This is a genomic window from Shinella sp. GW821-FHT11G07 (genome assembly GCF_058808115.1).
The window spans coordinates 223986-279816 of record NZ_JBXARJ010000008.1 but is presented as its reverse complement, the minus strand read 5'-3'; the positions used below and the strand labels follow the sequence as shown (position 1 = coordinate 279816).

The 55831-nt window shown below is 61.7% G+C and carries 53 protein-coding genes and 1 tRNA gene (2 of these 54 only partly in view); 28 read left to right on the top strand and 26 right to left on the bottom strand.

The genetic code is table 11. From position 1 onward, the window contains the following. Nucleotides 1-232, top strand: the 3' portion of a protein-coding gene (locus tag AC1RT2_RS17690) for an aspartate aminotransferase family protein (RefSeq protein ID WP_493103913.1). The gene continues 1142 nt to the left of window position 1, outside the view; the window shows 232 of its 1374 coding nt (coding positions 1143-1374); the start codon falls outside the window, past its left edge; the stop codon is at nt 230-232. A gap of 329 nt (nt 233-561) precedes the next feature. Here AC1RT2_RS17690 and AC1RT2_RS17685 read toward each other — a convergent pair whose 3' ends face one another. From AC1RT2_RS17685 to AC1RT2_RS17660, 6 genes are all read right to left on the bottom strand, one after another. Next, nucleotides 562-879: a hypothetical protein gene (locus AC1RT2_RS17685; protein WP_493103911.1), complete on the bottom strand. Its 318-nt coding sequence runs from the start codon at nt 877-879 to the stop codon at nt 562-564. Between the two features lie 151 nt (nt 880-1030). Then, nucleotides 1031-2533, bottom strand: a complete 1503-nt coding sequence (locus AC1RT2_RS17680) for an AMP nucleosidase (RefSeq protein ID WP_493103909.1) — start codon at nt 2531-2533, stop codon at nt 1031-1033. 61 nt (nt 2534-2594) lie between these two features. Further along, nucleotides 2595-2915: a YnfA family protein gene (locus AC1RT2_RS17675; RefSeq protein ID WP_493103907.1), complete on the bottom strand. Its 321-nt coding sequence runs from the start codon at nt 2913-2915 to the stop codon at nt 2595-2597. Nucleotides 2916-2983: 68 nt separating this feature from the next. Next, a complete protein-coding gene (locus AC1RT2_RS17670; RefSeq protein WP_493103905.1) occupies nt 2984-3160 on the bottom strand; it encodes a hypothetical protein in 177 nt (58 codons plus the stop codon). A 26-nt stretch (nt 3161-3186) separates the two neighbouring features. Further along, a complete protein-coding gene (locus AC1RT2_RS17665) occupies nt 3187-3366 on the bottom strand; it encodes a hypothetical protein (RefSeq protein WP_493103903.1) in 180 nt (59 codons plus the stop codon). Nucleotides 3367-3546: 180 nt separating this feature from the next. Continuing rightward, complete coding sequence (locus tag AC1RT2_RS17660) at nt 3547-3885, bottom strand: DUF2147 domain-containing protein (RefSeq protein ID WP_493103901.1); 339 nt, start codon at nt 3883-3885, stop codon at nt 3547-3549. A 466-nt stretch (nt 3886-4351) separates the two neighbouring features. Between AC1RT2_RS17660 and AC1RT2_RS17655 the strand changes: the two genes are divergently transcribed. Beyond that, the gene (locus tag AC1RT2_RS17655) at nt 4352-4621 is read left to right on the top strand and encodes an SEL1-like repeat protein (RefSeq protein WP_069059359.1); all 270 of its coding nucleotides are present in this window, start codon (nt 4352-4354) and stop codon (nt 4619-4621) included. 104 nt (nt 4622-4725) lie between these two features. Here the strand turns inward: AC1RT2_RS17655 and AC1RT2_RS17650 are convergent, their stop codons facing one another. From AC1RT2_RS17650 to AC1RT2_RS17635, 4 genes are all read right to left on the bottom strand, one after another. Continuing rightward, nucleotides 4726-5838, bottom strand: a complete 1113-nt coding sequence (locus AC1RT2_RS17650) for a pyridoxal phosphate-dependent aminotransferase (RefSeq protein ID WP_493103897.1) — start codon at nt 5836-5838, stop codon at nt 4726-4728. A gap of 117 nt (nt 5839-5955) precedes the next feature. Then, nucleotides 5956-6384, bottom strand: a complete 429-nt coding sequence (locus AC1RT2_RS17645) for a PilZ domain-containing protein (RefSeq protein ID WP_069059357.1) — start codon at nt 6382-6384, stop codon at nt 5956-5958. A 94-nt stretch (nt 6385-6478) separates the two neighbouring features. Further along, nucleotides 6479-6835 carry a hypothetical protein gene (locus tag AC1RT2_RS17640; protein WP_069059356.1) on the bottom strand — a complete coding sequence of 119 codons (357 nt, stop codon included), beginning with the start codon at nt 6833-6835 and terminating at the stop codon, nt 6479-6481. Between the two features lie 119 nt (nt 6836-6954). Next, complete coding sequence (locus AC1RT2_RS17635; RefSeq protein ID WP_493103891.1) at nt 6955-8178, bottom strand: acyl-CoA dehydrogenase; 1224 nt, start codon at nt 8176-8178, stop codon at nt 6955-6957. On the opposite strand from AC1RT2_RS17635, the gene AC1RT2_RS17630 reads away from it, so the two are divergent. Beyond that, nucleotides 8177-8368 (top strand): hypothetical protein, encoded by a 192-nt coding sequence (locus tag AC1RT2_RS17630; protein WP_150129910.1) that lies wholly within the window; start codon nt 8177-8179, stop codon nt 8366-8368. The two genes, AC1RT2_RS17635 and AC1RT2_RS17630, sit on opposite strands and share 2 nt — an antisense overlap. Nucleotides 8369-8405: 37 nt before the next feature. Beyond that, nucleotides 8406-9434, top strand: a complete 1029-nt coding sequence (locus AC1RT2_RS17625; RefSeq protein WP_493103887.1) for an extracellular catalytic domain type 1 short-chain-length polyhydroxyalkanoate depolymerase — start codon at nt 8406-8408, stop codon at nt 9432-9434. Nucleotides 9435-9642: 208 nt separating this feature from the next. Here AC1RT2_RS17625 and iolB read toward each other — a convergent pair whose 3' ends face one another. The 5 genes from iolB to AC1RT2_RS17600 form a co-directional block, all read right to left on the bottom strand. Next, entirely contained in the window at nt 9643-10437 is a 795-nt protein-coding gene (gene iolB, locus AC1RT2_RS17620) for a 5-deoxy-glucuronate isomerase (RefSeq protein ID WP_493103884.1), read from the bottom strand. A 35-nt stretch (nt 10438-10472) separates the two neighbouring features. Continuing rightward, on the bottom strand, nt 10473-11390 hold the full coding sequence (gene iolE, locus AC1RT2_RS17615; protein ID WP_493103882.1) for a myo-inosose-2 dehydratase: 918 nt from the start codon (nt 11388-11390) through the stop codon (nt 10473-10475). A 172-nt stretch (nt 11391-11562) separates the two neighbouring features. Continuing rightward, nucleotides 11563-13413, bottom strand: coding sequence for a 3D-(3,5/4)-trihydroxycyclohexane-1,2-dione acylhydrolase (decyclizing) (gene iolD, locus AC1RT2_RS17610; RefSeq protein ID WP_493103881.1), 1851 nt, complete (start codon nt 13411-13413; stop codon nt 11563-11565). A gap of 73 nt (nt 13414-13486) precedes the next feature. Beyond that, nucleotides 13487-15409 carry a bifunctional 5-dehydro-2-deoxygluconokinase/5-dehydro-2-deoxyphosphogluconate aldolase gene (locus AC1RT2_RS17605; RefSeq protein ID WP_493103879.1) on the bottom strand — a complete coding sequence of 641 codons (1923 nt, stop codon included), beginning with the start codon at nt 15407-15409 and terminating at the stop codon, nt 13487-13489. Between the two features lie 105 nt (nt 15410-15514). Next, the gene (locus tag AC1RT2_RS17600; protein WP_257947578.1) at nt 15515-16387 is read right to left on the bottom strand and encodes a MurR/RpiR family transcriptional regulator; all 873 of its coding nucleotides are present in this window, start codon (nt 16385-16387) and stop codon (nt 15515-15517) included. Nucleotides 16388-16588: 201 nt separating this feature from the next. Here AC1RT2_RS17600 and AC1RT2_RS17595 point away from each other — a divergent pair, with 201 nt between their 5' ends. Together AC1RT2_RS17595 and AC1RT2_RS17590 are read left to right on the top strand one after the other, a co-directional pair. Next, nucleotides 16589-17710: a Gfo/Idh/MocA family protein gene (locus AC1RT2_RS17595; RefSeq protein WP_493103878.1), complete on the top strand. Its 1122-nt coding sequence runs from the start codon at nt 16589-16591 to the stop codon at nt 17708-17710. Between the two features lie 97 nt (nt 17711-17807). Next, entirely contained in the window at nt 17808-21152 is a 3345-nt protein-coding gene (locus tag AC1RT2_RS17590; protein WP_493103876.1) for a caspase family protein, read from the top strand. 74 nt (nt 21153-21226) lie between these two features. Here AC1RT2_RS17590 and AC1RT2_RS17585 read toward each other — a convergent pair whose 3' ends face one another. Beyond that, nucleotides 21227-21928 carry a glutathione S-transferase family protein gene (locus tag AC1RT2_RS17585; RefSeq protein ID WP_493103875.1) on the bottom strand — a complete coding sequence of 234 codons (702 nt, stop codon included), beginning with the start codon at nt 21926-21928 and terminating at the stop codon, nt 21227-21229. Nucleotides 21929-21951: 23 nt separating this feature from the next. Between AC1RT2_RS17585 and AC1RT2_RS17580 the strand changes: the two genes are divergently transcribed. Then, the gene (locus tag AC1RT2_RS17580; RefSeq protein ID WP_493103874.1) at nt 21952-22470 is read left to right on the top strand and encodes a MarR family winged helix-turn-helix transcriptional regulator; all 519 of its coding nucleotides are present in this window, start codon (nt 21952-21954) and stop codon (nt 22468-22470) included. Nucleotides 22471-22533: 63 nt separating this feature from the next. Here AC1RT2_RS17580 and AC1RT2_RS17575 read toward each other — a convergent pair whose 3' ends face one another. Continuing rightward, a complete protein-coding gene (locus tag AC1RT2_RS17575; RefSeq protein ID WP_493103872.1) occupies nt 22534-23646 on the bottom strand; it encodes a calcium-binding protein in 1113 nt (370 codons plus the stop codon). Nucleotides 23647-23948: 302 nt separating this feature from the next. Here AC1RT2_RS17575 and AC1RT2_RS17570 point away from each other — a divergent pair. The 4 genes from AC1RT2_RS17570 to AC1RT2_RS17555 all read left to right on the top strand — a co-directional run bounded on the left by AC1RT2_RS17570 (nt 23949) and on the right by AC1RT2_RS17555 (nt 29254). Next, nucleotides 23949-24038 (top strand) — tRNA-Ser (locus AC1RT2_RS17570). A 355-nt stretch (nt 24039-24393) separates the two neighbouring features. Further along, on the top strand, nt 24394-25827 hold the full coding sequence (locus tag AC1RT2_RS17565; protein WP_493103871.1) for a calcium-binding protein: 1434 nt from the start codon (nt 24394-24396) through the stop codon (nt 25825-25827). A gap of 386 nt (nt 25828-26213) precedes the next feature. After that, nucleotides 26214-27566: a calcium-binding protein gene (locus AC1RT2_RS17560; RefSeq protein WP_493103870.1), complete on the top strand. Its 1353-nt coding sequence runs from the start codon at nt 26214-26216 to the stop codon at nt 27564-27566. A gap of 635 nt (nt 27567-28201) precedes the next feature. Continuing rightward, nucleotides 28202-29254 carry a porin gene (locus AC1RT2_RS17555; RefSeq protein WP_493103868.1) on the top strand — a complete coding sequence of 351 codons (1053 nt, stop codon included), beginning with the start codon at nt 28202-28204 and terminating at the stop codon, nt 29252-29254. 112 nt (nt 29255-29366) lie between these two features. On the opposite strand, the gene AC1RT2_RS17550 is transcribed toward AC1RT2_RS17555, so the two are convergent. Next, on the bottom strand, nt 29367-30257 hold the full coding sequence (locus AC1RT2_RS17550; protein WP_493103867.1) for an alpha/beta fold hydrolase: 891 nt from the start codon (nt 30255-30257) through the stop codon (nt 29367-29369). Nucleotides 30258-30376: 119 nt separating this feature from the next. Next, nucleotides 30377-32446 carry a lytic transglycosylase domain-containing protein gene (locus AC1RT2_RS17545; RefSeq protein ID WP_493103866.1) on the bottom strand — a complete coding sequence of 690 codons (2070 nt, stop codon included), beginning with the start codon at nt 32444-32446 and terminating at the stop codon, nt 30377-30379. A gap of 323 nt (nt 32447-32769) precedes the next feature. Between AC1RT2_RS17545 and dapA the strand changes: the two genes are divergently transcribed. Further along, nucleotides 32770-33654 (top strand): 4-hydroxy-tetrahydrodipicolinate synthase, encoded by an 885-nt coding sequence (gene dapA, locus AC1RT2_RS17540; RefSeq protein WP_069059337.1) that lies wholly within the window; start codon nt 32770-32772, stop codon nt 33652-33654. A 1-nt stretch (nt 33655) separates the two neighbouring features. Continuing rightward, nucleotides 33656-34135 (top strand): SsrA-binding protein SmpB, encoded by a 480-nt coding sequence (gene smpB, locus AC1RT2_RS17535; RefSeq protein WP_069059336.1) that lies wholly within the window; start codon nt 33656-33658, stop codon nt 34133-34135. Nucleotides 34136-34158: 23 nt separating this feature from the next. Here the strand turns inward: smpB and AC1RT2_RS17530 are convergent, their stop codons facing one another. Together AC1RT2_RS17530 and AC1RT2_RS17525 are read right to left on the bottom strand one after the other, a co-directional pair. Then, nucleotides 34159-34629 (bottom strand): hypothetical protein, encoded by a 471-nt coding sequence (locus AC1RT2_RS17530; protein WP_493103863.1) that lies wholly within the window; start codon nt 34627-34629, stop codon nt 34159-34161. Nucleotides 34630-34833: 204 nt separating this feature from the next. After that, nucleotides 34834-35409 carry a LabA-like NYN domain-containing protein gene (locus AC1RT2_RS17525; protein ID WP_069059334.1) on the bottom strand — a complete coding sequence of 192 codons (576 nt, stop codon included), beginning with the start codon at nt 35407-35409 and terminating at the stop codon, nt 34834-34836. Nucleotides 35410-35820: 411 nt separating this feature from the next. Between AC1RT2_RS17525 and rpoZ the strand changes: the two genes are divergently transcribed. The 8 genes from rpoZ to era all read left to right on the top strand — a co-directional run bounded on the left by rpoZ (nt 35821) and on the right by era (nt 42591). Beyond that, nucleotides 35821-36225, top strand: a complete 405-nt coding sequence (rpoZ, locus tag AC1RT2_RS17520; protein ID WP_069059333.1) for a DNA-directed RNA polymerase subunit omega — start codon at nt 35821-35823, stop codon at nt 36223-36225. A 113-nt stretch (nt 36226-36338) separates the two neighbouring features. Next, nucleotides 36339-38567 carry a RelA/SpoT family protein gene (locus AC1RT2_RS17515; RefSeq protein WP_069059332.1) on the top strand — a complete coding sequence of 743 codons (2229 nt, stop codon included), beginning with the start codon at nt 36339-36341 and terminating at the stop codon, nt 38565-38567. 170 nt (nt 38568-38737) lie between these two features. After that, nucleotides 38738-38890 carry a DUF3563 family protein gene (locus AC1RT2_RS17510; protein WP_069059331.1) on the top strand — a complete coding sequence of 51 codons (153 nt, stop codon included), beginning with the start codon at nt 38738-38740 and terminating at the stop codon, nt 38888-38890. 108 nt (nt 38891-38998) lie between these two features. After that, nucleotides 38999-39592 carry a DUF2062 domain-containing protein gene (locus tag AC1RT2_RS17505; RefSeq protein ID WP_493103858.1) on the top strand — a complete coding sequence of 198 codons (594 nt, stop codon included), beginning with the start codon at nt 38999-39001 and terminating at the stop codon, nt 39590-39592. Further along, nucleotides 39589-39999 carry a holo-ACP synthase gene (gene acpS / locus AC1RT2_RS17500; protein ID WP_069059329.1) on the top strand — a complete coding sequence of 137 codons (411 nt, stop codon included), beginning with the start codon at nt 39589-39591 and terminating at the stop codon, nt 39997-39999. The genes AC1RT2_RS17505 and acpS overlap by 4 nt, the downstream gene beginning before the upstream one ends. A gap of 93 nt (nt 40000-40092) precedes the next feature. Then, a complete protein-coding gene (gene lepB, locus AC1RT2_RS17495) occupies nt 40093-40836 on the top strand; it encodes a signal peptidase I (RefSeq protein ID WP_069061455.1) in 744 nt (247 codons plus the stop codon). Beyond that, on the top strand, nt 40833-41546 hold the full coding sequence (gene rnc / locus AC1RT2_RS17490) for a ribonuclease III (RefSeq protein WP_493103855.1): 714 nt from the start codon (nt 40833-40835) through the stop codon (nt 41544-41546). Before lepB ends, rnc begins: the two co-directional genes overlap by 4 nt. A 100-nt stretch (nt 41547-41646) precedes the next feature. Further along, a complete protein-coding gene (gene era / locus AC1RT2_RS17485) occupies nt 41647-42591 on the top strand; it encodes a GTPase Era (RefSeq protein WP_069061454.1) in 945 nt (314 codons plus the stop codon). A gap of 4 nt (nt 42592-42595) precedes the next feature. Here era and AC1RT2_RS17480 read toward each other — a convergent pair whose 3' ends face one another. The 3 genes from AC1RT2_RS17480 to AC1RT2_RS17470 all read right to left on the bottom strand — a co-directional run bounded on the left by AC1RT2_RS17480 (nt 42596) and on the right by AC1RT2_RS17470 (nt 47030). Beyond that, on the bottom strand, nt 42596-43561 hold the full coding sequence (locus AC1RT2_RS17480) for a glycerophosphodiester phosphodiesterase family protein (protein ID WP_493103852.1): 966 nt from the start codon (nt 43559-43561) through the stop codon (nt 42596-42598). 69 nt (nt 43562-43630) lie between these two features. Further along, the gene (locus AC1RT2_RS17475; protein WP_493103850.1) at nt 43631-45994 is read right to left on the bottom strand and encodes a putative bifunctional diguanylate cyclase/phosphodiesterase; all 2364 of its coding nucleotides are present in this window, start codon (nt 45992-45994) and stop codon (nt 43631-43633) included. Then, a complete protein-coding gene (locus AC1RT2_RS17470; protein WP_493103849.1) occupies nt 45981-47030 on the bottom strand; it encodes a polyamine ABC transporter substrate-binding protein in 1050 nt (349 codons plus the stop codon). Before AC1RT2_RS17470 ends, AC1RT2_RS17475 begins: the two co-directional genes overlap by 14 nt. 237 nt (nt 47031-47267) lie before the next feature. Between AC1RT2_RS17470 and AC1RT2_RS17465 the strand changes: the two genes are divergently transcribed. Together AC1RT2_RS17465 and bla are read left to right on the top strand one after the other, a co-directional pair. Continuing rightward, complete coding sequence (locus AC1RT2_RS17465; RefSeq protein WP_493103847.1) at nt 47268-49577, top strand: Tex family protein; 2310 nt, start codon at nt 47268-47270, stop codon at nt 49575-49577. A 140-nt stretch (nt 49578-49717) separates the two neighbouring features. Further along, nucleotides 49718-50611, top strand: coding sequence for a BKC/GPC family carbapenem-hydrolyzing class A beta-lactamase (bla, locus tag AC1RT2_RS17460; protein WP_493103846.1), 894 nt, complete (start codon nt 49718-49720; stop codon nt 50609-50611). A 30-nt stretch (nt 50612-50641) separates the two neighbouring features. Here bla and AC1RT2_RS17455 read toward each other — a convergent pair whose 3' ends face one another. Next, on the bottom strand, nt 50642-50965 hold the full coding sequence (locus tag AC1RT2_RS17455; protein ID WP_444797626.1) for an ArsR/SmtB family transcription factor: 324 nt from the start codon (nt 50963-50965) through the stop codon (nt 50642-50644). Nucleotides 50966-51037: 72 nt separating this feature from the next. Between AC1RT2_RS17455 and AC1RT2_RS17450 the strand changes: the two genes are divergently transcribed. Both AC1RT2_RS17450 and AC1RT2_RS17445 read left to right on the top strand, forming a co-directional pair. Next, nucleotides 51038-51526 (top strand): SRPBCC domain-containing protein, encoded by a 489-nt coding sequence (locus AC1RT2_RS17450; protein ID WP_493103844.1) that lies wholly within the window; start codon nt 51038-51040, stop codon nt 51524-51526. Between the two features lie 65 nt (nt 51527-51591). Beyond that, the gene (locus AC1RT2_RS17445; protein WP_493103842.1) at nt 51592-51954 is read left to right on the top strand and encodes a hypothetical protein; all 363 of its coding nucleotides are present in this window, start codon (nt 51592-51594) and stop codon (nt 51952-51954) included. A gap of 3 nt (nt 51955-51957) precedes the next feature. Here the strand turns inward: AC1RT2_RS17445 and AC1RT2_RS17440 are convergent, their stop codons facing one another. Next, a complete protein-coding gene (locus tag AC1RT2_RS17440) occupies nt 51958-52692 on the bottom strand; it encodes a L,D-transpeptidase (RefSeq protein WP_493103840.1) in 735 nt (244 codons plus the stop codon). A 352-nt stretch (nt 52693-53044) separates the two neighbouring features. Between AC1RT2_RS17440 and recO the strand changes: the two genes are divergently transcribed. From recO to AC1RT2_RS17425, 3 genes are all read left to right on the top strand, one after another. Beyond that, a complete protein-coding gene (gene recO, locus AC1RT2_RS17435) occupies nt 53045-53809 on the top strand; it encodes a DNA repair protein RecO (protein ID WP_069059319.1) in 765 nt (254 codons plus the stop codon). Continuing rightward, nucleotides 53806-54315: a PaaI family thioesterase gene (locus AC1RT2_RS17430; RefSeq protein WP_493103838.1), complete on the top strand. Its 510-nt coding sequence runs from the start codon at nt 53806-53808 to the stop codon at nt 54313-54315. The genes recO and AC1RT2_RS17430 overlap by 4 nt, the downstream gene beginning before the upstream one ends. A 96-nt stretch (nt 54316-54411) precedes the next feature. Further along, on the top strand, nt 54412-55831 hold the beginning of the coding sequence (locus AC1RT2_RS17425; protein ID WP_493103836.1) for a DUF2339 domain-containing protein. The gene runs 1469 nt beyond the window's last position; the window shows 1420 of its 2889 coding nt (coding positions 1-1420); it begins with the start codon at nt 54412-54414; the stop codon falls past the right edge of the window.

Genomic DNA, 55831 nt, shown 5'->3' with positions numbered 1-55831 from the left:
GGCCGCCGTCCAGCTTGCCGAGGACAAGGCAACGCGCAAGCGCTTCGAGGACAAGGAAAAGGTCGGCGTCACCGTGCGCAACCATTGCCTGGAAAGCGGCCTGGTGCTGCGCGCCACCGGCGACCGCATGCTCTTCTCCCCGCCGCTCGTCATCAGCCACGCCGAAGTCGACCAGATGATCGACATTACGCGCAAGGGCCTGGAACATGCATGGAAGGTGATGACGGCCTGATTGGAAATGAAAAGAGGGGTGGTACGACCGCCCCTGACCAACGCATGAATATGCGATCACGAGTCGGCCGCAGAACCTAGCGTTTTGCGGCCGAATTCAATTTGAAATCAGGCGTTTGATGGCTCCACGCACGGCTGGGGCCGGAGGCCTGTGGACGTTGGTTTCGCATCGGCGCGTAAAATGCGGGATGGTGCGGATGATTCTGGTGCCGCTAGTGCTTCCGCAGAGTCCGCGTGTTCTGCAAGGTCTCCTAGCCAAGCGTCGTGAACATCGTCGCCTTTCGCGTTAACTGACGGAAAAGGGCCAAAAACTTCACCTCTTACAGGTGCTCAAGCTTGTGAGGTAACGGGTTGCGATTCTATCACGCGCAGGCTCAAGCATTTGAATGCGACCAGCCCGTGTTCGATATCAGTAACTGAATATTTTGCCTCTTCAAGTTGCCAAGCTGAAATGTCTTGGACATTCAGGCTCGATCTCACAGCGCTGTTAAAATCGCTGATCACAACCTCTGTTGCTTGCTGGCACTCCAAGCGAATGTGCTGGCCGTGAGCATCAAGACCCTCAAGAAAAATGTCGACATAAGAGGAACGAGGATCGTGCCTCTTCAAAGTCACCAGCGTGAGGGTCAAGTTAATTGGGTACAACATTCACAGTCCTCTCCGGGTAGAGAAGCCAGCAATTACATTGCTCAAACGCAGCATCAACGAGCTTAGCGGCTCTGTAAAAAGCGGCTTTATCCCGATATTCTCGTTCGGGTGAGCGACAAGCTGCCATCACGTATTTGTTGCCATCTCGCAGCTATTGAAACGCCGTCTCGAAGAAGCTCCTGAGCTTGCGCGAATGCAGCTTCTCCGTCGGCATGCCGGCGAGCTTTTCCAGGGCGCGGATACCGATGCGCAGATGCTGGTTGACCTGCGTGCGATAGAAGGCGGTTGCCATGCCGGGCAGCTTCAGTTCGCCATGCAGCGGCTTGTCGGAGACGCACAGCAGCGTGCCATAGGGCACGCGGAAACGAAATCCGTTGGCGGCGATGGTGGCGGATTCCATGTCGAGCGCGATGGCGCGGGACTGGGAGAGGCGCTTGACCGGACCGCGCTGGTCGCGCAGTTCCCAGTTGCGGTTGTCGATGGTGGCGACGGTGCCGGTGCGCATGATGCGCTTCAGGTCGTAGCCTTCAAGACCCGTCACTTCTTCCACGGCGCTTTCCAGCGCCACCTGCACTTCGGCAAGTGCGGGGATCGGCACCCAGACGGGCAGGTCGTCGTCGAGCACGTGGTCCTCGCGCACGTAGGCGTGAGCCAGCACATAGTCGCCGAGCGTCTGACTATTGCGCAGGCCGGCGCAATGGCCGAGCATCAGCCAGGCATGCGGACGCAGCACGGCGATATGGTCGGTGATCGTCTTGGCGTTGGAGGGGCCGACGCCGATGTTGACGAGCGTGATGCCGCCATGGCCCTTCTTCTTGATGTGATAGGCCGGCATTTGCGGCAGGCGGGCGAGCGTCAGGTCGGTTTCCGGCTTGTCGGCGCCGGCGGGCGTGGTGATGTTGCCGGGCTCGACGAAGGCGGTGTAGCCGTTGCCGCCCTCGGCCATCTGCTGGCGTGCCCAGGCGCAGAATTCGTCGACATAGAACTGGTAGTTCGTGAAGAGCACGAAATTCTGGAAATGGTTGGCGCTGGTCGCCGTGTAGTGGCTGAGGCGGGCGAGGGAATAGTCGATGCGCTGTGCGGTGAAGGGCCCGAGCGGTGAGGGCTCGCCGGGGCCGGGCTCGTAGGCGCCGTTGGCGATTTCGTCGTCGGTGGTCGTGAGATCCGGCGCATCGAAAAGGTCGCGCAGCGGCAGTTCGATGCCCTCGGCGATCTCCGCCTCGACATAGGCGCCTTCGCCAAAGGCGAAATGCAGCGGGATCGGCGTCGTCGATTCCGACACGATGACGCGAATGCCGTGGTTGCGCATCAGGAGGCCGAGCTGTTCCTTGAGGTAGTGCCGGAAGAGTTTTGGCCGGGTGATGGTCGTGGTGTAGACGCCGGGCGAGGCGACATAACCGTAGGACAGGCGGGAATCGACGTGGCCGAAGCTGGTCGTTTCGATCGAGACCTGCGGGTAGCAGGCGCGGAACCGCTTGTCGGGTGAACCGGCCTTGCCGAGCGCCACGAAAGCGTCGGTCAGGAAGGTCGTGTTGCGCTCGTAAAGCTCTTGCAGGGCATCGACCGCGGCCACCGGATCATCGAAGGATTGCGGCTCGTAGGGTGCCGGCGTGGCGAAGGAAAGCGGCTTGTGAGAGAAGATTCGTTTGCTCATGATTGATTATAGTGTGTTGTTTTTTACAAGCAAACGACAACGTATGCCGCGTCCACAAGGCCTATCGCGGAGCCGCGAGAATGATGCCGGCGCCGACAAGCGCGAAGCTCGCACCGACCATATCGAACCGGTCCGGCCGCATGCCTTCGGCCAACCACAGCCAGAGCAGGGACGCCGCAATATAGACGCCGCCATAGGCGGCATAGGCGCGGCCGGCAAAGGCACTGTCGACCTGGGTGAGCAGCCAGCCGAACAAGGCGAGCGAGGCGATTCCTGGAAGAAGCCAGAGGATGGATTTATCGAGCCGCCACCAGGCCCAGAAGGCAAAACACCCGGCGATTTCGGCGAGTGCCGCGGCGGAAAAGAAGAGAAGGGATTTCATCCGGTACTCCGGGCTGGCGACGAAGGCCTGCCCGGTCTAGCACGGATTTTTGCGAGGGAAAGCCTGTACTAGCTCATCGACTGGCGCTGGAGGGTGATGAAGAGCATGAGGCCAGCCCCCTGCTTTTCGATGCCGAGACCACCTGCATTGCTCCAGGCGAGTGCGCCGACCGGCGCGATCATCATTGCCGAAAGGGCGAGGATGCGCAGCGCGACGACGGAGGTGTGGAGCAGGGCGATGGTCATTTCGGTTTTCCCGGTGTCGTCAGGTGTCAGAGCGAGGCGCGGCACATGTCCGGGGTCGAGCAGGCTACCAGCTTGCCGGTGGTGTTGTGCGTGCTGCGGCGGTAGTCGGTCTCGACGGCTGCAGCGAGCATGATCGCGAAGATAGCCATCAGCAGGGTGATGATGGTGAGGCGGCGTGCGAGGATGTCCATGGTGTTGTCCCTCATTCAAATCGTTCAATATGACCCTTGTCGCATTGCGGGACTGAACGCTCCCTGAGAGGGCAGTTCATCTCCTGTTCAGGAATGGTGTGATTCGTTTTTTGGCCCGAGCTTGAAACGAAAAAGCCGGCGCAAGGCGCCGGCTTGGGGTCTGACGAAGCGTTGTGACTTCGGGCGCGTTTGCGCTCAGAGCCGAGACCAGGTCTGCGACTTGCAGAGCACCGCGAGCACGCAGCCCTTCATCTTCAGGGATTTTCCGCTGACCGCGCCCGAGCCGCTATAGGTCTTGTCGGTCTCCGGATCGGTGATCGAACCGGAATAGTCGGAACCCGAGCCGCTCAGCTTGCCGATGCTTTTGCCGGCATGTTTGCCCGTCTTCAGGGTGATGCAGAAGCTGCCGCCGCATTTCGCGATCACGGCGGTAGCGCCACTTGCGGTCTTCCAGTTGCCTTCGATCGGCTCGGCGGCAAGGGCAACGCCCGGCACGACGAGAAGGGCGGCGGCGATCCATGTCCTCAGTTTCATTCTCTTCCTCCTCCAGAATGAGAAGCGCAGAATATCTTACGCAAACGTAAAGGTAAATATGCGCGCAGGCCGGTTTTAGAGACACTTTGCTAGGTCGGGGAAGGCGGGAAATTGCCAGGCGGAAAAACCGGACCGTTTTGCGTGGTTACCGAAGGGTTGAAATCGCCGGTTGAACAATTCGTAAATTTTGAAGCAAATCCGCTCGTTTCCAGCCGCTCCGATGTTTAACGAAAACCCAATTTTACCAAGCGTTTGGATTTTGTTTGCCTCCAGTTAAGCATGCATTTTAAGCGCATTTTGAAAGGCCCGCGGCATAGTGGAGCCATAAGACGAGCACGGAAAAACCGGCCGGCAAAACTCTCACGGAAGACCATGCCACAGAAGATCGCAGGCGCCGGGAGAGGCCCGAAAGGGCAGGTAAAACAGGGCACTAACGCAGTAAACAAGTCAGACAGGGACGAACGAAATGGCACGCTTTGATTTTCAGAATACCGAAACAGCCGCCATGACGGGCGGCGAGAACCGCGCCGAAACCTTCTGCGACATGGGCCTCATGTATGCGACGGGTAGAGGCTGCGACATCGACGTGGTGCAGGCCCACAAGTGGCTCAATATCGCCGCCATCAAGGGTTGTGATCGCGCCGCTGAACTGCGCGCCGATCTTGCGGCGACGATGACCAAGACCGACCTCGCTCTGGCGCTGCGCGCCGCCCGCGAGTGGATGACGGTTCACTGAGAAATGCCGGCTGGCGCCGGCGATCAGAAAAGCATCACGGACATCAGGGCGATAAACGGCGCAAGAACCGGATCCGCCCCGCTGACCTCAAGATGCTCGATCGCTCAAGCCAGCTGCTTTAAGACCCGCGGCAAAGCTTCCTCGAGCAACGCCATATCGTTATCCGGCCCGACGCTGATGCGGATGCATCGGTTGAGGGGGGCGATACCCGGCATGCGGATGAAGACGCCATGTTCCATCAACCCGTCGACAATGGCCTTGGCGTGGGTGCCGTCCCGGCCGCAATCGATGGTGACGAAATTGGTGGCGGAGGCGAGTGGAGACAAGCCGTTGGCATGCGCGAGGCGGGAGATGCGCTCCCGCGATGCGGCAATGCGGGCGATGACGTCCGAAAGATAGGCCTGATCCTTCAGCGCGGCGAGTGCCGCCTGAACCGAAACTCGGGCCATGCCGAAATGATTTCGGATCTTGTCGAAGGCCTGCGCATTGCCGAGCGTGCCGATCGCATAGCCGATCCGCGCGCCGGCAAGGCCGTAGGCCTTCGAGAAGGTGCGCATGCGCAGAATGTTCGGCTGGCCGATCAGCGCATCGATCGACGGGATCGTGCCTGCCGGTGCGGTTTCCCCATAAGCTTCGTCGAGAATGAGCAGCGTCGTTTCCGGTAGCGCCCGCGCGAAGGACACGACGCTGTCGGCGTCCCACCAACTCCCCATCGGATTGTCCGGGTTGGCGAAATAGACGAGCGGCGCATTTTCCTGGCGCACGGCGTCGAGCAGGCCGTCCAGATGTTCCCTGTCGCCGGCATAGGGCACGGTGACGAGCCGTCCGCCAAAACCATTCACATGATAGTTGAAGGTGGGGTATCCGCCGAGCGAGGTCACGACCGGCGTGCCGGGCTCGATGATCAAGCGCACGATCTCGCCCAGCAGCCCGTCGATGCCGCCGCCGATCGCGATGTTGTCGCGCGAAACGCCATGATGCAGGGCGAGGGCTTCGCGCAGTTCGTAATTCTCCGGATCGCTATACATCCAGGTCGTCCCGGCAGCCGCGCGCATCGCCTCCAGCACGGAAGGCGCGGGGCCGAAGCCGCTCTCGTTTGCGCCGATGCGGGCCTTTACGGCGAGGCCACGGGTACGCTCGATGGCTTCTGGCCCGACGAAGGGGACGGTGGCAGGCAGGGTCTGGGCGAGGGCGGTGAAGCGGGAGAATGCGGACATGAAAACGCCTGAAGGTCGATGAAACGGTCTGGAAGCCGCCGGCCGAACGCCGCGAGGCACCCGCCGGAATCAGTCATCCGGGGGCACCCTAACCAATAAAGCGCAAAGGAGAAATGCTCAGGTGGTTGCGGAGCTGCGGCCGCCCTTTTCCACACCGACCATGTAGCGCCGCTCTTCCTTCTTCGGCTTGGCGGCGACGCCACCGGTAAAGTACTCGGAGCGCACGATCGTGTGCAGCAGTTCCTCGTCGATTTCCTTGATGAACTGCACACCGATGCGGTTGTCGTTGCGGTAAACTTCCGCACAGCCGATGCGCGAGGTTACCCCGACGATGGAAAGGTAGTAGTGGAACGGCAGGCCGATCGTCGTGGTGACAGTGAAGCTTGCCCCGCCGACCGAGATGTCGACCAGCTTGCAGGTGCGCATCTTGGGCGCTGCCAGGTCCAGGCCGACGCTCATCAGCATGCCCTGCCGGTTGACGGTGAAGCGCTCCCACTTGCGTTCGTAAAGTCCGGCGCTGGATCGCTTGTCTGCACCAATAGCCATTGCCCATTCTCCCGATGGGGACGTCATGTCCAGTAGAGATGACGGGAGTGTTGCAGGGGAGTATTTTGTTTCGTTGAAACAAATACTTAAAAATTTAATTGCCGTGCGTTTCGGTCTCGCGGCCGAGCACATGGTTGAGGAAATCCGTATCGAGGAACATGTTGAAGCGCACCACCAGCTCGTCGCCGTCGCGCTTGAACTCCGTGCAGGGGATCTCGTCGCGGATGCCGTGGATTTCCAGGTAGAAGCTTTCCGGCAGCGTTAGCGTCTTGTTGATGGAGAGCACTGCGCCAGCGCTCGAAATGCTGCGAATAAGGCAGGTGTAGCGCATCGCCGTGCTGAGATGATGGCCGATCGGCGTGATGAAGCCGGGCTTGTCGATGCGATACTGGACGAAGCTGCGCTTGGGGTGGCGCAGGTGAAGTTGCTCGTGGATGCCGTCGAGGGGCATGGTGCCCTCCCGCTTCTGTTGTCGGGTTTGAACTGTATCGAAACGGGATGGACAAAACATGAAAACGGCCGCTCGCATTTGAACGAGCGGCCGCCGAATGTTTCAAGTACGAGCCTGACTTACTGGAAAGCCTGAAGGCCGGTCTGCGCGCGGCCGAGGATCAGCGCATGGATGTCATGCGTGCCCTCGTAGGTGTTGACCGCTTCGAGGTTCATGACGTGGCGGATGACGCCGTATTCGTCGGAGACGCCGTTGCCGCCATGCATGTCGCGCGCCACACGGGCAATGTCGAGCGCCTTGCCGCAGTTGTTTCGCTTCATCAGCGAGATAAGCTCGGCCGGTGCGCGATGTTCGTCGAACAAGCGGCCGAGGCGCAGCGCCCCCTGCAGGCCGAGCGAAATCTCGGTCTCCATGTCGGCGAGCTTCTTCTGGATGAGCTGGGTGGCGGCAAGCGGCTTGCCGAACTGCTTGCGGTCGAGCGTGTACTGGCGGGCGGCGTGCCAGCAGAATTCGGCAGCCCCCATGGCGCCCCAGGCGATGCCGTAGCGGGCGCGGTTGAGGCAGCCGAACGGGCCGGCAAGGCCGGACACTTCCGGCAGCAGGTTTTCATCGGGAACGAAGACGTCCTGCATCATGATCATGCCGGTGACGGAGGCGCGCAGCGAGAACTTGCCCTCGATCTTCGGCGTCTCGAAACCCTTCATGCCGCGTTCGAGAACAAAACCCTTGATCTTGTTGTCATGCGCATCGGATTTTGCCCAGACGACCGCGACATCGGCGATCGGCGAATTGGTGATCCAGTTCTTGGCGCCCGAGATGAGATAGCCGCCATCGACCTTCTTGGCGCGGGTGATCATGGAGGAGGGGTCCGAGCCATGGTCCGGCTCGGTCAGGCCGAAGCAGCCGACCCACTCGCCCGAAGCGAGCTTGGGCAGGTACTTCTTGCGGGTCTCTTCCGTGCCGAAGGCGAAGATCGGGTGCATGACGAGCGAGGACTGCACGGACATCGCCGAGCGGTAGCCCGAATCGACGCGCTCGACTTCACGGGCAACGAGGCCGTAGGAAACGTAGTTGGCGCCGACGCCACCATATTCTTCCGGCACGGTCGGGCCGAGCAAGCCGAGTTCGCCCATCTCGGTCATGATCTCGCGGTGGAAGATCTCGTGGCGGTTCGCTTCGGTGACGCGCGAGGCAAGCTTGCCCTGGCAATAGGCCCGCGCCGTATCGCGGATCATGCGCTCTTCTTCGGTCAGCTGGTCTTCCAAAAGGAAGGGATCGGCCCAGTCGAAAGGCGCCATCTTGGCGCGCGCCTGTTCCGGGGTGGCGCTGTGGTGCTCGCTCATGGATTCCCTCCTGTCGCGTTTTGTCGTTGCAGAAGTGCTACATCAGCCGCTCCGTCTTCGAAAGGGCTGGAACGAAAAGGGCAGACCGACGCTTTGGCTATTTATGAATGCCCTCATGAGCCTGGAGAATGAGCTTTTGGCCGATTTCCGCGTTTTTGCCTTGATCCTGCCGCTCCGTGTGAGCAAGTAACCTGACAATGAGCAATTCCCCCACAAGGAGGCCAAGCATGCGCGACCGTTTCAAGCGATCGGTCGAACGGCTTCTGCCGACCGATGCCCCCCTGGGCGACCTCTTCTGGCCGTTTTCCCGTGATCCCGAGCGCAAGGCGCCCGCCGTGCGGCGCCGGCCGGCGGGCTCGTCGCCTCTCCGCGAAGTCGTCGGGTTCGGCAGCAATCCGGGCGGCCTGCGCATGTTCGAGTATGTCCCCGAAGGCCTGCCTGCCGGTCGCCCGCTGGTGCTGGTGCTGCATGGCTGCCAGCAGGATGCGGAAAGCTACGACCGGGCCGCCGGCTGGGCCTCGCTCGCACAAGAGCGCGGCTTTGCCGTCGTCTATGCCCAGCAGCGGGAGACCAACAATCCGCGGCTCTGTTTCACCTGGTTTCGCCCAAGCGAGGTGACGCGCGACCGCGGCGAGCTGATGTCGATCCGCCAGATGGTGGCGCATACGGCCGAAAGGGCGGCAAGCGATCCGCAACGCCTCTTCATCACCGGCCTTTCTGCCGGTGGGGCGATGACGGCTGCCATGCTCGCCAATTATCCGGATGTCTTCGCCGGTGGCGCCGTCATAGCAGGCCTGCCGTTCGGCGCCGCGCGCGATGCGAGCCGCGCCTTCGATGCCATGGCAGCAGCGCCCGAGCGAACTGCCGACGAGTGGAGCGACCTCGTCCGCACTGTCTCCCCGCGCATTGCCCGCAAACCCGCAATCTCGATCTGGCACGGCACTGCGGACGAAACCGTGTCGCTATCCAACGGCGTCGCCCTCGCCGAGCAATGGCGCGACCTCTACCGACTGCCAAAAGAAGCCTTCGTGGAAAAGCGCATGAAGGGCCGGCGCACGCGCATCTGGCCGGACAAGGAGGGCAGGGCGCTCGTCATCCTGCACGAGATCGACGGCATGGGCCACGGCACGCCGGTTCTGCGCGGCGAAGGCGGCGGCTATGCCACCGCCAACGAGCCGTTCATGCTGGAGGCAGGCTTTTCCTCGACGCTGGAAATCGCCAAGGAATGGGGACTGACACGGAAGTGGAAGCGGTAGCGGCCGGCACGCCGATAACCCGCTCGGGCTTGCCGGAAAGTCCGCGCGGACCGATCAGAAAAAGCCGTCGACTTTTCCTCCGTCATGGTCGAGCCTGACCCGACCATCCACACCTCACCCGCCACCTGGATCCTCGGCTCACGGCCGAGGATGACTTTAGTGGAGTGGTCGTATGTGGGCGCGGCTTACGGCACTCTGAAGTGCCTGCTCAGGCCAGCAGCCATTCATGCTCCTTGGCGTTGTGGAATTTCCACACCCGCTTTGGTCCCGCCATGACGTTGAGATAATAGAGATCATAGCCGTGAATGGTGGCGCAGGGGTGATAGCCCTTCGGCACCAGCGTCACGTCGCGGTCCTCCACCGCCATGGCCTCGTCGAGCGAGCGGTCGTCCGAATAGACGCGCTGGAAGGCAAAACCCTGCGGCGGGTTGAGGCGGTGGTAGTAGGTTTCTTCGAGAAAGCTCTCGTTTGGCAGGTCGTCCTGGTCGTGTTTGTGCGACGGGTAGGACGAAGTGTTGCCGCTCGGCGTGATGACCTCCACGACGAGCAGAGAATGGGCCGAATTGTCGTTTTCAGGCATGATATTGTAGACGTGGCGGACGTTCGAACCCTTGCCGCGGCTGAGCTTAGGGTGCGTGCCGGGTGGAATTTCTTTGGCCTGGTAGTCGCCGCCGCCCGGTGCCGAGCAGACGGCGAGTTCCAGATCCGTCTCCGCCGTTACCGACCAGTTGGAATCGGCCGGTATATAAAGCGCATGCGGCGCGCCCTCGAACGGGCTCATGCGTTCCCCCAGCACGCCGAAATCCTGGCCCGCGCCCGTCGCCTTGCCCTTGCCGGAAATCCAGACGAGGCAGACCTCGCGGGTCCCGGTTTCCGCGGCGAGAATTTCGCCGGGCTTCATGCGGTGCACGTCGAACCCCACATAGGTCCAGCCGGCGCTTTCCGGTGTGACGTGGCTGACGCGGCCGTGCGCGCCGTCCGGCTTTACGAGAAGTTTCGGCATGGGCTTGGTCCTTTCCTTCGGCATGCGGTTGAGGCTTATCCTTTCGGAAAGCCTTCCGTCTCCACGGTATAACCCGCAGCGGTCATGACGCGCATCAGTTCCGCATAACCGACTTCGGCCATCTTCTGCGGGGGCGCTTCACGCGGGTCCTGTTCGGCCTCGACGACGAACCAGCCTTCATAACCATAATCCGCGAAGCGCTTGACGATGGCACCGAAATCGAGCGAGCCGTCGCCCGGCACGGTGAAGGCGCCAAGCGCCACCGCGTCGAGGAAGGACTGCCGGCTGCGATCGAGCCCATCGACCACCGACTGGCGGATGTCCTTGACATGGACGTGCTTGATGCGGGCGTGATGGTTGTCGATGGCGCGCAGGACATCACCGCCGGCAAAGGCAAGGTGCCCGGCATCGAGCAAGAGCGGAATGCCTTCGCCGGAATTACGCATGAAGGCATCGAGTTCCGGCTCGGTCTCGACGACGGCGGCCATGTGGTGGTGATAGGACAGCGGCATGCCCTGCTCGGCGCACCATTCACCGAACTGTGTAAGCTTGCGGCCATAGGCCTTCATCTCATCGTCCGACAGGCGCGGCTTGGTGGCGAGCGGCTTGGAGCGGTCGCCCTGGATGGAGCGGCCGACTTCGCCATAGACGATGCAGGGCGCGTTGACCGCCTTGAACAGCTCGATCATCGGCGCGATGCGATCCTTGTTGGCGGCGAGCTCCTCGTCGACCAGCGTGCCGGAAAACCAGCCGCCGCACAGCGTCACGTCGGCGGCGCGCAGGATGGGCAGCATCACCGCGGGATCTTCCGGGAAGCGACGGCCCTTTTCCATGCCGGTAAAACCGGCACCGCGCGACTGGCGCAGGCATTCTTCGAGGGATACGTCGTCGCTGAGTTCCGGAAGGTCGTCGTTCCACCAGGCGATGGGCGACATGCCGAGTTTGGCTTTCATTATCGTCTCCTTGGCGGGAGGCTACGGCCTCCCTTGTCACTGTTCTTGTCTCTACCCGTTCCTCCGTCATCCTCGGGCTTGACCCGAGGATCCATGCCACTCTCTCGGGTGTGCCGTGTGGGTGGATCCTCGGGTCAAGCCCGAGGATGACGGGGAGGGTGGGGTGTCTGTCTTAACCGATAGTCTGCGCGGCGCGGGCCTTCACATAGGCTTCGCGCGCCTTGTTGACCTCTTCACGCGGGCTCACTTCCGGCACCGCCACATCCCACCAATGGCCACCTTCCTTGGTGGTGATCAGCGGGTCGGTGTCGATGACGATCACCGACGTGCGGTCATTGCCCTTGCTGTTCTGAATGGCCGTTTCGAGATCGGCAATCGAAGAGACCTTCACGGCGACCGCGCCCATGCTTTCGGCATGCGCCCGGAAGTCGATATCCGGCATCATCTCGATCATCGAGTCCTTGAGCAGGTTGTTGAAGTTCGCGCCGCCGGTGCCCATCTGCAGGCGGTTGATGCAACCGTAGCCACGGTTATCCAGCACGACGATCGTCAGCTTCTGGCCAAGCATGATCGAAGTCGAGAGCTCGGAGTTCATCATCATGTAGGAGCCGTCACCGACCATGACGACGACATCCGCCTCCGGCCGTGCCAGCTTCACGCCAAGGCCGCCGGCAATCTCGTAGCCCATGCAGGAAAAGCCGTACTCCATGTGGTAGCCGCCCGGCTTGTGGGCCTGCCATAGCTTGTGCAGCTCACCCGGCAGACCGCCGGCGGCGCAGACCATCACCGAATTCTCACCGCCGATCGTGCGCTGCACGGCGCCGATGACCTGCGCATCGGAGGGCAGGTCCGCATTGGTCGGAGCGGTTGCACGGTTGGCGGCAGCCATCCAGGCTTCCTTGCGGGGCTTGGCAGATTCCGTAAACGAAGCAGGCGCCTTCCAGCCGCCGAGCGCTTCGGACAGCAGCGTCAGGCCCTCGCGCGCATCAGCGACGAGCGGCTGGCTGTCGCGCTTCGCGGCGTCGAAGGCCACGGTGTTGAGGCCGATCATCTTGACGCCATCGTTCTTGAACAGCGCCCAGGAGCCGGTGGTGAAATCCTGCATGCGGGTGCCGACGGCGAGGATGACGTCCGCTTCCTCCGCAAAGGCATTGGCCGCCGAGGTGCCGGTGACACCGACCGAGCCCATGCAGAGCGGGTGATCATCCGGCAGCGCCGACTTGCCGGCCTGGGTGACGGCGACCGGAATGCCATGCATGCCGGCAAAGGCCTTGAGTTCCGCCGTCGCCTGCGAATAGAGCACGCCGCCGCCGGCGATGATCAGCGGCTTTTCCGCCTTGCGCAATGTCGCGATGGCCGCCGCAAGCTCGTCCGTGTCCGGCCGCGGACGGCGATGCGTCCAGACCTTCTCATCGAACAGGCTTGCTGGGTAGTCGTAAGCTTCGGCCTGCACATCCTGGCAGAGCGACAGCGTCACCGGGCCGCAATCGACCGGATCGGTCAGTACCTGCATGGTGCGCTTCAGGGCGGGGATGATCTGTTCTGGCCGGGTGATGCGATCGAAATAGCGCGACACGCAGCGGAAGGCGTCGTTCACCGAGACGGTGCCATCGCCAAAGTTCTCGATCTGCTGGAGGACCGGGTCGGGAATGCGGTTGGCAAAGACGTCGCCGGGCAGGAAGAGGACGGGCAGGCGGTTGACATGCGCCACACCTGCGGCGGTGATCATGTTCAGCGCGCCGGGGCCGATCGAGGTCGTGCAGGCCATGAAGCGCTGGCGAAAACTCGCCTTGGCGAAGGCGACGGCGGCATGCGCCATGCCCTGTTCGTTATGGGCGCGCAGCGTCGGCAGTTCATTGCGCACCTGATACAGCGCTTCCCCCATGCCCGCGACGTTGCCATGGCCGAAAATGCCCCAGACACCGGCGAAGATCGGCTGTTTCTTGCCGTCGACGACCGTCATCTGTGCCTTCAGGAAATGCGTGACGGCCTGCGCCATCGTCAGCCGGATCGTCTTGCCCATGGTATTCCTCCCAAATTCTCTTCATTTGCCGCAATCCCGGGCGAAAATCGCCCACACTTTTCCTGGGATTGCTCTAGAGACCGCGCGTGCGCAGCCAGGCGTCGGTCAGTTCGCGGAAGCGGCCGGCCATGTCCGATATCGCTGCCTCGTCGTCCATCTTGCCGGCCATCCAGGCGCGGGCGGCATCGACAAAGATCGTGCGGCCGACGGCAAAGCCTTTGACGGCCGGTGCGACCTTGGTTGCCTCGAATGCCTTGACCAGTTCCTCCGTCGGCGCCTCCAGGCCGAGCAGCACGATACCACGGCAATAGGCGTCATTTTTGGCGATCACCGCCTCGATGTTTTCCCATGCCCCGCTCGATGCCTGCGGCTCCAGCTTCCACCAGTCCGGCTTGATACCGAGATCGTAGAGTTCCTGAAGTGCCGTCGAGACCGTATCATCCTTGAGCGGCCCGTTCTTGCCGGCGATGATCTCTACCAGCAGCTCGCGGCCAACCCGGCGTGCCGCCTCAAACAGGGTGCGCAGCTTTTCCTGCTGCTCCTTCTTGAGCGCTGCCGGATCGTCCGGATGATAGAAGCACAGGCACTTGATGCAATGGTCGAGCGGCCATTCCACGAGCTGCGAGCCGATGTCCTGGCTGAACTCGAAGCGCAGTGGCTTGGAGCCGGGCAGTTCGACCGGGCGGCCGAGCCAGGAGAAATTCTGGGCGGCGGCATCGAAGAAGGCGTCGCGGCCGAAACGCTCGTCGATCAGCATGCCGTAACCCGGCCGGCCATCGGCGACACGGGCGGCGGCCTTCACGGTCAGGCGCTTGAACTCGGAAATCTTTTCGTGCGGTACCTTCAGTTCATCCGCAACGTCGACGAGCTGCATACGGTGGTCGCAGGCGAGCGCCATCAGAAGCGGAATGTCGGCCTGCTTGCGGTTGGTTGCCCAATGGATGTGGTTGATCGCCTCGTCCTTGCGCAGCGCCCGGTGTTTGCTGCCGTTCTTCAGGAAGAATTCCAGCTCGTCCCAGCTCGGATATTCCGGCGAGCAGAGCAGGCGGGAGACGGCGAAAGCGCCGCAGGCATTGGCCCATGTTGCCGAGGTCGCATGGTCTTCGCCCCGCAGCCAGCCCCGCAGGAGGCCCGACATGAAGGAATCGCCGGCACCCAGCACATTATAGACCTCGATCGGGAAGCCCTGGCCGATAATGCCGTCTTCCAGATTGTCGGAGATCGGGCCGTCATAGACGATGCAGCCCATGGCGCCGCGCTTCAGCACGATGGTGGCGGAGGAGAGCGCGCGGATCGCCTTCAGCGAGGAAAGCACGTCATCGGCGCCGGACGCGATCATGATCTCCTCTTCCGTGCCGACGATGAGATCGCAATCCGGCAGGACGGATTTCATGATGGCGGAGACGCGATCGGACTTCACATAGCGCTCGAAGCCCTCGGCATGGCCGGCAAGGCCCCAGAGGTTCGGGCGGTAGTCGATGTCGAAGATGACCTTGCCGCCGTTTTCCTTGGCGATGCGGATCGCCTTGCGCTGCGCAGCCTCGGTGTTGGGTCGCGAAAAATGCGTGCCGGAGACCAGCACGGCACGGGATGAGCGTACGAAGGCCTCGTCCACGTCGCCCTCGTCGAGCGCCATGTCGGCACAGTCGGTGCGCACGAAGATCATCGGCGAGACGCCCTCGGATTCGATGGCGAGCAGCACAAGCGCCGTCAGGCGGTCCTTGTCGGTCTTGATGCCCTCGACATTGACGCCTTCGCGGGCGGATTGCTCGCGGATGAAACGGCCCATCTGCTCGTCGCCGACGCGGGTGATGAGCGCGGATTTCAGGCCGAGGCGGGCGGTGCCGATCGCGATATTGGCCGGGCAGCCACCGACGGATTTGGCGAAGGAAGCGGTGTCTTCGAGCCGCGTGCCGAGCTGCTGGCCGTAGAGGTCGACGGACGAGCGGCCGATCGTGATGACGTCGAGCGTCCTGTCTTGTTCCGTGTGCGGCATGTCTTCCTCCCGGTCTTGCGACGCCACCGTCTCACTGCGGCGGTACGTTGGGAAAATGAAACATGAATTCCATTATTCTGTCAATTCGGAATATTCATTCCGTTTCTATTCCACAGCATTTCGTTTCGGCGCGCGTCGCAGGCTGCGCCGCTTTTCGGCAATCGCGACGGGCAGCGCCATGGCAAGCGCCATGGACGCGGAGAGCGAGCGAAAGCCGGCATAGTCGGCTTCCGAGACTTCGAACCAGTATGTGGCGGAGGCGGCGAGCGGCGAGAAAACCGAGTCGGTGATCGCAACGATCGGCACGCCACGACCCGCCAGTTCCTGCGCCTGGGTCAGGCTTTCGGCGGCGTAGGGCGCAAAGCTCGCCGCGATGACCGCATCCTTGTTCGTCGCAAACTGCGTCATTTCGGGATCGATGCCGTTCGGCGAGGCGATGATCTGGTGGCGTATGGCGAGCTTGCCGAAGGCATAGGCGATATGGGCGGTCAGCGGATAGGAGCGGCGCTTGGCGACGAGATAGATGGTTTCCGCGCGGGCGAGCAGATCGACGGATTTCGAAAAGGTCTCGCCGTCGATGGTGCTGGCGAGCCGCGCGACGGACTGGCTTGCCGCCGTCAGGAAGCCGGAGAGCAGTTCCGTATCACTGTTGACCGCGGGACCTGCTTCCAGCGTGAGAAGGCGCTCTTCGTACGACAATGTGCGGTCGCGCAGCCGGGCGCGAAAAACGTTCTGGAGGTCCGAAAAACCTTCGTAACCGAGGTGATGGGCCAAGCGCACCAAGGTGGAGGGCTGCACATCCGCCGCCGTTGCGATGCTTGCCGCAGTGCCGAAGGCCATCTCGTCCGGGTTTGAGAGCGCATAGGCCGCCACCTGCGCCAGTCGTTTCGGCATGGTCGCTTTGCGCTCGATGATCACGCTGCGCAGGCTGTCGAAATCACGCGGTACACGCGCCAGGGCCGCCTCGGTGTCGTTCATGGATCCAGTCCTCCTCGTGCGGCCATTCTGCTACGAATGAAATAAATATTCCATATCTCGAGAAAAGATAGTTTTCGTTCTAAATCTTTCCCGCTATGCATGGCGCCTGGAGCGCCCTTGTGGCGAGATATAGCAATTCCAGCAAAACTGCGTAGCGGTTTTGCGTCTGGAATTGCGCGCAGACAAACCGGAGGAGATGTCATGAAGGCCTTGGGAATTGGATTGATCGGAACGGGCTACATGGGCAAGTGCCATGCGCTCGCCTGGAACAATGTCAGCACGGTCTTCGGCGATGTCGATCGCCCGCGCCTCGTGCATCTCGCCGAAGCCAATGCGGATCTCGCGGCGAGCCGTGCCCGCGAATTCGGTTTCGCCAAGGCGACCGCCAACTGGCGCGACCTGCTTGCTGATCCGGATGTCGACGTGATTTCCGTCACCACGCCGAACCAGTTCCATGCCGAGATGGCCATCGCCGCCCTTGATGCCGGCAAACATGTCTGGTGCGAAAAGCCGATGGCGCCGGCCTTTGCCGATGCCGAGCGCATGCTCGCCGCGCAGCGCTCATCCGGCAAGATCGCGGTCATGGGCTATAACTACATCCAGAACCCCGTGATGCGGCACATCCGTTCGCTGCTGGACGAAGGCGCCATCGGCACGGTCAATCACGTCCGCATCGAGATGGACGAGGATTTCATGGCTGATCCGGAGGCGCTGTTCTACTGGAAGAGCGAAGCGACCTCCGGTTACGGCGCACTCGATGATTTCGCCGTGCATCCGCTCTCGCTGCTGTGGAGCCTGTTCGGCCATGTCGAGGCGGTCATCGCGTCGCTCGCCAAGCCCTATGCCGACCGCCCGCTGAAGGACGGCAGCCGCCGCGACGTCGAAAACCACGATATCGCCAGCGTCCTGATGCGCCTTCCCGGCGGTATCTCCGGCGTGCTGATGGCCAACCGCTCGGCCTGGGGCCGCAAGGGCCGCATCGCGCTGCAGATTTATGGTTCGAAGGGCTCGATCCTCTACGATCAGGAGCGCATGAACGAATTCCAACTCTATACGACGGACGGCCGCGCCACCGAGCAAGGCTTTTCCACGATCCTGACGGCACCGCACCACAAGCCCTATGACCGTTTCATTCCGGCGCCCGGCCACGGCCTCGGCTTCAACGATCTCAAGGTCATAGAATGCCGTGAGCTGATCGCCGCCATCGCCGGCATGGCGTCGCATTCCATCGACTTCAACCATGGCCTGCGCATCGAGCAGTCCGTGCACGCCATGGCCGAATCTTTCCGGCAAGGTCGCTGGGTGGAAATCGCCGCTGAATGAGTTTCCAGCGACCGGGCCAAAAAAATCCGGTCGCCTCCTCATTGAAACAGCACGGGCCATACGTAATACTCTCGGCAATAATGCCGGAGGGATGGGCATGTTCAAGCAAATGCAGAGACGCTGGGCGCCGGTCCTCTTCGTCTCGATTGCTGTCATCGTGTTCAATGCGAACGCCGCAGAGGCGAAGCGTGTTGCACTGCTGATAGGCAATCAGAAATACGAAGAGACGGCCCAGCTCAACAATCCTGCGAACGATGTGGAGCTTATGCGCGCCTCGTTCGAGGCCGCTGGTTTCGATTCCGTCAAGACGGTCCTGGATCTCGACCGCTCCGCCATGGTGAAGGCGTTGCGCGAATTCGAGGACGAATCCGCTGACGCGGACATGGCGGTGGTCTACTATTCCGGCCACGCGATGGAGATGGATGGGGTCAACTACCTCATTCCCGTCGATGCGGCGCTGAAGAGCGACCGCGACGTCGAGGACGAGAGCGTGGCCATCGATCGCGTCCAGCGTTCGCTGGAAGGCGCCAAGAAGCTGAAACTCTTCATTCTCGACGCTTGCCGCAACAATCCGTTTTCGCAGTCGATGACCCGGTCGATCGGCACCCGTGCCGTGACGCGCGGTCTTGCGCGTGTGGAGCCCGAATCGGCCGACACGCTGATCGCCTTCGCTTCGAAGGCCGGTACCGTGGCGCTCGACGGCGAGGGCAAGAACAGCCCGTTCGCAACCGCGCTTTCCAAATACCTGACCGAGCCCGGTCTCGACGTGCGTATCGCGCTCGGCAAGGTGCGCGACGAAGTGGTGGAAGCCACCAATCGCGAGCAGGAGCCCTTCGTCTACGGTTCGCTCGGCGGTGCGCAGATCTTCCTGAACATCAAGGAAGTGAACATCAATATTTCCAACAGCGGCAACACGCAGGAGGTCTCGCCGAACGGCCAGTCCGAAGCGGCGGCCGACTGGCAGAACATCCGCGACCTCGCCGATGAAGACCTGATCAATGCCTTCATTTCGAAGCACGGCAAGGATCCGGTCTACAAGATGCTGGCGGAAAAGAAGCTCGCCAGCCTCCAGGAGGCGACCCAGAACGATGGGCAGGATGCGGCGGCAATCGCGTGGGATGCCTTGAAGGAATCGACCGATGCGGCTGCCTTGCAGCGCTTCATCGAGCGCTACCCGGATAGCCAGCATCGCAGCAGCGCCGAACAGTTGATCGCAGCACTCGAACCGAAGAAGGGTCTCAGTGTCGATCTTGCCTCCAAGGAAACGGCCGCCTCGCGGGATTGTTTCCTGCTGGCCGGCGAACCGCAGTCGCTGCCCGGCTTCCTGGGCGTCAACTTCCTGAAGATCGATGCCAAGCGGGCGCTTTCCGCCTGTGCGCAGGCCGTCAACGAAAATCCGTCCGACGGCATGCTGGTGAACCTTCTCGGCCGTGCACAGGACGCCGACCGCAACTATGTCGAAGCCCGTCGCAACTACGAAAAGGCGATCGAGCTCGGCAACATGTACGCGCTCACCAACCTTGCCTGGTTCTCGATCTACGGCACGGATGGTCCGGTCGACGTGCCGAAGGGCCTCTCGATGCTCGAGAGGGCTTCGACCGCCGGCAATTCCTATGGCCAGGCTTCGCTCGGCTGGCTCTACCGCGAAGGCTATGGCGGCACGCGCCAGGACTATAACGAAGCGGTAAAATGGTATCAGCAGTCGGCCAACCAGGGCTATGCCAATGCCATGGCGACGATGGGCTGGTTCTACCGCGAAGGCCTCGGCGTTTCGCAGGATTACGTCCAGTCGCTCACCTGGTACCGCAAGGCTGCGGACGCCGGCGACGCCAACGCCATGTCCTCGCTCGGCTGGGCTTACCAGAACGGCCTCGGCACGGCGCAGAACTATGCCGAAGCCAAGGTCTGGTACGAGAAGGCCGCCAATATCGGCGATTCCTACTCGATGGCCTCGCTCGCCTGGCTCTATGACGTCGGCAACGGCGTGAAGCAGGACTATGTCGAAGCCCGTTACTGGTATGAGAAGGCCGCCAATTCCGGCAGCGCTTACGCCATGGGCAACCTGTCTCGTCTCTACGACCAGGGCCTCGGCACACCGGCAGACGCAAAGGAGGCTGTCCGCTGGGCAGCGGCCAGCGTCGAAAGCGGCGATCCCGCCAAGCTGAAGGAACTCAAGGAAACCCCGGCCAACTTCACGGTCGCTTTCCGCAAGGAGCTGCAGAACCTTCTCAAGGAGCGCGGCTATTACAGTGGTTCGTCGGATGGCGAATTCGGTGCCGCCACGCTGGCCGCGATCGACAAGCTCGCCGCCGGCCGCAACGACAGCAGCTCGCTGTCGAGCACGACGACAACCACCACGACCGACCAGTCGACGCTGACGTTGAGCGGGTCGGACACCGACCAGTGCTACGAACTTGCCGGCGAACCGAACCTGCGCCCGGGCTTCCTCGGCAAGCTCTTCGCGCAGATCGACTATGGCCGCGCGATCTCCGTCTGCGAAGCGGCACTCAATGCCAATCCGTCGGACAACTCGATCCGCAACATGGTCGGCCGTGCTCATGACGCCGCGAAGAATTTTTCGAAGGCGCGAGAGCACTACCAGAAGGCTGCCGACGAGGGGAACCTCTACGCGCTGACCAACCTCGCCTGGTACTCGATCTACGGTACCGACGGCGCGGTCGACATGGCCAAGGGCACCCGCATGTTCGAGCAGGCCTCGAATGCCGGCAACCCCTATGCCCAGGCCTCCCTCGGCTGGCTCTATCGCGAAGGCTATAACGGCACGCGCAAGGACTATGACGAGGCGATCAAGTGGTACCGCAAGGCGGCCGAACAGGGTTATGCCAATGCACAGGCGACGATGGGCTGGTTCTACCGTGAAGGCCTCGGCACGACACGCGACTATGCAGCCTCGCTCGACTGGTACAAGAAGGGCGCGGAAGGCGGCGACATCAACGCCATGTCTTCGGTCGGTTATGCCTACCAGTCCGGTCTGGGCGTGGCGGTCGATTATGTCGAAGCGCGCAACTGGTACGAAAAGGCTGCCGCCCAGAACGACTACTACTCGATGGCCTCCATCGGCTGGCTCTACGACGTCGGCAACGGCGTGAAGCAGGACTACAACGAGGCCCGCGACTGGTACGAGAAGGCAGCGAACGGTGGCAACACCTACGCCATGGGCAATCTCTCCCGCCTCTACGACCAGGGCCTCGGCACGCGCGCCAACGCCAAGGAGGCTGCCCGTTGGGCCGCCGCCAGCGTGGAGGGCGGCGACCAGGGCAAGCTGCAGGAACTCAAGGGATCGGCGGCGAATTTCACGCCGCAGTTCCGCAAGGAGTTCCAGCAGATCCTCAAGGATCGTGGGTATTATAATGGCCCGATCGACGGTGATTTCGGCGCCTCGACGCAGAACGCCATCGACCGCCTCGCCGCCCGCACCTGAGCCATCCGGCTGGGTCCTGAAACAAAAAGCCGCTGGAAACGGGTCGTTTCCAGCGGCTTTTCTTTGGGGTTCGGTCAGGCGGCCAATTTGAGCAGCCAGGCGTCGTGATCCTTTAGAAAGACCTTCAATCGTTCCGGGTAGTCCTCCGCCACTGCCGTGCGCACACTCGGGCGTTGCATCAGGGCAGCACGCCAGGCGGAAACTTTTTCAAGCCCGTCAAAAACGCCCGTGGGTGTCACCGTGTCGAAGACGTCGAAATAGCGGAAGATCGGGGCGAAAACGGCATCGACGAGGCTGAAATCTTCGCCGGCGAAGAAGGGACCGTTGCCGAGGGCGGCTTCGACCCGCCTGAATTTTTCGGTGAGAGCCTGGCGTTTCGTCGCGTAGGTTTCGGCGTCGCTGGCGGTCTCGAAGCCCCAGAGATCCGACAGGATCGAGGAACCGAACTCCATCCAGCCGCGATGCTGCGCCCGCAGAAGCGGATCGGCCGGATGAAGCGGTCTGCCCGTCTGCGTATCTTCCAGATATTCGCAGATGACCGCACTTTCGAACAGCACCGCTTCGCTGCCATCTTCCCACCGGATGATGAGGAGCGGCACCTTGCCGAGCGGCGACATGGCGAGAAACCAGTCGGGCTTTGCGGCAAGGTCGATGGTGCGGCGTTCAAAGGCCACGCCTTTTTCGGCAAGTGCTATGGCAGCGCGCTGGACATAGGGGCAGAGATGATGACTGACCAGGGTGAGCGTAGCGCCAGTCGGGGAACCGGGGTGGGGCATGGCGTGTCTCCGGTTCGAGATGAATGCAATTGCATATATGCACCCTTGCCTTTGCCGTCAAGATGAATGTAATTGCATCTATGTCCGACTCGTCACCCGACCAGACCCCCACGCCCTCCGCCGCCACGACACGGCTCTGGATCGCGCTCATGCGCACGCAGCGCGTTCTCCTGGCCGCCATCGAGCAGGATCTGAAAGCCGCGGATCTGCCGCCGCTCGGCTGGTACGACGTGCTTTGGGAACTGGTGCGCGCGGAAAAGGGGAGGTTGCGGCCCTTCGAAATCGAGGCGCACACATTGCTTGCGCAACACAACCTCTCCCGGCTTCTCGACCGGATGGAAGCGGCAGGCCTCGTCCGCCGCGAAATTTTACCGCAAGACGGCCGTGGCCGCTGGGTTCTCGTCACAGAGGCGGGTCGCGCGATGCAGCAGCGCATATGGACGGTCTACGGCGCCTCCATTGAACGCCATCTTGGCGAAAAGCTCTCAAATACAGATGCCGAACAGCTTGCGAACGAGCTTGCACGTCTGATTCGCGGGTGAGCACAAAAGCAAACGCCGGAGCAAGAAGCCCCGGCGTTTGCCTGTCTGCGTGCCTGTTTCGGATCAGAGCAGGAAGTCGTCCACGTAGTACTTCGTCAGCCCGGCATTGATCTCGAAATCCGCGCGGCCGTCGCCATTGATGTCGCCCGAGATGACCGTGCCGGAGTAGCGCAATTCGCCTGCCGTGCCGGAGAACGAAGCCTTGCCGATGAATTCGAAGGCCTGGTTGCCGCTGCGACCGGTATTGGCGTCGATGTCGCGCAGGTCGATGACATCGCCCTGGCTGTCCGGGTTGAAGTCGTCGATGACGTCGCGCAGCGAACCCACGCGGCTGTCGGATGTTTTCGTGAAGCGGAACGTGTCAGCGCCGGTGCCGCCGACGAGGAAATCGTTGCCCGCACCCCCAACGAGGAGGTCGTTGCCGGAGCCGCCGACGAGATCGTCATTGCCGTTGCCGCCGTACAGACGGTCGTTGCCGGCCTCGCCATAGAGGTCGTCATTGCCATCGTCGCCGTAGATTATGTCCACGCCGTTGCCGCCATAAAGCCGGTCGTTGCCGGCAAGCCCTTCGAGCTGGTCGTTGCCGCTGCCGCCCTTGAGGATATTATTGCCCGCGGTACCGATCAGCGTGTCGGCATAAGCAGTGCCGACGACGTTCTCGATGCTCGTCAGCTTCTCCAGGCGACCCGTAACGGCCTTGGCGTAGCCTTCGTCGAGATCGACATAGATGCCGCGACCCTTTTCGCTGCTCGAATCCTGCAGCGAATAGTTGATCGTGTCGGTGCCGGAGCCGCCGTTGAAGGTGTTCTTGAAGCCGACGGAGTAGAAGGTGTCGTTCCCGGCGTCGCCATTATAGACACTCTGATAGGTCTTCACCTTGAACACGTCATTGCCATCGCCACCGCTGACGACGTCATACTCGCCTGCGGCCTTCGCTGCGCCGCTATGGATGTAGATGTCGTTGCCTGAACCGAGATAGATATCGTTGCTGCCCTCGAAGCTGTTGCGAACGATATCGTTGCCGCTGCCGGCCTCGACATAATTGTCACCACCGCGGCTATCGACGCGGTTCAACACGATTTCGTCGTCGCCGCCATAGGCGAAGACATCCATCGGGCCCCGGGAATTCTGTACGATGAGATCGTCACCGTTCGTGCCTTTAACAACCACAACCATTTCCGTTTCCTTTCCGCATCAACGACCTGTTGCACGATATCTATCGCCGACAAGCTGAACAGTTGTTGAACAGAGTCGCTGCGGGCGGCGATTTCGAGGCGGAACGGGGGAATTTTGCGGGCAGGGGGCATATCGACCGTGAAGCACGTCGTCCGGTGCGCCAATCACGCCGCTGTTGATCGATCTCAGGAGCCTTTACGGCTCCCCACCATACATACCTGTATATATTGAAAGCGCTTTTCAGCCTTTTCTCCAAAAAGCTCTTGATCACTGAGGGCTTTGCCCGTATCAGGGCGGCGAGCGGAGAGGTGGCCGAGTGGTCGAAGGCGCTCCCCTGCTAAGGGAGTATACCCGGAAGGGTATCGAGGGTTCGAATCCCTTCTTCTCCGCCAGTTCCGTTCAGCGATGCTGAAAATACCGAACACCCGATTGTTAAGGGGTTGCAGGCTGTTGCCTTGGAACATAAAGGGATCCGCCAGGTCCTCAAAATGACGCTCCCTTTCAAACATGTCACGACAGATGCGAGGCGATGTCTGCATTACGAAAAGGCGCGCCTGCGAAAAGCTCCAGAGGAGGCATGGATCATCCGATGCCGGCTCCTTACAGCCAGATACTGGATCGCAAAAAATAATCCTATCCAGAATCCTGCCGATTCAAGAAAAGGGGAAACTCTCTAGCCTGAAATTGAGTTGACGGCCCTGTAAACGTCATGAGAGCATTCCGGTCTTGCACGGAGGATGTAGGAATATGGCTGTTTTTTTTGGTTCAGGTGATACGAGAAGCACGGCGCTCAATTTTCTCACCATATGGAAGGCCGCCGCCGAATGGGAGCCGGGCACAACGGTCACGAATGAAATCCATTATGAAACCGCACATTCTGGCAGCAGGATTGATGAGTACACACTAACCGGATCCTTTGAGTATAGTGTGGACCCCGTTACGCAGGAACTCACGTCGTTGACCGGAACGGTCACGCAGTTCGACTATCATTGGGAAGAGACGCTCAACGGCTTCGAGGAGGCGTCGTCCAGAATCTCCGACTTCAGCCTGGACATCAGTAAATTCGACGGTTCGTTAACTGCAGTGCAGCTCTCCATGCTCATTTTTGCCGGAGACGACAAAATCGAAGGCGTGGCACGCCCCGATGTCGGCTTCGACGCTCCCTATACAAATGTGCTTTACGGTTACGGTGGCAACGATACGATCATTGGCGGCACTGGTCGCGATATTCTCAACGGAGGATCCGGCCGCGACATCATGACGGGCAACCAAGGCGATGATGTCTACTATGTCGACAACGCGCGCGATATCGTACGGGAGTTTGCGGGCGAGGGCGATGATCTGGTCTTCAGCTCAATTTCCTACACTTTGCCAGGGAACGTTGACGACCTGCGTCTGACTGGGGCTGGGGCAATCAACGGCACCGGTAACGCAGGATCCAATACTCTCTTTGGAAACGACGCAGCAAACATTCTCAACGGGATGGATGGTGATGATGCCATGTATGGGGGGCTCGGTGACGATACCTACTTCGTCCAGAGCGACGGTGATTCTGTATATGAATCAAGCAATGCAGGCACCGACCTCGTCATCGCCTCGATAAACTATACGCTCGATTCTCATGTCGAAAATCTTGTGCTTCGAGGCCACGGGAACCTGTTTGGCGTGGGCAATGCGCTTGCCAACAATATCCGCGGCAATGATGACGCGAACCTTCTCAACGCGGGGGATGGCAACGATACGCTCTATGGCAATGGGGGCAACGACACGCTGATCGGCGGGAAGGACAACGATACGCTCCATGGCGATCAGGGCAATGACACGCTGACCGGCGGTCGGGGCGCCGACAAGCTCTATGGCGGCGTCGGAGCGGACACTTTCATCCTGCAATCCTTCAGGGACAGCGTGCTGGCGTCGCGGGACACGATCTATGACTTCTCTCAATCGCAGCAGGACAAAATCGATCTGTCCATCATCGACGCGCGTACAACGGCGACAGGCAACCAGGCCTTCACCTTCATTGGCACGAAAGCGTTCAGCGACAAGGGTGGCGAACTGCGTTATTTCAACAAGGCCGGTGAGACCTTTATCTATGGCGACCTCGACGGTGATGCCGGTATCGATTTCTCAATCCGCCTCAAGGGCGTGTTCGATCTGAAGAGTTCCGATTTCATCCTGTGATGAACGACCGCCATCGCTTTTGGTTCAATCAAGGCCCCGCTGTGTGCGGGGCTTTTTGTGTGCCGCGCATATCAACCGGCCCAACGTCCCAGCATTGCATCGAACCTTCTCGTAATATCCGCCAGGCTTCATTCTTACTGTGCTTGCGTCGCTTCGGTGTTGCGCGATCGCGTTATATCGCAAACGCGCCACTGCCACGGTGCAATGCGTAGGGGTTGATTGGTAGGGTCTCAGCCCAGGAAAAGCAAAAAGAAATCGCCGCAACGAGTATACTCCAGTTGGGGGGTGAGGTTTTGTTCTGTATGCGGTATTCCGCCTTGGTTTGAATTGGTTTTCGTGTAAACGGCATGCAACATGAAGATCGACAATATATGAGGGATGGGGGTATGGCTGTTTTTTACGGATCCGGTGGAACAAAGGGTGTTGGTCTCGATTTTCTCGAAATGTGGAAGGCGGAGACTCAATTAGAACCAGGGACGACGACGGCAGACGAACTATATTATGCGGAAATGTGGAGTGTATATGAGGAGTATGAATATACTTTCACGGGTGAATTCGAGTATATTGTTGATCCTGACACATTTGAACTGACATCTTTCACCGGAATCGTCACGCAATTCGACTATCAATGGCGGACGTTTTACGACGATGAGGAGCTTGGTTCCTACAGAATATCGGGATTTGGTCTCGATTTGATCAATTTCGATGGGTCCTTGACCGCCGGGCAGATCGCCGCGCTTATTTTCAACGGCGACGACAGGATTGTGGGGGAGGGGCTTGGCGATTCCCTGTTCGGTTACAATGGGGACGACACAATCATCGGCGGACGTGGCAACGACGATCTCGATGGTGGTGCCGGGCGGGATATCCTGCTTGGCGAGGAAGGGGACGATGCCTACCATGTCGATAATGTTCGCGATGTCGTCTGGGAATATGCCGGCGAAGGATACGATCGGGTTTTTAGTTCCGTTTCCTACACGCTTTCGAATAATGTCGACGTCCTGACCCTGACGGGGTCAAAGGCGCTCAATGGCACTGGCAACGCCCTTAACAACACGTTGGTGGGAACCAGCGCCGCAAACGTTCTCGACGGGCGGGCGGGCGCCGACCGCATGTTCGGAGGGCTTGGCAACGACACGTTCGTTGTCGAGGACGCGCGGGATGTCGTCACGGAAAAGGCAAACGAAGGCACAGATATCGTCAACGCTCTGATAAGCTATGCCCTGGTCGCGAATGTCGAAAATCTCGTGCTGAAGACGGCGAGTGATTTGAACGGTACGGGCAACGCGCTCAACAATGTCATCGCCGGAAATTCCGGTCGCAATACACTGTCCGGCGCCGCCGGCAACGACACGCTCAAAGGCGGCGGGGGCAATGACAAGCTGATCGGCGGACTGGGAGCCGACAAACTCTATGGCGGTAGCGGCGCGGACATGTTTGTCCTGAAGTCCTATAAGGATAGCCTGGTGATCTCCCGTGACTCGATCTACGATTTCTCGCGAACCGAGAAAGACAAGATCGACCTGTTCGAAATCGACGCGCGTTCGACGATTGCTGGCAATCAGGCCTTCACTTTTGTCGGAACGAAAGAGTTCAGCGAGAAGGCTGGAGAGCTTCGCTATTTGAAAAAGGGCGGCGATACCTTCCTCTACGGCGATCTGAACGGTGACGCTGGCATCGACTTTTCAATCCGACTTGACGGTATGATCGATCTAAAAGCCTCCGACTTCATTTTGTAGTGCAAGGGTATCGATCCGAGGCGCTTGCCCTTTCTTCAGAAGGCCTCGCTTTGTGCGGGGCCTTTAAAGTTTCTGGGGCGACGTGCCGGAAGCGGCACCGTGACCGGCTGTTGTGGCGTCCCGCGGATCATATCCTTCGACGTCGGGTAGCTAGGGTCATCTTAGTCCTCCGCCCAGCGACTCAGCTCGAATCGCTTCGCCGAGTCGCACCTTCCGATTCTCGGTTTCCCCTGGCTTTCGGACGACGATAGACAGGGGCGAGCGCGCCAAAACGGTCGGGCCGCCACCTTGTAGCGCGGGGTTTGCCCACTTCCTGCCGCGGTTATGACGTCTTCGCCAGTCGGGGCATGGTCGCTAAGTGCCCGCTTCATAAGGCATTTTGTTAATGATCCATAAACTTTTAGCGATCCGTTTCGCCATTTTGTGTCCTTTGCGCAACAGCGCGGGGCGAAGGCTGACACAAATCCCGCCTCCTTTCAGTTTGGAGATTGCTTACGGAACCGCGTCTTGTATTTTCAACCTCGGAAGAAGGGGCGGTTGATCGTCCGCTTCCTGAACTTGGGTATGGGGCAGGGAACGCTGTCCTTCAGCAAAAAACCCAGACCCGTTTGAAACTTTTTGACTGGAGGTCAGAAATGAACATTAAGAGCCTTCTTATCGGCTCCGCTGCAGCTCTCGCAGCAGTATCCGGCGCCCAGGCTGCCGACGCTATCGTCGCTGCTGAGCCGGAGCCCATGGAATACGTTCGCGTTTGCGACGCATTCGGCACGGGTTACTTCTACATTCCGGGTACCGAAACCTGCCTGCAGATCAGCGGCTACGTTCGTTTCCAGATGAACTTCGAGCAGGACGTCATCAACGATGACACCGACGGCTACAACTATAACAGCCGTGGTTACATCTCGCTCGACGCCAAGAGCGACACCGAGCTCGGCACGCTGACCGGTCACATCGACCTTCAGGCTGACTCCAATGATGGTCAGACGAAGCTTGATGGCGCGTGGATCGGCCTCGGCGGTTTCAAGGCTGGTTACTTCTACGGCTTCTGGGATAAGGGCATCAACGGCGAAACCGACATCAACGACTCCGGTTTCTCGGCGATCTACAATGCCGTTTCCTATACGTATGAAGCTGGTGCGTTCTCGGCTTCGGCTGCGATCGAAAACTTCAACGACACCAACAAGGACGTACCGGGCACTTCGTTCTCGAAGTGGTCTGACGACTGGGGCGTTTCGGCTCAGGTCTCGGGTGCCTTCGGTGCCGTTTCCGCTGACTTCCTCGCTTCCTACGATTTCGACGCTGAAGAAGTTGCTCTCCGCGGCTTGATCTCGGCTGATCTCGGCCCGGGCCAGCTGCAGGCATTCGGTGTCTGGGCTTCCGGTACGAACCGTTACTGGGCTCTCTCCGAGTGGTCGGTTGCTGCTTCGTATAAGGCACAGATCAACGAAAAGCTCTCCATCACCCCCGGCGTTCAGTACTTCGGTAGCCTCGGCGGCACCGGTCTCAGCCTCGACGGCGTTGACTGGAAGGGTTCGGACTTCAGCGATCGTGACGCATGGCGCGCTGGCGTTACGCTCGACTACGAAATCGTCAAGGACCTGACCACCAAGGTCAGCGTTCAGTACGACGATGCTGACGATGCAGACGGCAACTGGAACGGCTTCGTCCGTCTTCAGCGCTCGTTCTAATCTGATCTGACTTCTGTCAGTGATGGGAGACCCGGCTTTCGAGCCGGGTCTTTTTCGTTTGAGTGAGAGGAATGTCAAACCGCGCTGTGTGGGCATCGCCTTTCGTCTGCGTTCATCGGCCGAGGTCTGCCAGAAAGTCCCGGACAGGCGAAAAGATATCCGGATGATGCAAGAGTGGTGCGTGGCCCTGTCCCGTTGCATTCACGGCTTTGACGCGTGGGGAATGTGCTGCCATGCGGGCGAGAGTCGCCTGGGAAAGCAGGCGCGAACGGTCACCGCGCACCACGAGCAACGGCACTTTTGCCAGCAGCTCGAACTGCGGCCATAGGGTCGCCATCGGTTTCGAGAAATCGATTGCCTGCAGCTGATCCGTCAGTTTTGGATCATAGTCCGTGACAAGCCCTCCGTCCTCTTCAGCGTAGAGCGCTTCGGCCATTTCGAGCCAATCCGCACGGGAGAGGGCGGCGAAGGCAGGGCCGTGGATGCGCGCCAGCCCCTCTGCCGCTTCCTCGATGTCGGCCGGTGATGATCGCCTGGAAAGATAGTCACGAATTTCCCGCAAACCTTCGGCCTCGATTTCCGGGCCGATATCGTTGAGGACGGCACCGGCGATCAGGTCCGGCTTCAATGCGGCCATGATGTGCAGGATGAGCCCGCCCCGCGAGGTGCCCACGAAGATGGCGCGGGAGATGCCGAGCGCCGTGCAGACGGTAATGACGTCGCGGCACTCTATGCCGATATTGTAGTTTCCCGGGTTCGGATCGTAATCCGATAGCCCGCGGCCGCGATAGTCGAGTGCGATAACGCGGCGGGGTGCAGTGGAATCCTGCGCGACGAGCAGTGCAAACTGGTGGAAGTCGCGCACATTGCGACTGAGACCGGGCAGGCAGATGACGGGGAGGTCGTCCTTGGCAGCATCCAGCCTCTCGCTGGTAGAGTAGATACGGGCGTGAAGCCTCAATCCGTCTTCTGCGGTGAAGAAGCGGCTTTCAAATACATCCATGGTTTGATCCCTGTCGTGCGCTGCCTATGACGTGGCGGACAGCGTAGACAGACGGTAACGCCAGGACAAGGCGCATGAGCGCGGGCGCCGTATGAACGAGATTCGGGCTCCGAGCGCTCTCAGCGCCCGACGCTGAGGTCGTGCACGATATCCGCCGTCTGGCCGAGCCGGGTCTTGTAGACCTGGTAGTTTTCCATGACGCGCTGCACGTAGCCGCGCGTCTCGGAGAAGGGGATGCGCTCGATCCAGTCGACGACCTCGTCGATAGGCTTGCCGCGTGGGTCGCCGTAGCGGGCGATCCATTGCGGCACGCGGCGCGGGCCGGCGTTGTAGGCGATGAAGGTCAGGACGTAGGAGCCACCGAAATCGCTGATCTGCTCGGCGAGATAATGCGCGCCGAGCGTCGCGTTATAGGCGGCGTCGGTCGTCAGGCGTTCCTTGGAATAGGCAAGGCCGTAGCGTTTCGCCACACCCTGTGCGGTGCCCGGCATCAATTGGAGCAGGCCCTGCGCGTTGGCGGGCGAGACGGCGGCGGGGTTGAAGGCGCTTTCCTGGCGCGCGATGGCATAGGCGAGCGCCTTGCCGGAGCCGGCAACATTGGCGCCATCGGGAATGACACCGATGGGGAAGGCGAGGGCCGCGACGTCGATGCCGCGCCCGAAGGCGATCTTGCCGACCTGCAGTGAGAGCTGGTGATTGGCTCCCTTTTCCGCCTGCGCGGCAAGAAGGGCAAGTTCGCCGGGGTTCAGCAACTCACCGGCAAGTGCGCGGTACAGGCTTTCGGCACGCCAGCCGTGGCCGGCAGCCTGCAGGCGAGCAATTGCCTTGACGGCCTCGCGCTGCTGAAAGCGTGCGCGCTCTTCCGCCGACGGCGTGGGATAGGAAACGTTGAGCGCCTTGTGGCCAAGCCGGGCTCCGGCGAGTTGTCCGTAGAACGTGCCCGGATAGTTGGCGGCCTTGGTGAAATATTCCTTCGCATTTCCCGGGCCGCCCTTTTCCGCCGCGCGGCCGAGCCAGTACCAGGCGCGGGACACGGAGAGCGGACGATCGGAGGTCTGCAGGATGCGCTGGAAATGGCTCGCCGCAGCCTTGGCATCGCCGAGGTCGCGCAGGGCGTACCAGCCGGCATGGAATTCCGCCTCGACAATATCCGTCGGGTCATCCGCGCCATGGCGGGCGGCCACCCGGTAGGCATCGCGATAGTCGCCGAGATCGGCAAGGCCGCGGCTGACGATACGCTGCTCGTTCCACCAGGCGCCCGGATTGACGAGGCGCGCCGGATCTTCGGGCATCGCGGAAAAGAGCTTGCCTGCGGCGCGGTATTCTTCCTTGTTGCGGAGGTAGCGGATGCGCAGGAACGTATAGGCGGGGTCCTTCTGCCAGCCCGCATCGACAGCCTTGATCAGCTCGCCTGCCGTCTTGTTCTTGCGGATGACGGCGGCCCAGGCACGATAAAGCGATTGCGCCTTACCGAGATCGCCGAAACGCTGCGCCTGGTCGGCCCGATCGCGATAGAGCAGCATTTCCATGCGGGTCTTGTGATCGGCGGCGGTGAGCAGGGTCCCGAACTCATCGAGAACCTTGTTCTCGGTGTCCTTGGAGAGCGTCTCCTTCTGCCAGAAGGACCGCAGGATTTCGCCGGCGCGTGCCGCATTACCCGTCGCCACCAGCGCGCGGGACAGCACGACAGCACCTTCCGCCGTTTCGGGGCGCGTCGTGCCGAAGGCGGCGAGCACATCGCCGGCCGACGGGTTTTCCCGGGCCAGCGCCCGTTCGGAATTGGCGCGCAGCGCCTTCAGGCCGGGCCAGCCCTTCAGCTCGCGCTGGGCGGCAGCGATTTCCCAGGAGGGCACGCCACGCTGGCCGGAGACGGCAATCGCCCAGGTCAGGATATGCCGGTCGAGGCTGTCGGAGGCCAAGCGGTCGCGTGCGGCCATGGCGGCGACGGCATCCCGGTTGGAAAGGGCATCGAGGCCGTCGCGCAACGCAGCACTGACCGGCTCCGCAGTGTCCAGCCGCGGAATGGCATTGGTGATGACGTCCTTCGACGGCATGTCGGCGGCAAAGCCGAGCGGCTTTATCGCAGGTATTCCGGTGTTTTCCGCCTCTACGGGCGAGGAGCGCAACGCGAGGCCGGCAATTCCGGCAAGCAGCAGGGCGCAAAGGGCGAAACTGTTCGTCGAGATCATATCATGTCCCGGATGCCTGGCAGGCGGCGCGTCTGACCGTCACTTTCCACCTGATCTTTGACAATCATTAACCCTTTATTGCCTTAACGAAACCTTAATGGCGGCCCTCACTAAGCCGTGAAGGCAAACGCATTTCTGTCGACGGATCATGCGAAGCGAATATTCGCGTGTCCAACGTTACTTCCGCCTTGATTGTGCATGAAAAACGCCCGTAACGCCGCTTGCCGCATGACAATCGCACGACTATTGTGCCAGCGTTTTTAACCACGGAATACGGCCAAAGCATGTAAGCCCCCGGGCGGCTGTGGCCTCAGGAGTTCTCGATGTTCAAGGGATCCATTCCCGCTCTCGTCACCCCGTTCACCGATGCCGGCGCCGTCGATGAGGACGCGTTTGCCGCGCATGTCGAATGGCAGATCGGCGAAGGCAGCCACGGCCTCGTCCCGGTCGGCACCACCGGCGAATCGCCGACGCTGTCGCATGACGAGCACAAACGGGTGGTGGAGCTCTGCATCAAGGTTTCTGCCGGCCGCGTTCCGGTGATCGCCGGTGCCGGGTCGAACAACACGAAGGAAGCGATCGATCTCGCACAGCACGCCGAAAAGGCCGGCGCGGATGCTATCCTCGTCGTGACGCCCTATTACAACAAGCCGACGCAGAAGGGGCTTTTCGCCCATTTTGCGGCGATTGCCGGAAGCGTGAAGCTGCCGATCGTCATCTACAACATCCCCGGCCGCTCGGTCGTCGACATGACGCCGGAGACGATGGGCGCGCTGCACAAGGCGCATCCGTCGATCCTGGGCGTCAAGGACGCGACGGGCAAGATCGAGCGTGTCTCGGAACAGCGTATCGCCTGCGGCAAGGATTTCGTCCAGCTCTCCGGCGAGGACGCGACCGCGCTCGGCTTCAACGCCCATGGCGGCGTGGGCTGCATTTCGGTCACGGCTAACGTCGCGCCGCGCCTTTGCGCGGAGTTCCAGAATGCCACGCTTGCCGGCGACTATGCCGGAGCCCTGGAATACCAGGACAAGCTGATGCCGTTGCACAAGGCGATTTTCCTGGAGCCAGGGGTGTGCGGTGCGAAATATGCGCTGAACCGCAGCCGCGGCATGAGCCGCTTCGTGCGCTCGCCGCTGCTGCCGACGTTGGAACCTGGCACGGAGGCAGCCATCGACGCGGCCCTTCGTCATGCCGGTCTGTTGAACTGATATGGCAACAAAAGCACGCCCAGCGACGATCAAGAAGGTTGTAGCGGAGAACCGCAAGGCCCGCTTCAACTACGAGATCATGGATACTTACGAGGCCGGTCTGGTTCTGACCGGCACGGAGGTCAAGTCGTTGCGCGAGGGCAAGGCGAACATCGCGGAATCCTACGCCTCGGACGAAGGCGGTGAGATCTGGCTGATCAATTCCTATCTGCCGGAATATCTCCAGGCGAATCGCTTCAACCACGAGACCCGCCGGCGGCGCAAGCTTCTGCTTTCCAAGCGCGAGATCCAGCGCCTGCGTATCGCCATCAACCGGGAAGGCATGACCCTCGTGCCGTTGAAAGTCTACTTCAACGATGTCGGGCGCGCCAAGATCGAGCTCGCGCTCGCCAAGGGCAAGAAGCTGCACGACAAGCGCGAGACCGAGAAGGAGCGCGACTGGAACCGCCAGAAGGGCCGCCTTCTGCGCGACCGCGGCTAATTCACGTCTTCGACGTTACTCTTTTAGAACTGGCTGTAGAGCTGTGCGATCACCGACTGCTGCTGGGCGGTGCGTGCTGCCTGTGCGCTGTTGGTCTCGGCAGGCACGTCCGGTGACGGAGCGGGGTTGGCGCTCGGGGTCCGGGTGAGGAACGACGACATCAGGCTGTTGAGGTCGGTGCTCTCGATGGCGAGGCGTGCGGTCGGGTTGCGCTCGGCCGTGACGCGTTCGTTCGACGCCGCCTGCGAAGGCGGGACCGCGTAGGCGGGCAGGGTGGAGACGCCGGGCAGGCCATTCGGCGCGTAGAGGAAGCTCAGATCACCGATGTCTTCCGCCGTTTCCGACGGCGTCGAAACCCGGGTGACCGGTTGCGGCAGGGCAAGCGCGGCAAGAGCCGCGACGGCTGGCCGGGTTTCGGGCGTGGTCGAGCGCAGATCGAGCACGTTTGATGCGGCCCGATAGCTGTTTGCCGAGAAGGATACTGCGTCGACCATCGTTCTGATATTCCAATGCGAAATGACTGTACGGTATTGGGAATATCAGGCGAGTCTTGAAGAACCTTGATGCCGGGCAATGGTAATTGAATCGATGTTTAACGAAGCCTTGAAACCGCTGGTTTTCAGGCTTTTGCGCGCAAAAAAGCAGAAGACCCCGGCTGTTTCAGGCCGGGGTTTGTGTTCTCTTCCGAGGCGCTTGTCTCAGTCGGCGACCGTTTCCACGGGGTCTACCGCCCGTTGCGGGCGTTCGGACGGGTCGCGGCCGATTTCAGCCTTGAGCGTGCCGAGGTCGATGAAATAGTCGGCCTGGCGGCGGAGGTCGTCGGCGATCATCGGCGGCTGGGTCTGCATGGTCGAGACGACGGAGACCTTGCGGCCTCTGCGCTGCAACGCTTCGACGAGCGAGGTGAAGTCGCCGTCGCCGGAGAAGATGACGAAGTGGTCGACCGTCTCGGACTGCTCCATCGCGTCGATGGCCAGCTCGATATCCATGTTGCCCTTGATCTTGCGGCGGCCGAGCGAGTCGGTGAATTCCTTGGCGGGCTTGGTGACGACCTTGTAGCCGTTGTAATCCAGCCAGTCGATCAGCGGGCGGATCGACGAATACTCCTGGTCCTCGATGAGCGCGGTATAGTAGTAGGCGCGCAGGAGATAACCGCGCTTCTGGAAGGCCTTCAGGAGTTTCCTGTAGTCGATATCGAAACCGAGTGTTCTGGAAGCCGCATAGAGATTTGCACCGTCGATGAAGAGGGCGATTTTCTCGCGGGGATCGAACATGTCAGGCAATCCTTGAAATGGATGTTGAGGTAAATAGGTGGTTTTCGTCAAAGTGTTATCCGTTCCGGATGCAATATCCAGTTGAATTAACTCTTTTTCATATAATCTTCATTTAGGGCAGTGCGGCGTGCTTTCCAAGCAAACTTAAGTTGCGCCTGCGATTTTTCCCACCGGCATCGTTTCAGCTCAATCGGAATGTGCCAAAATGAAGAATAGTTCCCGCATCTTAACGTATTTGTCGGATATTTTCGTTTTTGACCTCCCGTAACGTCAGTGTTCAACCGGAAATTACATGGGCAGCCTTACGACACCCATTGCCGGAGGCGCGGGCAAGGAAAAACTTGAATTTTGCGCCCGATGCCTGTATCGGGCATGCAAACTCCTGAAATTCTCGATCACAAAGGACAGGCAATGGCCCGTGTCACCGTTGAAGATTGCATTGACAAGGTAGACAACCGCTTCGAGCTGGTTCTTCTTGCAAGCCATCGCGCCCGCCTCATCTCGCAGGGCGCCGCCATCACCATCGATCGCGACAACGACAAGAACCCTGTCGTGGCGCTGCGTGAGATCGCTGACGAAACCCTTTCGCCCGACGACCTCAAGGAAGACCTGATCCACTCCCTGCAGAAGCATGTTGAAGTGGATGAGCCCGAGCCCGATCCGGCAAGCCTGGTTGCTGATGCCGATTCGGCGACGGCCGCGTCCAACGAAGACGAGGACCAGCCGGAAACGATCACCTTCGACCGCATGTCGGAAGAAGAGTTGCTCGCGGGCATCGAAGGTCTCGTTCCGCCGGAAAAGAGTGACGATTACTGATTTCGGTCCCTTTACCGAAACCTTTGATATTGCGAATGTCGGTGCGCCCCTCATAGGATCGGGGCGCACTTTTTGTTTGCCCCCGCGGATGCGGGGAAGGGAGCCGACCGAGGATGATGCGTCAATATGAACTCGTCGAACGGGTTCAGAAATACAAGCCGGACGCCAATGAGGCCTTGCTGAACAAGGCCTATGTCTATGCGATGCAGAAGCATGGTCAGCAGAAGCGGGCGAGCGGCGACCCCTATATTTCGCATCCTCTCGAAGTCGCCGCCATTCTCACCGACATGCGCCTCGACGAATCGACCATCGCGGTGGCGCTGCTGCACGATACGATCGAGGACACCAGCGCGACCCGCGCCGAGATCGATGAGCTGTTCGGCGAGGATATCGGCGCGCTGGTCGAAGGCCTCACCAAGATCAAGAAGCTCGATCTTGTGTCCAAGAAGGCCAAGCAGGCGGAAAATCTGCGCAAGCTGCTGCTCGCCATTTCCGACGATGTGCGGGTGCTGCTGGTCAAGCTCGCCGACCGGCTGCACAACATGCGCACGCTGGACCATATGACACCGGAAAAGCGTGCCCGCATCTCGGAAGAGACGATGGACATCTATGCGCCGCTCGCTGGCCGCATGGGCATGCAGGATATGCGCGAGGAGCTGGAAAACCTTTCCTTCCGCCATATCAATCCGGAAGCCTTCGAGACCGTCACACGCAAGCTGGAAGAACTCTCCCAGCGCAACGAGGGCCTGATCCGCAAGATCGAGGAGGAATTGCGCGAGCTGCTCGTCACCAACGGTCTCGAGGATGCGCTGGTCAGGGGCCGCCAGAAGACGGCCTATTCGGTCTTCCGCAAGATGCAGTCGAAGTCGCTCTCCTTCGAGCAGCTCTCCGACGTCTATGCGTTCCGCATCCTCGTCGACGACATTCCCGGCTGCTACGCGGCACTCGGCATCGTGCACACGCGCTGGCGCGTTGTGCCGGGCCGGTTCAAGGACTATATCTCGACGCCGAAGCAGAACGACTACCAGTCGATCCACACGACGATCGTCGGACCGTCGCGCCAGCGTATCGAGTTGCAGATCCGCACCAAGCGCATGCACGAGATCGCCGAATACGGCATCGCCGCCCATTCGCTCTACAAGGACAAGGAAACGCCGAACGGCGAGGTCGTCCGATCGCCGCGCTCCAATGCCTATGCCATGCTGCGACGGACGATCGAAGCGCTCGCCGAAGGCGACAATCCGGAAGAATTCCTCGAGCACACGAAACTCGAACTTTTCCAGGATCAGGTCTTCACCTTCACGCCGAAGGGCCAGCTGATCACCCTGCCGCGCGGCGCGACACCGATCGACTTTGCCTATGCCGTGCACACCAATGTCGGCGATACCTGCGTCGGCGCCAAGATCAACGGCCGCATCATGCCGCTCGTCACCCGCCTCAGCAACGGCGACGAGGTGGAGATCATCCGCTCGGGCATCCAGGTGCCGCCGCCGGCCTGGGAAGAGATCGTCGTCACCGGCAAGGCGCGCGCCGCCATCCGCCGCGCCACACGCGCTGCCGTGCGCAAGCAATATGCCGGCCTCGGCTACCGCATTCTGGAGCGCACCTTCGAGCGCGCCGGAAAATCCTTCTCCCGCGATGGCCTGAAGCCCGTGCTGCATCGTCTCGGCCAGAAGGAGGTCGAGGATGCGATCGCCTCGGTCGGGCGCGGCGAACTCTCCTCGCTCGACGTGCTGCGCGCCGTCTTCCCGGATTATCAGGACGAGCGCGTCACGGTGAAGCCGAGCTCGGACGACGGCTGGTTCAACATGCGCAGTGCTGCCGGCATGGTGTTCAAGCTGCCGGGCAAGACAAAGGCGGCCCTCGAAGGGGCCGCATCGGAAACCGGCCCCGAGGCGCTGCCGATTCGCGGTCTTTCCGGCAATGCGGAGGTACATTTCTCCGCAGGCGGCGCCGTGCCGGGAGACCGTATCGTCGGCATCATGGAGAAGGACAAGGGTATCACCATCTACCCGATCCAGTCGCCGGCGCTGCAAAAGTTCGATGACGAGCCGGAGCGCTGGATCGACATTCGCTGGGATCTCGACGAGGCGAACAACACCCGCTTCATGGCGCGCATCGTGATCAACGCGCTGAACGAGCCGGGCACGCTCGCCGAAGTCACCCAGACGATTGCCACCAGCGACGTCAACATCCGCTCCATGTCGATGACGCGCGTGGCGACGGACTTCACCGAGGTGCATATCGACCTCGAGGTCTGGGATCTCCGTCAGTTGAACCAGTTGATGGGCCAGCTCAAGGAGCTTCAGTGCGTCTCGACGATCAGTCGGGTCTTCACATGACAGTTTCTATGCAAAATTGTGGCAACCTGCCTTTAAAAAGACAGGTTTGCCCAAGATTTAACCAGGCGTTATGCGCTGTTCGCATAGCTGTGTTGGCATAGTGTCGCTGGTGCCTTTGGGGTGTTGATCCTATCTTCTGTCTCGGGAGGTCAACCGTAAGAGGTTTACCAATGTTGAAGCAGATCAAGAACTTTGCCCGCGCCCTGCGCGTACCGAATGCCGACGACCGCGAAATGGCCTATCTCAATGGCGCCATCGACCGGATCGACCTGGAATACCGCCAGCGTCAGATCGACCGCGGCCTCTTCCGCAAGTCCTACTAAAATCCACGGATCCGTGTGGCGCACCTCAAATGCGCCACGGCGACCGCCGCTGCTGGCGCCATGAGGGCGCCATTGAAATGCCACTAACGGATCGGCTATGTCTGCATCATGTTGTTCAGACGCCGAATAAAGGCCACATGGGCCGACCGGTTGCGGGAATTCTTCTGGCCGCGCAAGGGGTTGACGCGTCCGGCGCGTTACCTCACCAAGCGAATCCTGCGTCTTTCCGCCTCGCCGCATGCGGTGGCGGCGGGTGTCGCGGCCGGCATCTTTTCCGCCTTCACGCCGCTTATCGGCTTCCACGTCTTGCTGGCGCTTGCGCTTGCCTACCTGATGGCGGGCAACTTGCTCGCCGCAGCGCTTGCGACGACCATCGCCAATCCATTGACCATTCCGTTCATTGCGCTCGCGACCTTTCGGCTGGGCGAGGTGCTGCTCGGCATCTCAACCGCAGAGGCCGTCACGGCGAGCGAGCTTTTCCATCGGCTGGAACATCTTGAGCTTTCCGAACTCTGGCAACCGGTGTTGAAGCCGATGCTCGCGGGCGCCGGCATTCTCGGCGTTTCGGCGGCGTTTCTCGCCTATGTCGCCACACGTTTCGTCGTGCGTTCCTTCCGGGCGCGCCGTCATGCCCGGCTTCTGGAACGCGCGACGATTGCCGCGTCCACGCCCGTCCTTTCCCGTGGAGATAACACCCTATGATTATCGGTATCGGCAGCGACCTCATCGACATCCGCCGGGTGGAGAAGTCGCTGGAGCGTTTCGGCACGCGCTTCACGGAGCGTTGCTTCACCGACATCGAACGGGCGAAGTCCGACGGGCGCAAGAACCGTGCGGCCTCCTATGCCAAGCGCTTCGCCGCCAAGGAGGCCTGTTCCAAGGCGCTTGGTACCGGGCTGGCGCAAGGCGTTTTCTGGAAGGATATGGGCGTCGTCAACCTGCCGGGCGGCAAGCCGACCATGCGCTTGACCGGCGGCGCGCTGGAGAGGCTGGCGCAAATGCTTCCCGCGGGCCACGAGGCGCGCATCCACATCACCATCACCGACGACTTTCCACTGGCACAAGCTTTCGTGATCATCGAAGCATTGCCGGTCGCAACGCCCGGATAACCGGCTTTCGCGTCTTTTTGACCGATACGATTTCCAACCGACAACCTTTCCTCTATAGAGGGCCCCATGTTTGCAGATAAGGACAGATCCGGCGTGGCAGAGAAGACTGAAAAGGCCCAGAGCGGCCTGTGGGAAAACGTCAAGGTCATCATTCAGGCGCTGCTGCTCGCCGTGGTGATCCGCACCGTGCTTTTTCAGCCCTTCACCATTCCGTCGGGCTCGATGATGCCGACGCTGCTCGTTGGCGACTATCTCTTCGTCAACAAGTTCTCCTACGGCTATTCGAAGTACTCGCTGCCGTTCTCGCCGAACCTGTTTTCCGGCCGCATTTTCGCGAGCGAGCCGACGCGCGGCGACATCGTCGTCTTCCGCTTCCCCCCGAACCCGGACATCGACTACATCAAGCGTCTCGTCGGTCTGCCGGGCGACCGCATCCAGGTGCGCGACAGCGAGCTTTTTGTGAATGGCGTGGCGGTCAAGCGCGAGCACAATGGCTTCTTCCGCGCCGATGACCAGTACGATACGGGCGAAGATGTGCCGGTGTTCCGCGAAACCATGGATAACGGCGTGACCTATGACACGCTGGACACCCGTCCGGGCACCGTCGGCGACAACACGCGCGAATTCATCGTGCCCGAAGGCCATTATTTCATGATGGGCGACAACCGCGACAACTCGGCAGACAGCCGCTTCGACGTCGGTTTCGTCCCGGCGGAAAACCTGATCGGCCGCGCCAGCCTGATCTTCTTCTCGCTCGGCAACGACACGTCCTTCAGCGAAATCTGGAAATGGCCGACGAACCTGCGGTGGGACCGCCTCTTCAAGGCCGTTGAATGAAAGGCGCTATCCCGCTGAACGCGACCAACCGCAACGCTCTTGAGGACCTGATCGGCTACGTCTTCACCGACAAGGACCGGCTTGATCGCGCGATCACGCATGCGAGCGCGCGTCCGGGCAAGGGCAGCAATTATGAGCGGCTGGAATTCCTGGGCGACCGTGTGCTCGGGCTCTGCATCGCCGAGATGCTGTTTCGGACGTTTCGCGATGCGAAGGAGGGCGAGCTTTCGGTTCGCCTGAACCAGCTTGTCAGCGCCGAAAGCTGTGCTGCCGTCGCGGATGACCTTGAGCTGCATCGCTTCATTCGCACCGGCGCTGACGTCAAGAAACTCACCGGAAAAGCCATGCTGAATGTGCGGGCCGATGTGGTAGAGTCGCTGATCGCCGCGATCTATCTCGACGGCGGGCTGGAAGCCGCGCGGGGTTTTATCCTGCGCAACTGGCAGGGCAGGGCGGCGCGCGCGGAAGGCGCGCGGCGCGACGCCAAGACCGAATTGCAGGAATGGGCGCATGCCCGCTTCGGCCTGACGCCGAATTACCGCGTGGACGAGCGGGCTGGGCCGGATCACGACCCACGCTTCACCGTGACGGTGGATATCAAGGGCGTCGCGCCGGAAACCGGCATCGACCGCTCGAAACGGGCCGCCGAACAGGCGGCCGCGACAAAGATTTTGGAACGCGAAGGCGTCTGGCCCAAGGGCAGCGCCTAGAGCAATTCCAGCAAAGGCGCGGTGCGGTTTTGCTAGTCGAGAATTGCTAGAAACAACGGATGGAGCATTTCGCGGAAATGCCCCAGGATTGACGGATATCATGACCGAAGAAAACGCAAACCCCGCTGAAAGCAGCACGACCGACGCTGGCCCGACCCATTCCGGCTTCGTGGCGCTCATCGGCGCGACGAATGCCGGCAAGTCGACGCTCGTCAACCGCCTCGTCGGCGCGAAAGTGTCGATCGTCAGCCACAAGGTGCAGACGACGCGCGCCATCGTGCGCGGCATCGCCATCCACAACAACGCGCAGATCGTGTTCATGGACACGCCCGGCATCTTCAAGCCACGCCGCCGGCTCGATCGCGCGATGGTGACGACCGCCTGGGGCGGCGCCAAGGATGCCGACTTCATCATGTTTCTGATCGACAGCGAGCGCGGCCTCAAGGGGGACGCGACGACGATCCTTGAGGGCCTCAAGGAAGTCCACCAGCCGAAGATTCTCGCTCTGAACAAGGTCGACCGGGTGAACCCGGAAGACCTGCTGAAGCTTGCGGCCGCGGCCAACGAGGTTGTCAAGTTCGAGCGCACCTTCATGATCTCGGCGACCACCGGCTCAGGCTGCGAAGACGTCATGGATTACCTCGCCGCCGAGCTGCCGGAAGGGCCGTGGTATTATCCGGAAGACCAGATTTCCGACCTGCCGATGCGCCAGCTCGCCGCCGAAATCACCCGCGAAAAGCTGTTCCTGCGCCTGCATCAGGAGCTTCCCTATTCCTCGCATGTCGAGACGGAGAAGTGGGAAGAGCGCAAGGACGGCTCGGTGCGTATCGAGCAGGTGATCTATGTCGAGCGCGACAGCCAGAAGAAGATCGCGCTCGGCAAGAATGGCGACGCCATCAAGGCGATCTCCACCGCCTCGCGCAAGGAACTGTCGGAAATCCTGGAACAGACCGTGCACCTCTTCCTTTTCGTGAAGGTGCGCGAGAACTGGGGCGACGACCCGGCCCGCTTCCGCGAGATGGGCCTCGAATTCCCCAGGTCCTGACGGATCAGGGCCGCGCCTTGACGGCCGGCCCGATCTCCAGAATGCGGTTGGTCCAGACATAGCCGGGGAATTGCTCCGGCAGGTTTTCGACCTGCGCAACCGTGTCTATGCCGACCGTTCCGCCGCCCGAATAGGGACCCACCAGGATGACATCGCTGCCGGCATCCTTCATGCGCGTCATGAAGCGGTTCGGCCAGCCCCAGAGCAGCCAGGCGTAGTTGCTCGGCACCGGAACCAGGGTGTTGCGGCAGGCCTCCGGCACGTAGCCGATCCAGGCGGTGCCCAGGTAGCGCATGAGGCAGGACATGGCTGACTTGCCGGTATAGCCCTTCAGGCCGGGAATGGCGGCGAGTGTCGTGTTCGTCGGCTCCGCACCGCCATAGACGCCGAAAACCTTGTCCCGCCACGCCGGATTGGCCTGTAGCAGCGCGGCGAGCACTTCGCCTTCCTCCGCCCGCCGGCTCTTGAAGTTGATCAGCAGCTTGCCTGCCGGATTGGCGGCAAAGACCTCCTCCAGCATCGGCATCTGGCCGACGCCCTTGCCGCGGAACGGATAGCTCTTGCCGCCGTCCGCCGTATAGCCATAGCCGATGTCGAGCGCTTTCAGCGTCGCGCTGTCTGTCTCCTCCGTCACGCCCTTTCCGTCCGTGCGGCAATCGAGCGTCCAGTCGTGGAAGACTGCGAATTTTTTGTCCGGCGTCAGGTGCACATCGATCTCGACCACCTCGGCGCCCGCCGCAAAAGCCGCCTGCATGCCGGCAATCGTGTTTTCCAGATAGTCGTGGCTCGGTGGGTCGATCAGCGTCGCCGTGCAGGTGTCGTTCTCGACACGCTCATGGCCGAATGCCTGATGGGCACCGCGATGCGCCAGCAGCCTGGTTTCGCCTTCCGGCGCACTGGCGATCAGGGAACTGTTGAAGGACCAGATGAGCAGGGCAAGGCCCAGCACGAAGATCGGCGCATTTTTCATGAAACTCCTCCTGTTGCCCCGGCAGAGTGATAGGGGCAGGACGGGAGGGCGGCAAGCCGTGGAAAATGGTCAGGCGCGGGCGCGGCGTTCCGGATTATGGGCGGCTTCGCGGGCCTGCTCCACAAGCCGCTGCATCGCCCATATCCCGATCTCCTCGAGGGGGAGAGGGCGGCTGATCAGGTAGCCCTGATAGAGATCGCAGCCGGCAGCGGCAAGCAGCGCCATCTTCTCCGTCGTATCGACGCCTTCGGCGATCACCGACATGTCCTGCGCGTGGCAGAGCGCGATGAGCGCGCGCAGTGTCGGCAGGGCGGCAGAGCGCGAGAGGCTTTCGACGAGTTCCCGGTCGAGCTTGATGGTCTCCGCCGGATATTCGATGATCTGCTGAACCGAGGTGTAGCCTGCACCGAAATCATCGATCGAGATGCGGAAGCCACGGGCGCGCAGGATCTCGATGTTGCGACGCGACTGTTCGCCGAGCTTCACGGCAAAGGTTTCCGTCAATTCGATCTCGATCAGGCGGGTATCGACGCCGTGCCGGTCGGCACATTCGCAGAAATGGGTGCTGATCGACTTCGTATAGAGCTCTGCTGACGAGATGTTGATACAGAGGATCGTCTCCGCGCCGAAGAGCTTCTTGAGCTGGGCATGCTGGCTCATCGCCTGGTCGATCACCCACCAGTCGATCTTGCTGAACAGGCCGGTGGTTTCGGCAATCGGGATGAACTCGTCCGGCGTCACGCGACCGAGCACCGGAGAGTTCCAGCGCAGCAGCGCCTCGCAGCCCGTGACCTTGCCGTGGCCATCGACGATCGGCATGTAGACGAGGTGGAATTCGTTGTCCGGCTCGAGGAGGCGCAGTTCTTCCTCGATGCGGGTTTGGCGGTTGCGTTTCTCGTGCAGCGAGCGGGAGTAGCGCGCCGACCCGTTCTTGCCCTGGGATTTGGCCTGGTACATGGCCGCGTCCGCATTGGCGACGAGTTCAGGCAGCGTCAAGGCATCTTCCGGATAGACGGCGATGCCGATGCTGGCGGTGACCGGGTAGGCCTTTTCCAGCACCTCGAAACCCTCGGCGAAGAGCGCAAGAATAGCGGTCGAGATTTCCGTGATCGTACCGCCGCCCGGCTGGCAGCGCAGCATGATGGCAAATTCGTCGCCGGATAGCCGGGCGAAGAGACCGTTCGGCAGGCCCCGCTCGGAAACGATACGGTCGACGATGGTCGAGATACGGTCGGCCAGCGTCTTCAGCAGTTCGTCGCCGATCTTGTGGCCGTGTTTGTCGTTGACGAACTTGAAATTGTCGACGTCGATGAACAGCAGCGTGCAGCCGATGTCCTCGGCTTCCGCCTCTTCGAGGATCTGCGTGGACCGGATATTGAAATATTCGCGGTTGGAAATGCCGGTCAGCGTGTCCGTCCAGGAGGCGTTCTGCACAAGGTCGAAGGACTGAATGGACTGGTCGTGCAGCCGCTTGACGTTTGCCGAAAGGCGGCCGATCTCGCCGATTTCGTTCATCTCCGGCAGCGCACTGCGGTTGCCCGTCATCACGTCGGTCAGTTGGCGATCGAGCCGTGCGATCGGATTGGTGATGTAGCGGCGCACCAGCCCGAGCACGAGAGCGATCGTGCAGAGGCTGAGTGCCACGGCGCCGAGGGCGAGCAGGGACTTCAGCGTCGAGAGGCGGTTTTCCAAAAAAGTTGCGTCGGGTGTCAGGCGGGCGAAGAGCGAGGGGCTCAACGACGCCGTTGCCGAAAGCGCGCCTTGTGCCAGGAACTGGTGCTGGCCGATCTCGATCTTCGCGCTGTATTCCTTTTCAAGCGCCCGCTTCATGTCGAGAAAGGCCTTCGGCCGCACGGCGGTCTGGACGAGGATCGAGTCGCGCTTGGCGCTCGCCACGGGCCGATTGAAGGTCAGCGGGTCGATGAATTCCGAATGCACGATCAGCGGCTCGATTTCCGGCGCATCGATGAAGGCCCAGGACGAGAGCCGCGGGCTATCGATCATCTGGCGGGCGTGGTCGAGCTGCTGTCGCGTGATTTCGGCGAACGGATCGTCGCTGTCTTCGAAATAGTAGTCGACGGTCAGCGGCGGGCGGATGATCGCGACCGAGATGAAGCGTTTGCGGTCGTCGGAAAGCGAGGTGATGCTTTGCTGCAGCCGTACGCCGAGTGCGGTGTTGCGATAGGCAGCATCCGGCTCGTTGACGAAGAGGCGCACCGCACCGCCCTCGACGAGCGAGTAGATGAAGCTGCGGTTCTGCGTCACGTCGTTCTGGAAGACGGCGGTCAGCAAGCCCATCTGCTGCCAGAGGCGCGCACGCTCAAGCCCGAGGATCGATGAACTCTGGAAATAGTAGATAAGCGAGGCCGCGAGAACGTAACCCGCCAGGACGACCGGAAAGATGAGGGAGAGGGCGCGTTTACCGAGCGTCACTGAATTGAGCCAGACTGCTGATGATGCGGCGGCGGGCCTGGACCGACTGAACGGTCAGCTCCTCCTGAAACTGGCTCTTTGCCAGGATTTCCGGTGCGGCATAGATTTCGGGATTGGATCGCATGTCTTCCGGCAGCAGAGCGAGGGCCGTTGTACTTGCGGTCGGCATGTTGAGCTTGATGGCGTTGCGCGCGCCGTTCTTGGCGTTGCTGATGTAATCGACCAGCTTCAGTGCCAGCTCCTTGTTCTTCGAGCGTTCACTGACGGAAATGCAGTCGAGCCAGGACAGCGTGCCTTCCTTGGGCACGACGTAACGCCAGAGGCCGGGCGTGCGGACCTTCTCGTTCAGCGTATACTGGTCGCCGCTATAGCCGAGCGCCATGTAGATATTCGGCCCTTTGTCGGCACTCTGGATCGAGGTGACGACGTAGTCGTAGGTCAGCACATAGGGCGCCTGCGCCTTCATCAGCTCGTAGGCGGCCTTCAGTGTTTCGTTATCGTTGGCGTTCACCGACTTTCCAAGCAGCACGAGCGGTGCGACGAAGGCCTCGGCATGATCGTCATACATGGCGATGTGGCCGCGCAGGCTTTCGTCGGGCGTCATCATCTCGGCCCAGGAGACGGGCGGCGTGGTGATCTTGTCGGAGCGATAGAGGATGCCCATCGTGCCCCAGAGGTAGGGGACGCCGAAACCGCCGCAGCGTTTTGTCCAGTCTTCGGTGTAGTCCTTCAGGGATGGAACATTCTGGGTGTTCAGTGGCGCGATGACGCCACGGTTGCCGTAAAGCTTCGCGCCGTTCTCGTTGGTCACGACAACATCGACATTGCTGTTCGGATCGGCGAGGATTTCGTCGCGCACATCGCCGCTGTCGTAGAAGGTCTGGCGGACCTCGACGCCGGTCTCGGCCGCAAAGTCGGAGAGGATCTTCTCGTCGATATATGTTTCCCAAATCAACAGGTTAAGCGTTGCCGCGCCCCCGGGGCCGGCAGCCGCAAGGGCCGTCAGTGAGACTGCTGCAAGATATATTCCGCGCATGTCGAAGGCCCCGTTGCCGCTACGTTGGGCAGGATAGTCGGCAAGACTTTATGAAGGGTTACAACCCAAGAGCCCGTCGTGGCCTATGTTCAACCATGGCATGGTTCTGACGGCGGCCACCGGACGTGATATATTGTGGACGTGCCCGCCTGTGAGCAGCCTTTCGGTTGGCCTGTCGGAAGCCGCGCACTATGGTCGCCCCCCCGCCGCCCGTGCGTCACCCCAGAGGAGTTCCCCATGGCCCCGACCCCGCTCAAGATCGCGAACCTGATCGCCGCCGAAATCAAGGCGACCTCCGCGCAAGTGATCGCCGCTGTCGGCCTCATCGACGAGGGCGCGACCGTGCCTTTCATTGCGCGTTACCGCAAGGAAGTGACGGGCGGGCTTGACGATACGCAGCTGCGCAACCTTGCCGAACGGCTGACCTATCTGCGCGAACTGGAAGCCCGCCGGACCTCGATCCTCGAGTCGATTTCGGGGCAGGGCAAGCTGACGGACGAGCTCAGCGCCAAGATCGCCGCAGTCACGACCAAGGCCGAGCTCGAAGACATCTATCTGCCCTACAAGCCGAAGCGTCGCACTAAGGCGGAAATCGCCCGCGAACGCGGCCTCGGCCCGCTTGCCGAGCAGATCCTGGCCGACCGGGCGCTGGTGCCGGCGGACCTGGCGGAAAAATTCCTGTCGGCCGAGGTGCCGGACGTCAAGACGGCGCTTGAGGGTGCGCGCGACATCGTCGCCGAGCAGCTGACCGAAAACGCCGACCTGCTGAAGCGCCTGCGCGAGTACATGAAGGGCAACGCCTATCTCCGGTCCCGCGTGGTGGAGGGCAAGCAGGAGGCCGGCGCCAAATTCTCCGACTATTTCGACCAGACCGAACGCTGGGCGACGGTGCCGGGCCATCGCGCGCTCGCCATGCTGCGTGGCTGGAACGAAGAATTCCTGTCCGTCGATATCATCGTCGACCAGGACAATGTCGAGCCGGTCAAGCCCGTCGAGCGCATCATCGCCTCCTTCTATGCGGTCGGCACGAAGCCGGGCGACAAGTGGCTCGCCGAGGTGATCGGCTGGACCTGGCGTGTGAAACTCTCCATGTCGCTCTCGCTCGACCTGATGCGGGAGATGCGCGAGCGCTCCGAAGAGGAAGCGATCCGTGTCTTCGCCCGTAATCTCAAGGACCTGCTGCTTGCCGCACCCGCCGGCACTCGCGCCACGATGGGCCTCGATCCGGGCATCCGCACCGGCGTCAAGGTCGCGGTGGTCGACAACACCGGCAAGGTGCTCGAGACGACGACGGTCTATCCTTTCCCGCCGAAGAACGACGTGCGCGGCACGCAGGCGGAGCTTGCAAGCCTTATCCGCAAGCACAAGGTGGAGCTGATCTCGATCGGCAACGGCACCGGCAGCCGCGAGACCGAAAAGCTGGTCGCCGACATGCTGGCGCAACTGCCGGCGCCAAAACCCACCAAGGTCATCGTTTCGGAAGCCGGCGCCTCGGTCTATTCCGCCTCGGAGACGGCAGCGGCGGAATTCCCGAACCTCGACGTGTCGTTGCGCGGCGCCGTTTCCATCGCGCGCCGTCTTCAGGATCCGCTGGCCGAACTCGTCAAGATCGAGCCGAAGTCGATCGGCGTCGGCCAGTACCAGCACGATGTCGATCAGGGCAAACTTTCGCGTTCGCTGGATGCTGTGGTGGAAGACGCGGTGAATGCTGTCGGCGTCGATCTCAACACGGCCTCCGCCCCGCTGCTTGCCCGCGTGTCGGGCCTCGGCAAGTCGTCGGCGGAGGCGATCGTTTCGCATCGTGATGCAAACGGCCCGTTTGCAAGCCGCAAGGAGCTGATGAAGGTCGCCCGCCTCGGCGCGCGCACCTTCGAACAGTGCGCCGGCTTCCTGCGCATCCCGAACGGCAAGGAGCCCCTTGACGCGTCCTCGGTGCATCCGGAAGCCTATGGCGTCGCCAAGAAGATCGTTGCCGCCTGCGGCCGCGACGTGCGCACGCTGATGGGCGACAGCGCGGCTCTCAAGCAGCTGGATCCAAAAATGTTCGTCGACGAGCGCTTCGGCCTGCCGACGGTGAAGGACATCCTCGCCGAACTGGAAAAACCCGGTCGCGACCCGCGCCCCGAATTCAAGACCGCGACCTTTGCCGATGGCGTCGATGACATCAAGGACCTGAAGGTCGGCATGCTGCTGGAAGGCACCGTGACGAATGTCGCCGCCTTCGGCGCCTTCGTCGATATCGGCGTGCATCAGGACGGCCTCGTGCATGTCTCGCAGCTCGCCGACCGTTTCATCAAGGACCCGCACGAGGTGGTGAAGGCCGGCGACGTGGTGAAGGTGCGGGTCACCGAAGTCGATGTGCCCCGCAAGCGCATCGCGCTCACCATGCGCAAGGAGAGTGGTGCACCAGCCGCCCGCGACAACGCCCCCCGCAATGACAAGAATGCGCAGATGAATCCGAAGTTCAGCCAGGCGGCGCCGAAGCAGCAGGCACCGTCGCAGGGCGCATTCGGTGCGGCGCTCGCCGAGGCGATGAAACGCAAATAAGGCCAAATTTTCCTAATGGCTGACGGCAGAAATCGTCGTTTGTTCTAGGCCATATGCTTTTGCATATTGCGGCACGGGCGGGCTCGAACGGGCCGGCAAGGTGCGATGCGCTTCCGGTGCCGACAGACAGGAAAATGGATATGACGATGACGATTTCACGCCGGCAGGCGATTGCCGGCGCCTTGCTTGCTGTTCCCGCGGTTTCCGCCTTTGCCGGCGGCACCGCTGCTGCGGCGGGTGGCGCCTTGGAAAAGCGGCTGGCGGAGCTGGAAGCGCGCCACGACGGCCGCCTTGGTGTAGCCATACTTAATCTCGCGACGGGCGCCCGGCTCGGCCACCGCACGGACGAGCGCTTCTTGATGTGCAGTACCTTCAAGGCGCTGCTCGCCGGGCACATCCTCGCTCGCGTGGACCGTGAGGAAGAAGCGCTCGACCGTCGTATCGTCGTCAAAAAATCTGACCTCGTGGACTGGGCGCCGGTGGTGGAAAAACGCGTCGGCGGCGATGGCATTTCGATTGCCGAACTCTGCGAGGCGACGATTACGCTCAGCGACAATGCCGCCGCCAATCTGTTGCTGGCAGCCTCCGGTGGTCCGAAGGGCCTCACGGAATTCCTGCGCGGCCTCGGAGACGACATCACGCGCCTCGACCGCACGGAGCCGGCGCTCAACTATCACGAAACGCCGGACGACGAACGCGACACGACCACCCCGGTCGCCATGGTCGAGACGCTGCGCAAGCTGATCTTCGGCGATGTGCTGTCTCTACGCTCGAAAGCGCAGCTCGCCGCCTGGCTCGTCATGAACAAGACAGGCGATACACGGCTGCGCGCCGGCTTCCCCGCCGACTGGATGACCGGCGACAAGACCGGCACCAACGGCGACAAGGCCGGCAATGCCAATGACGTCGCCATCGGCTGGTCGCCGAACCGCGGTGCGATCATCGTCAGCGCCTTCGTGGAAATGCCCGGTATTTCCGGCGACGAGCGCAATGCCGTCATCGCCGAGATCGGTCGCATCGCCGCCGAAGTCTGATCTTCGCGAGGCGCTGCAGATAGCGGCGCCTCAGCCCTCCAGTTCGCCCTTCAGCGCCGACAGCACATTCATCGCATGGCCGGCATATTGACTGATCCAGCGGTCGTGGATCGCCTGGATCGGCATGGCGTTGAGGTGGTTCCAGCGCTCGCGGCCCTCGCGGCGCGGAATGACCAATTCGGCGTCTTCCAGCACCTTCAGGTGCAGCATGACCGTGCAGCGGTCCATCTCCGGAAACTTTTCGCACAGTGCGCCCGTCGTCAGCGGCGCGTGCTTGATCGCGTCCAGCATTTGCCGCCGCTTCCCGTTGGCGAGCGCCTTGAAGATGGCGTCTTCTTTCGATTCGCTTGACATGTTATGTTTTTATAACATATTTTGTCCGGGTACAAGACGGAGGAGGGCGCAATCGCCCCGAAGGAGGACGGCATGACGCTGGAATTTCGTGTGAATGGGCGGATCGGCAAACCGGTCGCCGAGGTTTTCGACGCGGTGGTCAATCCGCAAAAGCTGAGCGGCTACTTCACCACGATCGGCGGCGCGAGCGGTCCGCTCGTCGAAGGCACCACGGTCACCTGGTGGAACATGGCGCCGGTCATCGTCGATAAGGTCGAGGAAAACGCGCTCATCGCCTTTCGATGGGATGCCATGATCGAGGAGGGCGAGGAGCCCTACAAGACGCGTGTCGAGATGCGCTTCAAGGAGCTCGATGACGGCGGCACGATGGTGACCATCGCCGAAGCGGGCTGGCGCGACAACGAACGCGGCCAGAAATCGTCGTACATGAACTGCGAGGGCTGGTCGCAGATGCTCGCCTGCATGAAGGCCTATGTCGAATACGGCATCAACCTGCGCGACGGCTATTACCCGAGCGAGCTCAAGGGTGTTGTCGCCGCAGAGCAGCAGGATTTCACCTAGGGCAATTCCAGCGAACGTGTGTAGCGGTTTCGCGTCCGGAATGGCGCAAGAACAAGGAGAGCATCATGACAACGGAAATCAAAGGCGGCATCAACATCGCCATGAAGGTGCCGTCACATCAGTACGAGGCGACGATCGCCTTCTATCGCGACGTCGTCGGCCTGAAACCGTTCGCCGAAAAGGCACCGGCCACGGGTTTCGAACTGGGGCCGAACCGGCTGTGGATCGACGAAGCGCCGAACTACAGCCAGGCGGAAGTCTGGCTCGAACTGTTCACGCCGGATCACGCGGTGGCGCTTGGCCACCTCGACCAAAACGGCGCCGTGCGTTGCGACGCCGTCGAAGATCTCGGCGAGGGCTTTCGCGGCGGCTGGATCATGAACCCGGCCAATATCGTGCACATGGTACGCGAGCCAGACGCCTGGTAAGCCTTAAATTGCTGCCGGCGGCACCAGGCCGTCGGCGGCGGCCATCGGCACGGGCTCATGGGCCGGCGTCTGGTGCTGGAGCACCACGACGCGGCTGCCGGTCGGCACGCGACCGTAGAGGTCGATGATATCCTGATTGAACAGCCGGATGCAGCCGCTCGATACCGCCTTGCCGATCGACCACGGCTCGGATGTGCCGTGGATGCGGAAGAGCGTGTCCTTGCCGTCCTTGTGCAGGTAGAGCGCGCGCGGCCCGAGCGGGTTGGTGAGACCCGGCTCCACGCCGCCCGCAAATTTCAGGTTCCGCTCGGGCTCGCGCTCGATCATGTTCTGCGTCGGCGTCCAGCGCGGCCATTCCGCCTTGCGGCCGATGCGCGCGCCACCCTCGAATTCCAGCCCCGATTTGCCGACGCCGATGCCGTAGCGCATCGCCATGCCGCCATCCTGCACGAGATAGAGGAAACGGTCCTGCGTATCGATGACGATCGTGCCGACCGGTTCCACCGTCTGGTAGGCCACCAGCTGGCGGAAATATTGCGGGTCCACCCGGCTGATGTCCATTGCCGGCAGCGGGAAGCGCTCCTCCGGATGCGGCCCGTACATCGCGACATGCATCGGATCCGGCCCCTTCTTCTTCACCGGTTTTGCGGTGGTGACGCAGCTTGCAAGCGTGGCGGCAAGCGCAAGGAGAGCGAGGGAACGGAGAGCCGCGCAAGCGCGGATGCGGGACACACACATGAGTTGGGCACCTGTCATTTCGATTTCAGTTTCGGCCTTGGCGGCCTTTGGGCGGTTCTTCGAAGGCAAAGCGGGCATCGGCAGGGCGAGAAGAAAGCGAAACTATGGCAAGGGCTTAGGTGTGGCGATCGGGCCACGCGTCGTTCCGCCGCATGAAGCGCCTGTTAGTTCGTACTCCCCACATCCGCCTGCCGGCACCTTCTCTTCGAGAGAAGAAGGGGAAAATGGAAGGTCGCACCCCTCCCTTCTCCCCTCGGGGAGAAAACGGCCCGAAGGGGCGGTTGAGGGTGTGTGCTCGGACAAGAGGGGGCTCCCGCTTGCGGCCAACCAGCCGAGGGCGTAAGGCTTGGCCATGCAGTGGAGTGATGAAGCCATCGTTCTGGGCGTGCGGCGCCATGGTGAGACGTCGGTGATCGTCGAGGTGATGACGCGTGACCGCGGCCGGCATCTCGGCATGGTGCGCGGCGGGCGCTCGCGGACCATGCAGCCGGTGCTCCAGCCGGGCAATTCCGTGGATGTCACCTGGCGGGCGCGGCTCGACGAACATCTCGGCGAATTCCGCATCGAACCGCTGGAACTGCGCGCCGGCCGGCTGATGGAAACGGCAACCGCCGTCTACGGCGTGCAGGCCATGGCGGCGCTTCTGCGCTTCCTGCCCGAGCGTGATCCGCATCCCCATCTCTACAATACGCTGGCCGTCATCCTCGATCATCTGCACGAGCCGGCCGATGCCGGCGAACTCTTCGTGCGCTTCGAGCTTGCCGTGCTGAACGACCTCGGCTTCGGCCTAGGCCTGCTCGAATGCGCCGCCACCGGCACGCGGGAAAACCTCTGTTACGTCTCGCCGAAATCCGGCCGTGCCGTCTCGCGCGAGGCCGGTGCGCCCTGGGCCGACAAGATGCTGGCACTGCCCGCCTTCCTCGGCGATGAAAGCCGGCACGCCGCCGATGCCGCAGCCCTTGCGGATGGCTTCCGGCTCACCGCCTTCTTCCTCAACCGGCATGTCTGCGAACCACGCGGGCTGGAGCTTGCCAGCGCCCGCGACGGCTTCGTGCAGGCGGCGCTGAAGGCGCTGAACATGCCAGGACACGATCAACCGAAAGAGGCGAGCGCATGACGGTCGAAATCTATCCCGGCCTGACGGTCGGCGGCATCGGCACGCTGCCGTTTGACGTGGTGAAGCGGGACGGTGGGCTCAAGGTGTTGCGGGCGATGCTTGCCGGCGATCTGCCGGCGCCGCCGATGGCCAGGACACTCGCCTTCAGCATGACCGAGGTGGAGGATGGCCGCGTGGTCTTCGCCGGCATGCCATCGGTCGATCACCTTAACCCGCTCGGCACGGTGCATGGCGGTTGGACGGCGACGGTGATGGATTCGGCGCTTGGCTGCGCAGTCTTTTCCGTCATCAAGCCGGGCGAGGCCTACACGACCATCGAATTCAAGCTGAACCTCGTGCGCCCCGTGCTGCCCGGCATGGGCGAGGTATTCTGCGAAGGAAAGATCATCCATCGCGGCCGTACCATCGCGACCTCCGAAGCGTGGCTGCGTGACGGCAATGGCAAACTGCTCGCACACGGCACGGAAACCTGCGCCATCTTCCCCATCGAGAATCTCACACGCTGACAAGCGAAGAGAATGCCGGCCTGAAACGTAACCCCATTTGGCGTTTGGAAAAAACCGGGTAGTCTCGCCGCCGGATACTGCCGTGCTGGAGTCGCAATGCTGGAAATCCTCTCCCTGGTCGCCATCGGCCTGGCCCTCTACACCCTCAATGCATCGCGCAACAGCGCGCAGAAGATCGGCGAAGAGGTGATGCGCCTGAAGCGCGAGGTCGAGGCGTTGAAGGCGGGTGGCGTTGTGGTGCCGGCCGAAGCAGCCGCAGCCGCGGTGACGGCGTCAATCGAGGCCGTGCCTGACGAGACGTCGGGGGCAGTGCGGGAAGGGGTGTCTGAAGAGGCGCCACAAACCGAGTTCAAAGGGCCTTGGGTCGGCGCGCAGGGCGAAGCCGAAAAGGGCCGATCTATCTTCGGCAGTAGCACGTCCGCGACGCCGACGGATGCCGTTGTGGCAAACGAAACGTCCGAAGACGTCGTTGTTCCTGCTCCCGCCGCTGTCGCAGCTAAGCCGAAGGAAAGCTTCGAAAGCCGCATCGGCGCGCGCTGGGCTGTCTGGGTGGGCGGCATCGCGCTGGCGCTCGGCGGTATCTTCATGGTCAAGTATTCCATCGAAGCCGGCCTGCTCAGCCCGGCTGTGCGGCTGTCGCTTGCGGCGATCTTCGGCCTCGTGCTGATGGCGATCGGCGAGTTCGTGCGCCGCCGCACCCAGCCGCTCATCGCAAATGCCTTCCAGAACGCCATGATCCCCGGCGTGCTGACGGCGGCCGGCGCCATCACGCTCTTTGCCGTCACCTACGTCTCCTACGAATTCTATGGCTATGTCGGCCCGGTGGCGGCGTTCGTCCTTCTGGCCGCCGTTTCTTTCGCGACCATCGGCCTGTCGCTGCTGCACGGGCAGGCGCTTGCCGGCCTCGGCCTGCTCGCCTCCATGCTGACGCCCGCGCTGGTCTCCACCGAAGAGCCCAGCGCCTGGAGCCTGTTCGGTTTCCTGAGCGTCGCCTGGCTTGCCACCTTTGCCGCCTCCCGCATCCGCCATTGGCAGGTCGTGCCGGCGCTCGCCAATGGCGGCATGGCGCTCTGGGCCGTGCTCTACCTGTCCGCGGCGGACAAGGTCGAGGTCCTGCCGGTGCTGGTCGCGCTGCTGGTGCTGGCCGTTGGCCATGGCCTGCTCTGGCCGGGCAACATCGCGGAGGAAGACATGCCGGTGCCGGCCGGTACTGCCTCTGCCGGTCCGCTGGACCGCCTGTTTACCCCACCCGCCCTCGCCGTGTCGCTGACCGGTGCGCTTGCCCTGGTCTTCCCGGCACTGCTGCTGGCAAGTGCCGTGCCGGCACTTCCGCGCGCGGATTACGGTTTCGCCATCCTCGTGATGGCGCTGGCTGTGCTCGGCGTCCTGCGCTTCTGGGCGATCTATCCGGCGCTCCTTTCCGCGGTCGGCGCCGTCGCCGGCGTGGTGGCGATGGCAAACCTGCCGGGCGGCGTGCTGATCGACGGTTTCGGCAGTCTCGCGCTGCCGGCGCTGG

What these genes read in the sequence shown, in the direction of transcription:
- AC1RT2_RS17605 (WP_493103879.1), bottom strand. Translation starts at nt 15,409, where the DNA reads ATGCCGCACACGGAACAAGACAGGACGCTCGACGTCATCACGATCGGC.
- AC1RT2_RS17590 (WP_493103876.1), top strand. Translation starts at nt 17,808, where the DNA reads ATGTTCAAGCAAATGCAGAGACGCTGGGCGCCGGTCCTCTTCGTCTCG.
- AC1RT2_RS17630 (WP_150129910.1), top strand. Translation starts at nt 8,177, where the DNA reads ATGGATTCCCTCCTGTCGCGTTTTGTCGTTGCAGAAGTGCTACATCAG.
- iolB (WP_493103884.1), bottom strand. Translation starts at nt 10,437, where the DNA reads ATGCCGAAACTTCTCGTAAAGCCGGACGGCGCGCACGGCCGCGTCAGC.
- AC1RT2_RS17685 (WP_493103911.1), bottom strand. Translation starts at nt 879, where the DNA reads ATGTTGTACCCAATTAACTTGACCCTCACGCTGGTGACTTTGAAGAGG.
- AC1RT2_RS17510 (WP_069059331.1), top strand. Translation starts at nt 38,738, where the DNA reads ATGTTGAAGCAGATCAAGAACTTTGCCCGCGCCCTGCGCGTACCGAAT.
- AC1RT2_RS17600 (WP_257947578.1), bottom strand. Translation starts at nt 16,387, where the DNA reads ATGAACGACACCGAGGCGGCCCTGGCGCGTGTACCGCGTGATTTCGAC.
- AC1RT2_RS17480 (WP_493103852.1), bottom strand. Translation starts at nt 43,561, where the DNA reads ATGAAAAATGCGCCGATCTTCGTGCTGGGCCTTGCCCTGCTCATCTGG.
- AC1RT2_RS17595 (WP_493103878.1), top strand. Translation starts at nt 16,589, where the DNA reads ATGAAGGCCTTGGGAATTGGATTGATCGGAACGGGCTACATGGGCAAG.
- rpoZ (WP_069059333.1), top strand. Translation starts at nt 35,821, where the DNA reads ATGGCCCGTGTCACCGTTGAAGATTGCATTGACAAGGTAGACAACCGC.
- acpS (WP_069059329.1), top strand. Translation starts at nt 39,589, where the DNA reads ATGATTATCGGTATCGGCAGCGACCTCATCGACATCCGCCGGGTGGAG.
- AC1RT2_RS17505 (WP_493103858.1), top strand. Translation starts at nt 38,999, where the DNA reads ATGTTGTTCAGACGCCGAATAAAGGCCACATGGGCCGACCGGTTGCGG.
- AC1RT2_RS17455 (WP_444797626.1), bottom strand. Translation starts at nt 50,965, where the DNA reads ATGTCAAGCGAATCGAAAGAAGACGCCATCTTCAAGGCGCTCGCCAAC.
- AC1RT2_RS17580 (WP_493103874.1), top strand. Translation starts at nt 21,952, where the DNA reads ATGCAATTGCATATATGCACCCTTGCCTTTGCCGTCAAGATGAATGTA.
- rnc (WP_493103855.1), top strand. Translation starts at nt 40,833, where the DNA reads ATGAAAGGCGCTATCCCGCTGAACGCGACCAACCGCAACGCTCTTGAG.
- AC1RT2_RS17525 (WP_069059334.1), bottom strand. Translation starts at nt 35,409, where the DNA reads ATGTTCGATCCCCGCGAGAAAATCGCCCTCTTCATCGACGGTGCAAAT.
- AC1RT2_RS17565 (WP_493103871.1), top strand. Translation starts at nt 24,394, where the DNA reads ATGGCTGTTTTTTTTGGTTCAGGTGATACGAGAAGCACGGCGCTCAAT.
- AC1RT2_RS17675 (WP_493103907.1), bottom strand. Translation starts at nt 2,915, where the DNA reads ATGAAATCCCTTCTCTTCTTTTCCGCCGCGGCACTCGCCGAAATCGCC.
- AC1RT2_RS17645 (WP_069059357.1), bottom strand. Translation starts at nt 6,384, where the DNA reads ATGGCTATTGGTGCAGACAAGCGATCCAGCGCCGGACTTTACGAACGC.
- AC1RT2_RS17655 (WP_069059359.1), top strand. Translation starts at nt 4,352, where the DNA reads ATGGCACGCTTTGATTTTCAGAATACCGAAACAGCCGCCATGACGGGC.
- AC1RT2_RS17530 (WP_493103863.1), bottom strand. Translation starts at nt 34,629, where the DNA reads ATGGTCGACGCAGTATCCTTCTCGGCAAACAGCTATCGGGCCGCATCA.
- recO (WP_069059319.1), top strand. Translation starts at nt 53,045, where the DNA reads ATGCAGTGGAGTGATGAAGCCATCGTTCTGGGCGTGCGGCGCCATGGT.
- AC1RT2_RS17635 (WP_493103891.1), bottom strand. Translation starts at nt 8,178, where the DNA reads ATGAGCGAGCACCACAGCGCCACCCCGGAACAGGCGCGCGCCAAGATG.
- AC1RT2_RS17470 (WP_493103849.1), bottom strand. Translation starts at nt 47,030, where the DNA reads ATGCGCGGAATATATCTTGCAGCAGTCTCACTGACGGCCCTTGCGGCT.
- AC1RT2_RS17550 (WP_493103867.1), bottom strand. Translation starts at nt 30,257, where the DNA reads ATGGATGTATTTGAAAGCCGCTTCTTCACCGCAGAAGACGGATTGAGG.
- AC1RT2_RS17585 (WP_493103875.1), bottom strand. Translation starts at nt 21,928, where the DNA reads ATGCCCCACCCCGGTTCCCCGACTGGCGCTACGCTCACCCTGGTCAGT.
- dapA (WP_069059337.1), top strand. Translation starts at nt 32,770, where the DNA reads ATGTTCAAGGGATCCATTCCCGCTCTCGTCACCCCGTTCACCGATGCC.
- AC1RT2_RS17560 (WP_493103870.1), top strand. Translation starts at nt 26,214, where the DNA reads ATGGCTGTTTTTTACGGATCCGGTGGAACAAAGGGTGTTGGTCTCGAT.
- AC1RT2_RS17515 (WP_069059332.1), top strand. Translation starts at nt 36,339, where the DNA reads ATGATGCGTCAATATGAACTCGTCGAACGGGTTCAGAAATACAAGCCG.
- AC1RT2_RS17555 (WP_493103868.1), top strand. Translation starts at nt 28,202, where the DNA reads ATGAACATTAAGAGCCTTCTTATCGGCTCCGCTGCAGCTCTCGCAGCA.
- AC1RT2_RS17575 (WP_493103872.1), bottom strand. Translation starts at nt 23,646, where the DNA reads ATGGTTGTGGTTGTTAAAGGCACGAACGGTGACGATCTCATCGTACAG.
- AC1RT2_RS17465 (WP_493103847.1), top strand. Translation starts at nt 47,268, where the DNA reads ATGGCCCCGACCCCGCTCAAGATCGCGAACCTGATCGCCGCCGAAATC.
- AC1RT2_RS17625 (WP_493103887.1), top strand. Translation starts at nt 8,406, where the DNA reads ATGCGCGACCGTTTCAAGCGATCGGTCGAACGGCTTCTGCCGACCGAT.
- AC1RT2_RS17440 (WP_493103840.1), bottom strand. Translation starts at nt 52,692, where the DNA reads ATGTGTGTGTCCCGCATCCGCGCTTGCGCGGCTCTCCGTTCCCTCGCT.
- smpB (WP_069059336.1), top strand. Translation starts at nt 33,656, where the DNA reads ATGGCAACAAAAGCACGCCCAGCGACGATCAAGAAGGTTGTAGCGGAG.
- iolD (WP_493103881.1), bottom strand. Translation starts at nt 13,413, where the DNA reads ATGGGCAAGACGATCCGGCTGACGATGGCGCAGGCCGTCACGCATTTC.
- iolE (WP_493103882.1), bottom strand. Translation starts at nt 11,390, where the DNA reads ATGAAAGCCAAACTCGGCATGTCGCCCATCGCCTGGTGGAACGACGAC.
- AC1RT2_RS17670 (WP_493103905.1), bottom strand. Translation starts at nt 3,160, where the DNA reads ATGACCATCGCCCTGCTCCACACCTCCGTCGTCGCGCTGCGCATCCTC.
- AC1RT2_RS17445 (WP_493103842.1), top strand. Translation starts at nt 51,592, where the DNA reads ATGACAACGGAAATCAAAGGCGGCATCAACATCGCCATGAAGGTGCCG.
- bla (WP_493103846.1), top strand. Translation starts at nt 49,718, where the DNA reads ATGACGATGACGATTTCACGCCGGCAGGCGATTGCCGGCGCCTTGCTT.
- AC1RT2_RS17660 (WP_493103901.1), bottom strand. Translation starts at nt 3,885, where the DNA reads ATGAAACTGAGGACATGGATCGCCGCCGCCCTTCTCGTCGTGCCGGGC.
- era (WP_069061454.1), top strand. Translation starts at nt 41,647, where the DNA reads ATGACCGAAGAAAACGCAAACCCCGCTGAAAGCAGCACGACCGACGCT.
- AC1RT2_RS17545 (WP_493103866.1), bottom strand. Translation starts at nt 32,446, where the DNA reads ATGATCTCGACGAACAGTTTCGCCCTTTGCGCCCTGCTGCTTGCCGGA.
- AC1RT2_RS17680 (WP_493103909.1), bottom strand. Translation starts at nt 2,533, where the DNA reads ATGAGCAAACGAATCTTCTCTCACAAGCCGCTTTCCTTCGCCACGCCG.
- AC1RT2_RS17640 (WP_069059356.1), bottom strand. Translation starts at nt 6,835, where the DNA reads ATGCCCCTCGACGGCATCCACGAGCAACTTCACCTGCGCCACCCCAAG.
- AC1RT2_RS17665 (WP_493103903.1), bottom strand. Translation starts at nt 3,366, where the DNA reads ATGAGGGACAACACCATGGACATCCTCGCACGCCGCCTCACCATCATC.
- AC1RT2_RS17650 (WP_493103897.1), bottom strand. Translation starts at nt 5,838, where the DNA reads ATGTCCGCATTCTCCCGCTTCACCGCCCTCGCCCAGACCCTGCCTGCC.
- AC1RT2_RS17430 (WP_493103838.1), top strand. Translation starts at nt 53,806, where the DNA reads ATGACGGTCGAAATCTATCCCGGCCTGACGGTCGGCGGCATCGGCACG.
- AC1RT2_RS17450 (WP_493103844.1), top strand. Translation starts at nt 51,038, where the DNA reads ATGACGCTGGAATTTCGTGTGAATGGGCGGATCGGCAAACCGGTCGCC.